The 49,497-nt window shown below is 66.5% G+C and carries 50 protein-coding genes and 2 pseudogenes; 26 read left to right on the top strand and 26 right to left on the bottom strand.

Annotated features, from left to right (window positions below; all coding sequences use genetic code 11):
- Positions 1 to 102 precede the first annotated feature (102 nt).
- The 13 genes and pseudogenes from osmF to VE25_RS11740 form a co-directional block, all read right to left on the bottom strand.
- A complete protein-coding gene (gene osmF, locus VE25_RS11800) occupies positions 103 to 1,011 on the bottom strand; it encodes a glycine betaine ABC transporter substrate-binding protein OsmF (protein ID WP_046108828.1) in 909 nt (302 codons plus the stop codon).
- Between the two features lie 78 nt (positions 1,012 to 1,089).
- Entirely contained in the window at positions 1,090 to 2,634 is a 1,545-nt protein-coding gene (locus VE25_RS11795) for an aromatic amino acid ammonia-lyase (protein ID WP_046108827.1), read from the bottom strand.
- A 103-nt stretch (positions 2,635 to 2,737) separates the two neighbouring features.
- Positions 2,738 to 3,532: pseudogene (locus VE25_RS11790) on the bottom strand (SAM-dependent methyltransferase); the annotation flags it as partial.
- A gap of 378 nt (positions 3,533 to 3,910) precedes the next feature.
- Positions 3,911 to 4,051, bottom strand: a pseudogene (locus tag VE25_RS23615) (NAD(P)-dependent oxidoreductase); the annotation flags it as partial.
- 16 nt (positions 4,052 to 4,067) lie between these two features.
- On the bottom strand, positions 4,068 to 6,713 hold the full coding sequence (locus tag VE25_RS11785) for a nitrate reductase (protein WP_046108826.1): 2,646 nt from the start codon (positions 6,711 to 6,713) through the stop codon (positions 4,068 to 4,070).
- 208 nt (positions 6,714 to 6,921) lie between these two features.
- Complete coding sequence (nirD, locus tag VE25_RS11780) at positions 6,922 to 7,254, bottom strand: nitrite reductase small subunit NirD (protein ID WP_046108825.1); 333 nt, start codon at positions 7,252 to 7,254, stop codon at positions 6,922 to 6,924.
- Positions 7,255 to 7,510: 256 nt separating this feature from the next.
- Positions 7,511 to 9,958 (bottom strand): nitrite reductase large subunit NirB, encoded by a 2,448-nt coding sequence (gene nirB / locus VE25_RS11770; protein ID WP_046108823.1) that lies wholly within the window; start codon positions 9,956 to 9,958, stop codon positions 7,511 to 7,513.
- A 23-nt stretch (positions 9,959 to 9,981) separates the two neighbouring features.
- The gene (locus tag VE25_RS11765; protein ID WP_046108822.1) at positions 9,982 to 11,244 is read right to left on the bottom strand and encodes an MFS transporter; all 1,263 of its coding nucleotides are present in this window, start codon (positions 11,242 to 11,244) and stop codon (positions 9,982 to 9,984) included.
- 438 nt (positions 11,245 to 11,682) lie between these two features.
- Positions 11,683 to 12,477: an ABC transporter ATP-binding protein gene (locus tag VE25_RS11760; RefSeq protein WP_046108821.1), complete on the bottom strand. Its 795-nt coding sequence runs from the start codon at positions 12,475 to 12,477 to the stop codon at positions 11,683 to 11,685.
- A 14-nt stretch (positions 12,478 to 12,491) separates the two neighbouring features.
- Positions 12,492 to 13,388, bottom strand: coding sequence for a nitrate ABC transporter permease (ntrB, locus tag VE25_RS11755; protein WP_046108820.1), 897 nt, complete (start codon positions 13,386 to 13,388; stop codon positions 12,492 to 12,494).
- A 64-nt stretch (positions 13,389 to 13,452) separates the two neighbouring features.
- Positions 13,453 to 14,766: a CmpA/NrtA family ABC transporter substrate-binding protein gene (locus VE25_RS11750; RefSeq protein WP_046108819.1), complete on the bottom strand. Its 1,314-nt coding sequence runs from the start codon at positions 14,764 to 14,766 to the stop codon at positions 13,453 to 13,455.
- 366 nt (positions 14,767 to 15,132) lie between these two features.
- Positions 15,133 to 16,347: a CmpA/NrtA family ABC transporter substrate-binding protein gene (locus tag VE25_RS11745; RefSeq protein ID WP_046108818.1), complete on the bottom strand. Its 1,215-nt coding sequence runs from the start codon at positions 16,345 to 16,347 to the stop codon at positions 15,133 to 15,135.
- A 10-nt stretch (positions 16,348 to 16,357) separates the two neighbouring features.
- A complete protein-coding gene (locus VE25_RS11740) occupies positions 16,358 to 16,948 on the bottom strand; it encodes an ANTAR domain-containing response regulator (RefSeq protein ID WP_046108817.1) in 591 nt (196 codons plus the stop codon).
- Positions 16,949 to 17,074: 126 nt separating this feature from the next.
- Between VE25_RS11740 and VE25_RS11735 the strand changes: the two genes are divergently transcribed.
- Both VE25_RS11735 and VE25_RS11730 read left to right on the top strand, forming a co-directional pair.
- Complete coding sequence (locus VE25_RS11735) at positions 17,075 to 17,356, top strand: type II toxin-antitoxin system Phd/YefM family antitoxin (protein ID WP_046108816.1); 282 nt, start codon at positions 17,075 to 17,077, stop codon at positions 17,354 to 17,356.
- Positions 17,356 to 17,766, top strand: coding sequence for a type II toxin-antitoxin system VapC family toxin (locus tag VE25_RS11730; RefSeq protein ID WP_046108815.1), 411 nt, complete (start codon positions 17,356 to 17,358; stop codon positions 17,764 to 17,766). The genes VE25_RS11735 and VE25_RS11730 overlap by 1 nt, the downstream gene beginning before the upstream one ends.
- On the opposite strand, the gene VE25_RS11725 is transcribed toward VE25_RS11730, so the two are convergent.
- On the bottom strand, positions 17,750 to 18,619 hold the full coding sequence (locus tag VE25_RS11725; protein ID WP_046108814.1) for an NAD-dependent epimerase/dehydratase family protein: 870 nt from the start codon (positions 18,617 to 18,619) through the stop codon (positions 17,750 to 17,752). The two genes, VE25_RS11730 and VE25_RS11725, sit on opposite strands and share 17 nt — an antisense overlap.
- A 232-nt stretch (positions 18,620 to 18,851) precedes the next feature.
- Between VE25_RS11725 and VE25_RS11720 the strand changes: the two genes are divergently transcribed.
- From VE25_RS11720 to VE25_RS11710, 3 genes are all read left to right on the top strand, one after another.
- Positions 18,852 to 19,277 carry a hypothetical protein gene (locus VE25_RS11720; protein ID WP_046108813.1) on the top strand — a complete coding sequence of 142 codons (426 nt, stop codon included), beginning with the start codon at positions 18,852 to 18,854 and terminating at the stop codon, positions 19,275 to 19,277.
- Positions 19,278 to 19,444: 167 nt separating this feature from the next.
- Positions 19,445 to 19,792 (top strand): SH3 domain-containing protein, encoded by a 348-nt coding sequence (locus VE25_RS11715; protein WP_046108812.1) that lies wholly within the window; start codon positions 19,445 to 19,447, stop codon positions 19,790 to 19,792.
- Positions 19,793 to 19,888: 96 nt separating this feature from the next.
- Positions 19,889 to 20,902 carry an asparaginase gene (locus VE25_RS11710; protein WP_046108811.1) on the top strand — a complete coding sequence of 338 codons (1,014 nt, stop codon included), beginning with the start codon at positions 19,889 to 19,891 and terminating at the stop codon, positions 20,900 to 20,902.
- Here VE25_RS11710 and VE25_RS11705 read toward each other — a convergent pair.
- Positions 20,899 to 22,230 (bottom strand): TIGR03808 family TAT-translocated repetitive protein, encoded by a 1,332-nt coding sequence (locus VE25_RS11705; RefSeq protein WP_046108810.1) that lies wholly within the window; start codon positions 22,228 to 22,230, stop codon positions 20,899 to 20,901. The two genes, VE25_RS11710 and VE25_RS11705, sit on opposite strands and share 4 nt — an antisense overlap.
- Before the next feature lie 146 nt (positions 22,231 to 22,376).
- On the opposite strand from VE25_RS11705, the gene VE25_RS11700 reads away from it, so the two are divergent.
- Positions 22,377 to 23,858, top strand: coding sequence for a helicase HerA-like domain-containing protein (locus VE25_RS11700; protein ID WP_046108809.1), 1,482 nt, complete (start codon positions 22,377 to 22,379; stop codon positions 23,856 to 23,858).
- Positions 23,859 to 23,867: 9 nt separating this feature from the next.
- Entirely contained in the window at positions 23,868 to 24,434 is a 567-nt protein-coding gene (locus tag VE25_RS11695; RefSeq protein WP_046108808.1) for an LOG family protein, read from the top strand.
- Positions 24,435 to 24,661: 227 nt separating this feature from the next.
- Here the strand turns inward: VE25_RS11695 and VE25_RS11690 are convergent, their stop codons facing one another.
- From VE25_RS11690 to msrB, 5 genes are all read right to left on the bottom strand, one after another.
- On the bottom strand, positions 24,662 to 25,177 hold the full coding sequence (locus tag VE25_RS11690) for a response regulator (RefSeq protein WP_152664600.1): 516 nt from the start codon (positions 25,175 to 25,177) through the stop codon (positions 24,662 to 24,664).
- Positions 25,178 to 25,311: 134 nt separating this feature from the next.
- Complete coding sequence (locus VE25_RS11685) at positions 25,312 to 25,914, bottom strand: superoxide dismutase (RefSeq protein WP_046108806.1); 603 nt, start codon at positions 25,912 to 25,914, stop codon at positions 25,312 to 25,314.
- A 107-nt stretch (positions 25,915 to 26,021) separates the two neighbouring features.
- Complete coding sequence (locus VE25_RS11680) at positions 26,022 to 28,106, bottom strand: S9 family peptidase (protein ID WP_046108805.1); 2,085 nt, start codon at positions 28,104 to 28,106, stop codon at positions 26,022 to 26,024.
- Positions 28,107 to 28,126: 20 nt separating this feature from the next.
- Positions 28,127 to 28,555, bottom strand: a complete 429-nt coding sequence (locus VE25_RS11675) for a hypothetical protein (protein WP_152664599.1) — start codon at positions 28,553 to 28,555, stop codon at positions 28,127 to 28,129.
- Positions 28,556 to 28,560: 5 nt separating this feature from the next.
- Positions 28,561 to 28,965: a peptide-methionine (R)-S-oxide reductase MsrB gene (gene msrB, locus VE25_RS11670; protein ID WP_046108804.1), complete on the bottom strand. Its 405-nt coding sequence runs from the start codon at positions 28,963 to 28,965 to the stop codon at positions 28,561 to 28,563.
- Between the two features lie 195 nt (positions 28,966 to 29,160).
- Here msrB and VE25_RS11665 point away from each other — a divergent pair, with 195 nt between their 5' ends.
- The 10 genes from VE25_RS11665 (at position 29,161) to VE25_RS23360 (ending at position 37,059) form a co-directional block, all read left to right on the top strand.
- Positions 29,161 to 31,569: a putative monovalent cation/H+ antiporter subunit A gene (locus VE25_RS11665; RefSeq protein WP_046108803.1), complete on the top strand. Its 2,409-nt coding sequence runs from the start codon at positions 29,161 to 29,163 to the stop codon at positions 31,567 to 31,569.
- Positions 31,566 to 31,994 (top strand): Na(+)/H(+) antiporter subunit B, encoded by a 429-nt coding sequence (locus VE25_RS11660; protein ID WP_046108802.1) that lies wholly within the window; start codon positions 31,566 to 31,568, stop codon positions 31,992 to 31,994. The genes VE25_RS11665 and VE25_RS11660 overlap by 4 nt, the downstream gene beginning before the upstream one ends.
- The gene (locus tag VE25_RS11655; protein WP_046108801.1) at positions 31,994 to 32,368 is read left to right on the top strand and encodes a Na+/H+ antiporter subunit C; all 375 of its coding nucleotides are present in this window, start codon (positions 31,994 to 31,996) and stop codon (positions 32,366 to 32,368) included. Before VE25_RS11660 ends, VE25_RS11655 begins: the two co-directional genes overlap by 1 nt.
- Before the next feature lies 1 nt (position 32,369).
- Entirely contained in the window at positions 32,370 to 33,980 is a 1,611-nt protein-coding gene (locus VE25_RS11650) for a proton-conducting transporter transmembrane domain-containing protein (RefSeq protein WP_046108800.1), read from the top strand.
- A 4-nt stretch (positions 33,981 to 33,984) separates the two neighbouring features.
- Positions 33,985 to 34,467 carry a Na+/H+ antiporter subunit E gene (locus VE25_RS11645; protein ID WP_046108799.1) on the top strand — a complete coding sequence of 161 codons (483 nt, stop codon included), beginning with the start codon at positions 33,985 to 33,987 and terminating at the stop codon, positions 34,465 to 34,467.
- On the top strand, positions 34,464 to 34,787 hold the full coding sequence (locus VE25_RS11640; RefSeq protein ID WP_046108798.1) for a cation:proton antiporter: 324 nt from the start codon (positions 34,464 to 34,466) through the stop codon (positions 34,785 to 34,787). The genes VE25_RS11645 and VE25_RS11640 overlap by 4 nt, the downstream gene beginning before the upstream one ends.
- A gap of 2 nt (positions 34,788 to 34,789) precedes the next feature.
- Positions 34,790 to 35,134: a monovalent cation/H(+) antiporter subunit G gene (gene mnhG, locus VE25_RS11635; protein WP_046108797.1), complete on the top strand. Its 345-nt coding sequence runs from the start codon at positions 34,790 to 34,792 to the stop codon at positions 35,132 to 35,134.
- 135 nt (positions 35,135 to 35,269) lie between these two features.
- The gene (locus tag VE25_RS11630; protein ID WP_046108796.1) at positions 35,270 to 35,692 is read left to right on the top strand and encodes a Ros/MucR family transcriptional regulator; all 423 of its coding nucleotides are present in this window, start codon (positions 35,270 to 35,272) and stop codon (positions 35,690 to 35,692) included.
- A gap of 220 nt (positions 35,693 to 35,912) precedes the next feature.
- Positions 35,913 to 36,305: a helix-turn-helix domain-containing protein gene (locus tag VE25_RS11625; RefSeq protein WP_046108795.1), complete on the top strand. Its 393-nt coding sequence runs from the start codon at positions 35,913 to 35,915 to the stop codon at positions 36,303 to 36,305.
- Positions 36,292 to 37,059, top strand: a complete 768-nt coding sequence (locus VE25_RS23360; RefSeq protein ID WP_244466911.1) for a DUF6456 domain-containing protein — start codon at positions 36,292 to 36,294, stop codon at positions 37,057 to 37,059. Before VE25_RS11625 ends, VE25_RS23360 begins: the two co-directional genes overlap by 14 nt.
- A gap of 3 nt (positions 37,060 to 37,062) precedes the next feature.
- Here VE25_RS23360 and VE25_RS11615 read toward each other — a convergent pair whose 3' ends face one another.
- Positions 37,063 to 37,494: a SufE family protein gene (locus VE25_RS11615; protein ID WP_046108794.1), complete on the bottom strand. Its 432-nt coding sequence runs from the start codon at positions 37,492 to 37,494 to the stop codon at positions 37,063 to 37,065.
- A 61-nt stretch (positions 37,495 to 37,555) separates the two neighbouring features.
- Positions 37,556 to 37,846, bottom strand: a complete 291-nt coding sequence (locus VE25_RS21875; protein ID WP_052731916.1) for a hypothetical protein — start codon at positions 37,844 to 37,846, stop codon at positions 37,556 to 37,558.
- A 329-nt stretch (positions 37,847 to 38,175) separates the two neighbouring features.
- Between VE25_RS21875 and VE25_RS11605 the strand changes: the two genes are divergently transcribed.
- The 3 genes from VE25_RS11605 to VE25_RS11595 are packed head-to-tail and all read left to right on the top strand — an operon-like array spanning position 38,176 to position 41,646.
- Positions 38,176 to 39,981, top strand: coding sequence for a PAS domain-containing sensor histidine kinase (locus VE25_RS11605; RefSeq protein WP_046108792.1), 1,806 nt, complete (start codon positions 38,176 to 38,178; stop codon positions 39,979 to 39,981).
- On the top strand, positions 39,978 to 41,279 hold the full coding sequence (locus tag VE25_RS11600) for a peptidoglycan-binding domain-containing protein (RefSeq protein ID WP_046108791.1): 1,302 nt from the start codon (positions 39,978 to 39,980) through the stop codon (positions 41,277 to 41,279). Before VE25_RS11605 ends, VE25_RS11600 begins: the two co-directional genes overlap by 4 nt.
- Before the next feature lie 31 nt (positions 41,280 to 41,310).
- Complete coding sequence (locus VE25_RS11595) at positions 41,311 to 41,646, top strand: DUF1491 family protein (protein ID WP_046108790.1); 336 nt, start codon at positions 41,311 to 41,313, stop codon at positions 41,644 to 41,646.
- A gap of 20 nt (positions 41,647 to 41,666) precedes the next feature.
- On the opposite strand, the gene VE25_RS11590 is transcribed toward VE25_RS11595, so the two are convergent.
- Positions 41,667 to 42,815 carry a DUF2336 domain-containing protein gene (locus VE25_RS11590; protein WP_046108789.1) on the bottom strand — a complete coding sequence of 383 codons (1,149 nt, stop codon included), beginning with the start codon at positions 42,813 to 42,815 and terminating at the stop codon, positions 41,667 to 41,669.
- Between the two features lie 367 nt (positions 42,816 to 43,182).
- On the opposite strand from VE25_RS11590, the gene VE25_RS21870 reads away from it, so the two are divergent.
- Positions 43,183 to 43,971 carry a hypothetical protein gene (locus VE25_RS21870; protein ID WP_152664598.1) on the top strand — a complete coding sequence of 263 codons (789 nt, stop codon included), beginning with the start codon at positions 43,183 to 43,185 and terminating at the stop codon, positions 43,969 to 43,971.
- A gap of 223 nt (positions 43,972 to 44,194) precedes the next feature.
- Here VE25_RS21870 and VE25_RS11580 read toward each other — a convergent pair whose 3' ends face one another.
- The gene (locus tag VE25_RS11580; RefSeq protein ID WP_046108788.1) at positions 44,195 to 44,467 is read right to left on the bottom strand and encodes a hypothetical protein; all 273 of its coding nucleotides are present in this window, start codon (positions 44,465 to 44,467) and stop codon (positions 44,195 to 44,197) included.
- Positions 44,468 to 44,772: 305 nt separating this feature from the next.
- Here VE25_RS11580 and VE25_RS11575 point away from each other — a divergent pair, with 305 nt between their 5' ends.
- From VE25_RS11575 to VE25_RS11565, 3 genes are read left to right on the top strand one after another with little or no spacing between them, the layout of a single operon-like run.
- On the top strand, positions 44,773 to 45,120 hold the full coding sequence (locus VE25_RS11575; RefSeq protein ID WP_046108830.1) for an ArsR/SmtB family transcription factor: 348 nt from the start codon (positions 44,773 to 44,775) through the stop codon (positions 45,118 to 45,120).
- Between the two features lie 8 nt (positions 45,121 to 45,128).
- Positions 45,129 to 45,617 (top strand): SRPBCC domain-containing protein, encoded by a 489-nt coding sequence (locus VE25_RS11570; protein WP_046108787.1) that lies wholly within the window; start codon positions 45,129 to 45,131, stop codon positions 45,615 to 45,617.
- 17 nt (positions 45,618 to 45,634) lie between these two features.
- Entirely contained in the window at positions 45,635 to 46,516 is an 882-nt protein-coding gene (locus tag VE25_RS11565) for an alpha/beta fold hydrolase (RefSeq protein ID WP_201776077.1), read from the top strand.
- A 48-nt stretch (positions 46,517 to 46,564) separates the two neighbouring features.
- On the opposite strand, the gene VE25_RS11560 is transcribed toward VE25_RS11565, so the two are convergent.
- Positions 46,565 to 47,104 carry a TetR/AcrR family transcriptional regulator gene (locus VE25_RS11560; RefSeq protein WP_046108786.1) on the bottom strand — a complete coding sequence of 180 codons (540 nt, stop codon included), beginning with the start codon at positions 47,102 to 47,104 and terminating at the stop codon, positions 46,565 to 46,567.
- Between the two features lie 99 nt (positions 47,105 to 47,203).
- On the opposite strand from VE25_RS11560, the gene VE25_RS11555 reads away from it, so the two are divergent.
- Both VE25_RS11555 and VE25_RS11550 read left to right on the top strand, forming a co-directional pair.
- Positions 47,204 to 47,983 (top strand): SDR family NAD(P)-dependent oxidoreductase, encoded by a 780-nt coding sequence (locus VE25_RS11555; RefSeq protein WP_046108785.1) that lies wholly within the window; start codon positions 47,204 to 47,206, stop codon positions 47,981 to 47,983.
- A gap of 17 nt (positions 47,984 to 48,000) precedes the next feature.
- Positions 48,001 to 49,002: an NADP-dependent oxidoreductase gene (locus VE25_RS11550; protein WP_046108784.1), complete on the top strand. Its 1,002-nt coding sequence runs from the start codon at positions 48,001 to 48,003 to the stop codon at positions 49,000 to 49,002.
- Between the two features lie 75 nt (positions 49,003 to 49,077).
- On the opposite strand, the gene VE25_RS22990 is transcribed toward VE25_RS11550, so the two are convergent.
- Positions 49,078 to 49,497, bottom strand: a 420-nt coding sequence (locus VE25_RS22990) for an MFS transporter (RefSeq protein ID WP_046108783.1), incomplete at its 5' end; no start/stop codon positions are given.

Raw genomic sequence — 49,497 nt, 5'->3', positions numbered from 1 at the left:
GGATTGAGGGTGGGGGTGGTTCGGTGGATCACTGATGGACCCCCACCCCCAGCCCCTCCCCTCAAGGGGGAGGGGGGCGCTTCGTGCCAATGGCTGAACCACTCAGCTCACGAACCCGTTGCTGGTGAGGAAGTCGGTCGCGACCGCAGCTGCCGGTTCGCCGCCGACCTGGACGCGTCCGTTGAGCTCCTGCAGGGTTTCGAGCGTCAGCGCCTCGAAGACGGGAGCCAGCAGTTCCTCGATCTGCGGGTATTCGGTCAGCACCTCCTCGCGGATGATCGGGGCGGGCTGGTAGACGGGCTGCACGCCCTTGTCGTCCTCGAGGACGACAAGGCCCGAGGGGGCGATGCCCCCGTCCGTGCCGTAGACCATGGCGGCGTTGACGCCGTTGGTCTGCTGCGCCGCCGCCGCGATCGTCGCGGCGGTGTCGCCGCCCGAGAGGGTGACGAGCTGGTCGGGCGAGAGGGTGAAGCCGTAGACTTCCTGGAACTTGGGGAGCGCCGCCGGCGAGTTGACGAACTCGGCGGAAGCCGCGAGCTTGATCTCGCCGCCGCCGGCGACGTATTCGCCGAACTGGGTGAAGGTCGTCAGGCTGTTGGCCTCGGCGACATCCTGGCGGATGGCGACGGCCCAGGTGTTGTTGGCGGGCGACGGGGTCAGCCAGACGATCTTGTTGGCCTCGTAGTCGAGGGTCTTGGCTTCTTCATAGGCGGTCTCGGCGTTGTTCCAGAGTGGATCGTCGGCCATCTCGAAGAAGAACGCCGCGTTACCGGTGTATTCGGGATAGATGTCGATCTCGCCGGCGGTGATCGCCTCGCGCACGATCGGCGTGCCGCCGAGTTGGATGCGGTCCTCGACGGGAATGTCGTTGGACTCGAGCACCTGCAGGATGATGTTGCCGAGAACCCCGCCCTCGGTGTCGATCTTGGAGGACACAACCACCTGCGCCTGCGCGGCGGTTGCGGTAAGAGCCAGCGCCGCGGCGCCGAGGAGAATTCTGATTAAGCGCATGATTGCCTCCTTGTTGAGCCGGATGGTTCGGCTTCACCTACCCTATCTCACTGACAGAATGTGGCCAGAGCATTTGCCCTAATCCACGGGACCCAAAGCGAAATACTCGTCCAGCTCCATGATGGCGGAATGGGAAATCAGTTCACCCATGAAGGCATCGGAGGCGAGAGCCTCCTCGATCGCCTCGACCTCGGCCGAGAGCGGGCGATCCTCCCGGTAGAAGGCGGCGTGGCGGCGCACGAGATCGTAGATCATGCCCGGCACGTTGCCCGGCCGGTCCTCCGAAAGGTCCATCGCCTGAGCCGAAAGCAATCCTTCGAGCGCCGCAAGGCGTCGCAGCGCGCCGACCTGTCGCTCGAAGCGCTCGACGACGAGCGGCAGGAACGCCGCCTCGTCCTCGAGCCCGTTGGCGACGACCAGCGACTGGGCGGAGATGGCGTTCGACAAGGTGAGGACGCGCACGAACAACTCACCGGCGAGCTTGATGATGGGGCCGAAACCGGTGGCGATGGCGCCGGGCGCGACGAGATTGACCGGCAGGTTCCGCCGACCGCCATTGCCGAGCAGCACGCAGCGGTTGAACGAGTTGCGCGCCACATGCGCCAGCGCCAGCTGCGCGGTCTGCAGGAAAACGGTGACGTCGAGCGGCAGAGACCCGCCCGAGGTCAAGACCTGGCCGCCGGCGACGACAGGGTTGTCGTCGGTCCGGCCCGTCGCGGCCACGACGGTGCGCCCGGCGACGACGAGGCTCTCGAAGGCTGTGGCGAACACCTGGCTCATCATGCGGATGGAGAGCGGATCCTGCACATGCGTGCCGATGGGCCACTCCCAGCCCATGGCGTTGAAGTAGAGCCAGGCGCCGATGCCCGCCTCGCGCTCTGTGCCCACATGGGCGACGGCCTTCCACGGGTCGCGCGAGGCGCCGAGGGCGCCAGCGGTGGTGAGGCCAGTGGCGAGCAGCGTGCGCACGGCGGCGGCGGCCTGGCGGATGGCGCGGGCGGCTGCGGCATAGCCGATGGCGTTGGTCGAGACCGAGGCGAGGCTGTCGCGGGGGGCGAGGCGGAATGGAGCAAGGCCCGCCTGCTGCAGCGCGTCGATCGCGGGCAGGCGCCTGCCGTCGTACATCGCCTCGCCGACGCCGGTCAGCACGGCGCCGATCTGGCCCATGAGGCCGATATCGGCGCAACCGATCGAGCCCGTGCGCCGCACCACCGGAATGAGGTCGGCCGAGAGAAGCTTCATGAAGGTGTCGACCAGGTCCGGCGTGCAGCCGACCCGGCCGGTCAGCGCCATGTTGATGCGGATGGCGAGCGCCCCGCGCACCACCTCGATGGGGAAGGGGCTGCCGGTGCCGAAATGGTGGGCGCGCACAAGGCCCAGCGAGAAGGTTTCGAGATCCTCCTCGGACCATTCGACGTCCTTCATGGCGCCGACACCCGTGGTGGTGCCGTAGACCGGCTGGCCCGAAGCGATCGTCTCCTCCACCACCTCGCGCGCCGCCTCCACCCGGGCGAGGGCGGCGGGGTCGGCCGTGATGGCGACCTTGCGCGTGCCGATGCGCGTGAGATCGGCAAAGCTCAGCGGCTTTCCTTCGAGACGGATGTGGGGCAAGGCGGCGTTCAATTCCGGCTCCGGACGTTGCGATTGGATGATCCTTTCGCATCCGGAGCCGGGGCGCAAGGGCGCGTCCTCAGGCGAATTCGTCGACCTTATTCCCGGGATTTCGGGCCACAACACGCGGCGCAGCCGCGACGCCCGGCACCACCTCGACCGGAAGGCCCTGGCGTTCCAGCATGGCGATTTCCAGGCCGGCGCGTTCGCCGGCGAGAGGATCCCCACAGACGAGCCGGACGTGCTTTCCCTGACGGGCGAAGCCGGACGCCGTCACGCCGATGTCGCCCCGCGCGTCGACGGCGAGGCGCCTGGCCTCGCGGCGGGCGAGCTCGAGGATATCGGGGGAGACGAGGTCATCGAAGAGGATGACGTCGGCCGATTGCAGGGCGCGCACGGCCTTGATGGTGAGGAGCTCCGCATCGCCAGGCCCGGCGCCGACGAGGGTGACGCGCCCGGCGGGGGCTTCGGCCTCGATCCGCGAGATCAGCGATTGCGGGTCGGCCTCGGGGGCGGCGCCGAAAGCCATGTCGGTGAAGCGCTCCCAGAAGGCGCGACGCTCGGGGCCGGGGGCGAGGCGGGCCATGACCTCGGCGCGGATTTTCGCCGCGGCGTCGGCCCATGCGGCAAGCGTGCGCGGCAGCAGCGTTTCGATGCGCCGGCGCACGGTCTGCCCGAGGATCGGCGCGGCGCCGGCCGTCGAGATGCCGACGACCAGCGGCGAGCGGTTGACGATGGCGCCGAACTGGAACTGGCAGAGCTCGGGCTTGTCGATGACGTTGTAGGGCACGCCCGCTTCCCGCGCGGCGGCGGCGAAGGCGTGGGCTTCGCGTTCGTCCTCGATATCGGCGACGGCGATGGCGGCGCCGGTGAGGTCGGCGGCGGTCCAGGGGCGGGGGATGAGGGTGATGGTGGCGAGGGCGGCGCTGGCGTTGAAGGCCCCCTCACCCGGCCCTTCGGGCCGACCTCTCCCCCAAGGGGGAGGTGCTTCGCGTGCAAGCCCGGGAACCCTCTTCACCTCTCCTCGGAAGGGGGCGCTGTGGAGGGGGCAGTGCTCTGTGTTCGCCACCTCCCCGATGTCATCCCGGCGAAAGCCGGGACCCAGTAAACGACGTGCGGAAGGCTCTTGCTGTAGGGCGTCGCTTGCATCGCTTATGTGAGAATTCTCGTGCTCGAACTGCGTGGCCGGCTTGTACTGGGTCCCAGCTTTCGCCGGGATGACAGCCGGTGGGTGCGGACATACTGGGGTTATGGCAGCCAGCCCCAGCATCTCCTCGCAGCACTCCTCCATCGGCGCGAACACCTCCACCCGCGCCCCGGCGGCGGCCAGCAGTTCCGCCTTCCAGCGTGCCGGTTCGCCGCCGCCGATGATGACGGCGCGTTGGCCGGTGAGCGTGAAGAACACGGGCAGGCACGCGAGCGCCCCCATGCGTTCGGGAACGGACCTATTCGGCTGCCGCGAGACGATGCGCATCGATGATTCCCCGGATTTCGGCGCGGCAGGAGCCGCAATTGGTGCCGGCCTTGGTGAGGGCTCCGACCGCCTCCACGCTCGTGCACCTGGACCGCGTAACGGCATCGGCGATGGTGTTGACCCCGACCCCCATGCACGAGCAGACGATCGCGCCCTGGTCGGGCATGTCGGCGCCGGGCCGGCCGGCAAGGAGCGCTGCGGCCGCGACCGCCTCGGCCTCGAGCTGCGAAACCACCCACTGTCGCGAGACGAGCACCGGATCGGGCGAGAGGAAGAGCGCAAAGCCGAGCCGCCCGTTCTCGACGCAAACATAGACGCGCCGGCCGGAGGTCTTGTCGAAGAGGGTGGTGAGCGATGCGTCTTCGGGCACGCCGAAGCTCAAGCGCACGGCCTTGTCCCAGTCGGAAGGCTCCTCGGTCCAGGCAAGCTCGCCGCGCAGGCCCCCCGGCGCCTCGGCGATGGCCCAGTAGTCGCAGATGAGCCGCGGGCGATTGCGGGAAACGAAGAAGCCGTAGATGCGGGTATGGAACGGCGTCAGTGTCACGCGGGCCATCTTCAAGGCCGGCTGGCCGGAGACCGGGTCGGTCTTGGCGGTCACCAGCGTATCGATGCGCGCGCTCGAGGCGAACTGGTCGGTCCAGTGCATGGGCGCGAACACGTGCCCGCGCTGGGCCCGCTCGCTGACGAGGGCGCGCAACACCGCGCAGCCGTGGCGGTTCTCCAGGCGCACGAGGCTGGTACGACGGATGGAGAGTGCCTCGGCGTCGGCCGGGTGGATCTCGACGAAGGGCTCGGCGATGTGGGCGGAAAGGCGCGCGGCTTTGCCGGTGCGCGTCATGGTGTGCCAATGGTCGCGCACGCGCCCGGTGTTGAGGACGAACTGGCCCGGCGCCGGCGAGATCGGCGGGGGCGGCTGGATGGGCACGAACCGCGCCTTGCCGTCCGGCGTGAAGTAGCGCGCGTCGCCGAACATGCGCTCGGCACCCTTGCGGGGCTTGCGCACGGGCCATTGCACCGGGGCCATCGCCTCGTAGTCGGTGCCGGTGAGGCCGGAAAGGTCGAAGTCGCGTTGCCCTTCGTTCTCGAACGCCGAGAGCGCGACGTGCTCGGCAAAGATCTGCGCCGGGGTGAAATAGGAAAAGGCATGGGCAAAGCCCATGCGGCGGGCCACCTGCGAGACGATCCACCAGTCGGGCCTGGCTTCGCCGGGTAGCGCAAGGAACGGGCGCTGGCGCGAGATGCGGCGCTCGGAATTGGTGACGGTGCCATCCTTCTCGCCCCAGCCGGCGGCGGGCAGGCGCACATGCGCTTCGGCGACGGTGTCGGTCCTCGCCGACATGTCGGAGACAACGACGAAGGGGCAGGCGCGCAAGGCCGCGCGGGCGGCGTCCGCTTCGGGCAGGCTGTCGACCGGGTTGGTCGCCATGATCCAGACGGCCTTGATGCGTCCGTCGGCGATGGCGCGGAAGAGGTCGACGGCCTTCAGGCCGGGCCTTGCGGCGACGGTGCTGCTGCCCCAGAAGCGCGAGACGCGCTCGATGCTGGCTTCATCGAAATCCATGTGGGCGGCGAGCATGTTGGCGAGCCCCCCGACCTCGCGCCCGCCCATGGCGTTGGGCTGGCCGGTGACCGAGAACGGCCCCATGCCCGGCCGCCCGATGCGGCCGGTGGCCAGGTGGCAGTTGATGATGGCGTTGACCTTGTCGGTGCCCGAGGCCGACTGGTTGACGCCCTGCGAATAGACGGTGACGACCTTCTGCGTCGTGGCGAAGAGCTCGTAGAAGGCTTCGAGGTCGGCGGCGGGGACGCCGGTCGCCTCGGCAACGCGGGCGATGTTCCAGTCCTCGGCGAGCAGCTCGGCGGCCTCGAAGCCGATGGTGTGCTCGCCGACATAATCCCGGTCTATGACGCCCCGGCGGGAAAGCGCGTTGAGGAGGCCGACGAAGAGGGCGGCATCGCCGTCGGCGCGCACGGGCAGGTGGAGGTCGGCGATGTCGGCCGTCATGGTGCGGCGTGGATCGACGAGGACGACGCGCATTTGCGGCCGTTCGGCCTTGGCGGCGGCGAGGCGCTGGTAGATGACCGGGTGGCACCAGGCGAGGTTCGAGCCGACGAGCACGACGAGGTCGGCAAGCTCGAGGTCGGCATAGTTGCCCGGGACCGTATCCGAGCCGAAGGCGCGTTTGTGGCCGGCGACGGACGAGGCCATGCAGAGGCGCGAATTGGTATCGATGTTGGCCGAGCCGATGAAGCCCTTCATCAGCTTGTTGGCGACGTAGTAATCCTCGGTCAGCAGCTGGCCGGAGCCATAGATGGCGACCGAATCCGGGCCGTGCTCGGCGATGGTCTTCTTGAAGGTCGTCGCAACGAGGTCGAGCGCTTCGTCCCAGCTTGTGCGGTTCCCATGGATTTCCGGATAGAGCAGGCGCCCGTCGAGGGAGAGCGTTTCGCCGAGCGCCGAGCCCTTGGAGCACAGCCGCCCGAGATTGGCCGGATGCCCGGGGTCGCCGGCGATGGCGACGGTGCCGTCGGGCCGGGGCATCGCGAGCACGCCGCAGCCGACCCCGCAATAGGGGCAGGTGGTGCGGATTGGCGTGGGCTGGGCGACGACGGTCATGCGCGGGTCCCCTGCCAACGGAGAGCGCTGCCCCCCTCATCCGGCGCTACGCGCCACCTTCTCCCACGAGGGGAGAAGGGAGGGGTGGCCCATTGTTGGCGCTGATTCAAAACCTTGTCCTTCCCGATACCTGGAGAGAGCCGCCTCCCTTCTCTCCTCGTGGGAGAAGGTGCCCGAAGGGGCGGATGAGGGGGCGATGAGCCATCGCCTACTCGGCCGCCTCCATCATCACCTCGGGTGCCATGAAGATGCGCCCATCGACGACGTCGATGGGGAAGGTCCTGACCTGCCCCTCGTCGGCCCCCTGCGCCTCGCCGCTCGCAAGGTCGAACACCCAGTTATGCAGCGGGCAGGTGACCGAGGCACCATGGACGATGCCTTCAGCGAGCGGTCCGCCCTTGTGGGGACAGCGGTTCTCGATGGCGTAGATGTGGTTGTCGGCGGTGCGGAACACCGCGATCTTGCCCGCCGGCGTATTGACGCAGCGCGCCCCGCGCTGGGGGATGTCGGTGACGCGGCCGATTTCGATCCAGTTGGTCATGGTTGGGAATCCTCGTCGTGGTGCGTCGGCAATTCCAGGCCTCGATCCCACACCACCCCCGATGTCATCCCGGCGAAAGCCGGGACCCAGTATGCGCTAGGCTCGAGTTTCGTGTCGGGAAGGCTGGAACGACGCGTCTCCGGCATGAACCGGTTGTTCCGTGTGTACTGGGTCCCGGCTTTCGCCGGGATGACAGCCTGGGAAAGGGGGAGCGAGGTGCTCAATGAGGCGCGAAGGGGGAAGAAACCCATCCCCATCACTCCGCCGCCACCGGCAGGCCGAACTCGGCCATGGCGGCGAACTCGTGGGCGTCCTTGCCGTTGACGCGCTCTTCCCACGGGTCGACCTGGGCGAACTTCTGCGAATAGGTGAAGCGCTCGAAGTAGTGGCGGCGCTTGTCGAGGTCGTCGACGATGTTGGCCTTGATCGAGGCGGTGCCGACGCGCTTGGCCCATTTGTAGATGCGCTCGAGGTACCGTGCCTGCTCGCGGTAGAGCTGCGTCAGGGCGACGATGATCTCGAGCGCCTCGTCCTCGGTCTTGGCGTGGCAGAGGACTTCGGTGCCCTTGATGTCGAGGCCCGCGGCGCCAGCGAAGTGGATCTCGTAGCCACTATCGACGCAGACGACCCCGACGTCCTTGCAGGTGGCTTCCGCGCAGTTGCGCGGGCAACCCGAGACCGCCATCTTGACCTTGGCCGGCGTCCACGAGCCCCACATGAATTTCTCGATGCGGATGCCGAGGCCGGTCGAATCCTGCGTGCCGAAGCGGCACCAGTCGGACCCGACGCAGGTCTTGACGGTGCGCAGGCCCTTGGCGTAGGCGGCGCCCGAGACCATGCCGGCCGAGTTGAGGTCGGCCCAGACGCCGGGCAGGTCCTCCTTCTTGACGCCGAGGAGATCGATGCGCTGGCCGCCGGTGACCTTGATCGCCGGGATGGCGAACTTGTCGGCGACATCGGCGATGGCGCGCAGTTCCTTGGGGTTGGTCATGCCACCCCACATGCGCGGAACGACAGAATAGGTGCCGTCCTTCTGGATGTTGGCGTGGACGCGCTCGTTGATGAAGCGGCTTTGGCCGTCATCCTCGTATTCGCCCGGCCAGGTGGCGACGAGATAATAGTTGAGCGCCGGCCGGCATTTGGCGCAGCCGCAGGAGGTCTTCCACTCCAGTTCCTGCATCACGGCAGGGATGGACTTCAGCTCCTTGGCGACGATCAGGCGCCGCACGTCGTCATGGCCGAGGTCCGTGCAGGAACACATGGGCTGGACGGCGGCCGGGTTGTAGCTGTCGCCGAGCGTCAGCGCCATCAACTGCTCGACGAGATGCGTGCACGAGCCGCACGAGGCCGAGGCTTTGGTATGGGCCCGCACGCCATCGAGGGTGGTCAGGCCCTTCCCCGTTATGGTCGAGGTGATCTTGCCCTTGCAGACGCCGTTGCAGCCGCAGATCTCTGCCTCATCGGGCAATGCTGCAACGGCCGCCGTAGGGTCCAGGGGGGCGCCCCCCTGGTAGGCCTGGCCGAAGATCAGGGTATCTCGCATCTCGCGCGTGTCGGTACCACGGCGCAGCATATCGAAGAACCACGGGCCGTCGCCGGTCTCACCGTAGAGGACGGCGCCGATGATCTTGTCCTCCTTGAGGACGAGGCGCTTGTAGACGCCCGAGGACGCGTCGCGCAGCACGATCTCCTCGCGATCCTCGGCCTCGGCGAAGTCGCCAGCCGAATAGAGCGAGACGCCGGTGACCTTGAGCTGGGTCGCGGTCTTGACCGGGCGGAAGGCGGCGTCCTCCTTGACGAGGGTCTTGGCCGCGACCTTGGCCATGTCGTAGAGCGGGGCGACGAGCCCATAGACGGTGCGCTCGTGCTCGACGCACTCGCCGACGGCCAGGATATCGGGGTCCGACGTGATCATCTGGTCGGAAACGACGATGCCGCGCTCGACGTGGAGGCCCGCGTCCGTCGCGATGCGCGTCTCCGGCCGGATGCCGACGGCCATGACGACGATGTCGGCAGGGTAGACCGTGCCGTCGTCGAGCGAGACCGCCTCGACGCGATCGTTGCCGAGGATGGCCTTGGTCTGCGCCTTGGTGTGGATCCTGATGCCGCGCCCTTCGAGCTCCTTCTGCAGGAGGTATCCGGCGGCCGGATCGAGCTGGCGCTCCATAAGGTGCCCCATGAGGTGCAGGACCACCACCTCCATGCCGCGCAGCCGCAGCGCTGCCGCCGCCTCGAGGCCGAGGAGCCCGCCGCCGATGACGACCGCCCGGGCGTCGGGCTTTTGCGCCGCCGCGACCATCCTTTCGACGTCGTCGAGGTCGCGGAAGGCCATCACGCCCGGCAGCTCCTTGCCGGCGACGGGGATGATGAACGGCGCCGAGCCGGTGGCGATGACCAGCTTGTCGTAGGGCGTCTCGCCGTTGCGCGAGAGCACGACCTTGGCCTTGCGGTCGATGGCCGTAATCGTCTCGCCGAAGCGGGTCACGACGCCGTTGGCCGCGTACCAGTCCGCGTCGTGGGTGACGATCTGCTCGTAGGTCTTCTCACCCGCAAGGACCGGCGAGAGCATGATGCGGTTGTAGTTGCCGCGCTGCTCCGAGCCGAAGAGGGTGACGTCGAAGGCTTGCGGGTTGGCTTCGAAGAGGTGCTCGAGCACGCGCCCCGAGGCCATGCCGGCGCCGATGACGACGAGTTTCTGCTGCATGGATTGGTCTCCCTGAAAAGGTGTCAGGCCGGCTGCGCGGCGAGCCGCGTCATCCGTCTGACGGCGGCGTGCATCAGCGCGAGCGAGACGACGACGAGGACGAAGAGCGCCATGAAGCAGCTCGTCCACAGCCCCGTGACGTCGTTGAGCCAGCCGAAGAGAAGGGGAAGCACGAACCCGCCCAAGCCGCCGATCATGCCGACGAGCCCGCCCACCGCGCCGACGTTCTGCGGGTAGTAGGCCGGGATGTGCTTATAGACCGCCGCCTTGCCGAGGCTCATGAAGAAGCCGAGGACGAAGACGAGGGCGATGAAGGCCCAGGGCGCGATCTCGAAGTGGATGGCAACGCTCCCCTCGACGCCGTGGACGACGGAGTCCGTCGGCGGGATCGAGAGGATGAGCGTGACCAGCGCCGAGACCGCGAAGGTCCAGTACATGATGACGCGCGCGCCCACCTTGTTCGACAGGGTGCCGCCATAGGCGCGAAAGATGCTGGCGGGAATCGAATAGGCGGCGGCGACGATGCCGGCGGTGGCGATGTCGAAGCCGTAGACGCCGATGAGATAGCGCGGCAGCCAGAGGGTAAGCGCCACGAACGCCCCGAAGGAAAAGAAGTAATAGAGCGCAAAGCGCCAGACACGGGCGTCCTTCAACGGCGCGAACTCGGCGGCAAGGCTGCGCTGCGCGCCGCCTTCGATGCGCCGGCGCTTGATGACAGGATCGTCTTCGGTCGTGAACCAGAAGATCGCGGCCATGACGGCGAGTGCGCCCGCCCAGACGAGCGCGACGCTCTGCCAGCCCCAGGCGAGCATCACGAAGGGCGCGAGGAATTTCGTGACCGCCGCGCCCACATTGCCGACGCCGAAGATGCCGAGCGCCGTGCCTTGCTTGCCTTGCGGATAGAAGCGCGACACATAGGCGACACCGACCGCGAACGACCCGCCGGCGATGCCGACGCCGAGCGCGGCGACAAGGAACTGCTCATAGGTCTGGGCAAACGCGAGGAGGGTGGTCGCCACGGCCGCCGCGAGCATGGTCAGCGTATAGACGAGGCGCCCGCCATAGCGGTCCGTCCAGATGCCGAGCGCGACGCGCACCAGCGAGCCGGTCAGCACCGGCATGCCGATGAGGAGCCCGAACTGCGTCTCGGAGAGGCCGAGCTCGTCCTTCAGGGCCACGCCGATGATCGAGAAGATCGTCCAGACGGCAAAGCAGACGGTGAAGGCAATGGTCGAAAGGCCGAGCGCGCGCTGCTGTGAGCCGGTGGTGACTGCGGGAACGGTCATGATCGCTCCATGAGTTGAAAACACGAAGGCCGCCAACCGGTCCGCGCATCGATCGGGAGATCGGATGCGCGCACCTGTTGGCGGCCTTGCCTATGGTTGCGTCCGCCATTGGACGCCGAATTCATGAGCCGTCTTGGGAGGAGCTCATCTGCCCTTCGCGTTGCACGAAGCGTGCCAAGTGCGGGGCGGGGAGAAGAAATGAAATTTGTCAGTCACTTGCACTGAACGGGCGGGGAAAGACGGCTGAGGTGGCCTTTCCGGGAGGCGTTCAAATCGATTCCATCCTGCTCATTCTTTTGGCATTCGATGGAGTAGCGTGGGATGTGCTTGTTATTTAGGCGGTGCGTTAGATGGAAGGCCCTGCGCGGCCACATGGAACACCTCTCCCTCCGGGGGAGAGGTCGGCGCGCAGCGGCGGGTGAGGAGGCCTTCATGAGCCTACGCCGCCTCCACGAACCGGTGCCGCTCATAAAGGAATTTCAACACCGCCTCGCGGCATTTGAGGTAGGTGCGGTCGGACGCAAGCTCGAGGCGTTTGCGGGGGCGCGAGAGGGGCACGTCGAGCACCTCGCCGACGGTGGCGGCCGGGCCGTTGGTCATCATCACGATGCGGTCCGAGAGCAGCACGGCTTCGTCGACGTCGTGGGTGATCATGATGATGGTGTTGCCGAGCCGGGCGTGGATTTCCATCATCTGGTCCTGCAGGTGCGCGCGGGTCAGCGCATCGAGGGCGCCGAACGGTTCGTCGAGCAGCAGGATCTTGGGCTCCATTGCCAGCGCCCGGGCGATGCCGACGCGCTGCTTCATGCCGCCGGAAATCTCGGTCGGGCGCTTGTCCCTGGCATGCGCCATCTGTACGAGGTCGAGGTTCTCCATGATCCACTCGTGCCGCTCGGCGCGGCTTTTCGTGCGGCCGAACACCTTGGCGACGGCGAGATTGACGTTCTCGTAGACCGTCAGCCACGGCAGCAGCGAATGGTTCTGGAAGACGACGGCCCGATCGGGGCCGGGCGAGGAAACCTCGGCGTTCTCGAGGATGATGCCGCCGGCGGTGACCTCGGTGAGGCCGGCGATGAGGTTGAGGAGGGTCGACTTGCCGCAGCCGGAATGGCCGATGATCGAGACGAACTCGCCGCGCGCGATGTCGAGGCTGATGTCGCGCAGCACCTCGGTCGTCGCGGCGCCGCGGGTGAAGGTCTTGCCGACGTTCTGGATCGCAAGATAGGCGGGCATGGTACTTCCTCCGGTCAGGCGGCGCTGGTGCCGCGGGTGACGATGGCGCCGACGAGGCCGACGAGCCTGTCGAGGACGAAGCCGACGAGGCCGATATAGACGAGGGCGACGATGATGTCGGAGAGGCGCGAGGAGTTCCACGCGTCCCAGATGAAGAAGCCGATGCCGACGCCGCCGGTCAGCATCTCGGCGGCGACGATGGCGAGCCAGGAGAGCCCGACGCCGATGCGAAGCCCCGAGAAGATGTAGGGCGCGGCGGCCGGCACCATGATCTTGAAGAAGAATTCGCGCTGGTCGAGCCGCAGCACGGCCGCGACGTTGCGGTAGTCCTGCGGAATGTTCCGCACCCCCACGGCAGTGTTGATGATCACCGGCCAGATCGACGTGATGAAGATGACGAAGATCGCCGAAGGGCCGGAGTCCATGAAGGCGGCGAGCGAGATCGGCAGCCAGGCGAGCGGCGGCACGGTGCGCAGGATCTGGAAGATCGGATCGAGCCCGCGCATCATCCACACCGACTGGCCGATGACCGCGCCGATCGCGACCCCCATGACCGCCGCCAGCCCGAAGCCGATGGCGACGCGCTGGAGAGAGGTGAGGACCCTCAGGCCGAGGCCGATGTCCTGCGAGCCGTAAACGAAGAACGGATCGACGATGAGCTCGTAGCTGTCGGTCCACACCTGCGAGGGCGGCGGAAGCGAGGAGCCGGGCGAAGAACAGAGCACCTGCCAGACGGTGAGGATGATCGCCAGAACGACGAGCGGTGGAACGGTGGCTTGTGCGACGGCGCGCAGAACCGCGCCGATATCGATCGGGCGCGGTCGCAGCGCCCCGAGCGGCACGATGGTGGCCGGAGCGGCTTTGAACGGCAGGGGCGTGACGGTATCGTCTTTGGTGGCAGGCAGGGTCATGGGGGCTCACCATCGGTTCGAGATCGGGGACCGGCGCGCCCGGAGCGCGCCGGAGCGTTGCGCGTCAGGCCAGCGCCTTGATGGCGAGGCTGTCGAGATAGCCCTGCGGATCGGCCGGATCGAAGGTCTTGCCGTCAAAGAACGTCTCGACGCCGCGGCTGTCGCCTTCCGGAACGGTCGAGAGGCCGAGGCCGCGGGCCGCTTCGAGCCAGAGGTCGGAGCGGTTGGTTTGATTGACCAGCGCCGCAATGTCGGTATCGGCGGGGAAGGTTCCCCAGCGGATGTTCTCGGTGACGAACCAGGTGTCGAGGCTCTTCCAGGGATAGGAGGTGGAGCCGTTCTCGCCCCAGAATTTCATCAGAAGGTCGGTGCCGGTCTCGACGCGGCCGTTGCCGTAGTTGATGTCGCCCCTGATGCGCCCGATGATGTCGGGCACCGGCACGTTGTACCACTGTCGCCGGCCGACGATCTCGGCCATCTCCTGCTTGTTCTCCATGGCGTCGCACCATTGCTGGGCTTCCATGACGGCCATGAGGACGGCGAGGGCGGCGTTGGGATTGGCGTCGACCCAGTCGGCGCGCATGCCGAGGACTTTCTCCGGGTGGCGGGACCAGACCTCCCCGGTGGTGCAGGCGGTAAAGCCGATGCCCTGGTTGACGAGCTGTTCGTTCCACGGCTCGCCGACGCAGAACGCCTCCATGTTGCCGACCTTCATGTTGGCCACCATCTGCGGGGGCGGCACGACGATGAGGTCGACTTCGCTGGTCGGATCGATGCCGCCGGCGGCGAGCCAATAGCGCATCCAGAGGTCGTGGGTGCCGCCGGGGAAGGTCATGGCGACCGGCACCTCGGCGCCCGAGGCTTTCTTGGCGGCGAAGACCTCCTTCAGCGGCGAGGAATCGAGGCCCACACCGGTCTCGGCATAGGCCTGCGAGACGGAGATGCCCTGGCAATCCTCGTTGAGGTTGAGGAGCGTGTACATCGGCAGGGGCTGGTTGTTCTGCATCACCTTGCCGGTGGAATAGAGATGCACCTTCGGCCGCAGGATATGGCCGCCGTCGATGCCGCCCGAGGCCGAGCCCAGGGCCATGTTGTCGCGCGTTGCGCCCCAGGAGGCCTGCTTCTCGACGAGGACGTCCGGCACGCCATGCTTGGCGAAGAGCCCTTTCTCCGCGGCGATGATCAGGGGCGCCGAGTCGGTCAGCGCGATATAGCCGAGCTTGGCGCCGGTCACCTCCGGGCCTGCCCCCTGCGCGAAGGCGCCCGAGGGGAAGAGGGTTTTTGCCGCGAGGAGCGTCGCGGCGGTGGCCGTCACGCCCTTGAGGAAGGATCTCCGGCTGGTTGCGGGCGGGGCCGCCCGACCTGTGGTCTGCTGCATTCTCGTCTCCGTTTTGCACCGACACCCTCGGAGCTTTCGGGAACGGAACGGCCCGCTGAAAAAGACAAAAGCTGCCAACCGGCGATCGCCCAGCGTGAGCTGGTTGCGTGCACCTGTTGGCAGCTTTGCCATTTTGCGGGCGCCCGTCCTTGGACGCCGAGGTCATGAGCCGTCTTGGGAGGAGCTCATCGCTCGACACGCTGCATGAAGCGTGCCAGATGCGGTGTCGGGACGAGAATTGAGGTTTATCAGGCGCTTGCCGGGAACCTGCCTCTTGGCCGAATTCCCGTTGACGGTGCCGATCGGCTCAAAGCGGCAGCGCTATGATCAATACTTAATCAAAACGATATATCGCCTAATGTTTCATCAAGTCAGCAGACGCTGACTATCGATGTAGGAATCGAGCCGCTCCGGATCGAACGTCCTGCCGTCAAAGAACCCGTCGGGGAGAAGCGTAAGCTGCCCCGGGGAGGCGGGAATCGCGGCGGGGGTCGAGAGGGCGCCTTCAACCTTGAAATCGGCGATCGGCGCCGGCACGCCGAGCGGTCCCAGCACCTGCCGATAGATATCGGGCCGGAAGCAGGCGGTGGCGGTGGCGGCGTTGGCCGGCATATGGGCGACCTCGCCCCAGCGCACCATCTGGCTGTAGTACCAGAGCGCGTGGCTCTTCCACGGGAAGTTGGCGGCGCTGGCATAGGGAATGAAGTGGTCCGGCACGGTGCGGATGACGCCCGCCCCGACATCGAACCGCCCGTCGAGGGCGCGGGCGACGATCTCGGCCGGCTGGCCGAGGTAGTGCGGCGCCGACATGATGGCGGCGATTTCGGGATGGTTGGCCGCATCGGCGCACCAGAGGGCGGCGCGGTGGATGGCGCGCATCAGGGCCGCGACGATCTCCATGTTGGCTTCGGCCCAGTCGGCGCGCATGCCCAGCACCTTGTCCGGGCTCGCCCGCCAGATCGAGGCCTTGACGGTTGCGATATGCGCGCCCTTGAAGGCGACGCCGACGCTGTTCCACGGCTCGCCGACGCAATAGCCGTCGATGCCGCCCGAGCCCAGCGCGTCGGGCAGGAGCGGGGGCGGCAGCACGACGATCTCGATGTCGCGATCCGGCAGGACGCCGCTCGCCGCCATCCAGTAGCGCAGCTCGTAGTTGTGCGAGGAGGTCTGATGGACGACACCGAAGCGCAGCCGGCGCGGCGATGTGTCGACGACGCGCTTCAGGGCCGCGCCGACGGGGCCGGCGGCAAGGTCGTCCGGAGCGCCTTCGCCTCGCATCGCCTGCCAGAGCGCGGCGCTGACGGTGATGCCGTTATTGCCGAGGCCCAGGATCATCGGCGTGATCATGGGCGTGGCGAGGGGCGTCAGGCCGAGGCTCGAGGCGAGCGGCATGGGCGCCAGCATCTGCGCCACGTCGAAGTGGCCGAGCGCCGCCCGGTCGCGGATATTGGCCCAGGAGGTCTCCTTGACGAGATGGAGGTCGAGGCCCTCGGCCTCGGCAAATCCCTTCTCGCGCGCGAGCACCAGCAGCACGGAATCGAGGAGGGGCAGGAAGCCGGCGGTGACGGTGACGAGGCTCATGGGGCTTGTCCTATGGGCCGAGCAGGTCGGCGGCGGTGATGAGGCTCTGGGCGATGTCGACCATGCGGCGGTTCTGGTTCATCGCCGTCGAGCGCAGGAGCTTGTAGGCCTCCTCCTCTGAAAGGCCCCTGGTCTTCATTAGGATGCCCTTGGCCTTCTCGATGATCTTGCGGTCCTCGAGCTCGCTCCTTGCCTCCTCGAGCTCGCGCGTCAGCCGCGCGAATGCGTTGAAACGCGAGATGGCCATGTCCATGATGGGCTTGACGCGCTCTTTCTTGAGGCCGTCGACCACATAGGCCGAAACGCCCGCCTCGACGGCCTTCTCGATCATCGTGCGGTCGGAGCGGTCGACGAACATGGCGATCGGCCGCTGCACGACCTTCGAGAGCGAGAAGAAGTGCTCGAGCGTGTCGCGCTGAGGATTCTCGAGATCGATGACGATGACGTCGGGTGTCGTCGCGGCGATGGTGCGCGCCACCTCGTTGACGCTGTGGATCACCTGGACCTTGGTATGCCCGGCCTCACGCAGCCCGTCCTCGATGATCGAGGCGCGGATACGGTTCTCGTCGATGATGAGGATCGAGAGTTCGGGCTGCTGCATGGCGCGCACTCATGCAAAAGCTCGCGCCAGATGCAAGTGGCAAGATTGCACAATATCTATGCAGAAGTGGTTGGCTTGCGATTCTGGTCAGACTGACCTAAATTGGGCGATATATAGGAGGTTGCCATGGCGACCTGGCAAGTACAGCAGGCAAAAAGCCATTTCAGCGAGCTTCTCGAGAAAGCCGAACGCGAAGGGCCGCAGACCATCACCAAGCACGGAACCGAGAAGGCCGTGGTGCTTTCGGTGGAGGAGTATCGGCGATTGGCGGGGCCAAAGAAGACGTTCATAGAGCATCTGCTGTCGGGTCCGAAGTTCGACGATTTCGAGATCGAACGGGACAAGGATACGGGCCGGGATGTCAGTTATCTATGGGAAGATGACGGCAACCACGACGACAAGAAGTAATGTCGGGATTCCTCATAGATACGAACGTCGTTTCCGAAACGAGAAAGCGGAATGCTTCGCCGGCTGCGATGGATTACCTGTCACGCCTCGAAAGCGAGCACACCTACATCAGCGTCCTGACCTTGGGCGAGCTCAGGCGCGGCGTCGTTGCCAAGCAGGCGACGGACAAGATCATGGCGGCCGAATTTCAAAGCTGGCTCGATGATATCGAACGCGAATATGTGGGCCGCACGCTGACGATCACCGCCGAGATCGCCCATCGCTGGGGCGAGATCACCAGCGACCGCACGCGGCCGGTGGTCGATTCGCTTATCGCCGCGACCGCCATCGTGCACGGGCTGACGGTCGTCACGCGCAATGTGCGTGACTATCAGACGCTCGGCATTCCAGTCATCAACCCCTGGAACTGACCCCGTTCCGCCAGGAATATTGTGGCCAGTAGCCGAGCATGCGCTTGGCTTTCTCGATCGAGAGCAGCGTGCCGTTGGTGGTGATGCCGTCCTTCTGCGGCACGTCGGGAAAGACCTCGGCCAGCAGCGAGGTGTTGGAGCGGCTCATGACCGTATCGGCGTTGGCGATGATGAACGCCTCGAACCCCTTGAAGTCCGCTTCGATCGAGCGGCGCACCGCCTGCGCCCCGTCGCGCGCGTCGATATAGCCCCAGAGGTTCCACTTGCGCGCCCGCGCGTCGTCGTCGAAGGCGGGGAAGCGCTGGTAGTCCTCCGGGTACATGACGTTGGAGAACCTGAGGCCGACGATGCGCAGCTCCGGGTCCCAGCGGCAGAACTGGGCGGCCATCGTCTCGTCGAGAAGCTTGCCGAGCGAATAGGCGGTCTCTGGGCGCGGGAAATACTCCTCGTCGACCGGCGCGTAGGGCGGCGGGTTGTCGAAGGGCAGGCCCAGCACGGTCTCGCTCGAGGCAAAGACGATGTTCCTGATGCCGGCGAGCCGGCAGGATTCAAAGATGTTGTAGGTTGCGGGCACATTATTGGCGAATGTGCGTGCATTTGTTGCAAGGCCCGGCGCGGGAATCGCGGCGAGATGCACGACGGCGTCGAACGGCCCGCCCCGTTCGTCTACACCCCCGAGAATGGCCGCCGAGACCTCCCCGAAATCGGCGAGATCGACCTTGACCGTCGGGCAGATCGCCTCGTGCGGCGGTGTCTGATCGAGGTTGACGACGTCATAGCCATGGGTGACGAGCTCCTTGAGGACGGCGCGGCCGAGCTTGCCGCTGCCGCCGGTGACCAGAACCTTCGCCATCTGCGATACCTCCCGGATTCCAGGCACTTCGCCCGTCTTGATCGGATCGAGCCTGACACGGAACGGCCCGCCTGCCAACCGTCCCGAGCGGCCGCACGAAGGGTAAACGGCGGCTGAACGATCCTCTCACCGCCGGTTCAAGGCGGCTCCTGCAGTCTCGCGGGCAATGGCGGGTGCAAACCCGACCGTCCCGCGGATGGTCCGCCGGACGAACCCCATCGGGAGAATCGAAATGAGCAAGTTGAAGACCCTTGTCGTCGTCGCCGGCCTGATGTCGGCCCTGACCACCGTCGCGGCGCAGGCCCAGGGCTGGCCCGGCAGCAACTACCCCAACCCCGTGTCCTCCTCAGACGACGACTGCGACGCGATGCTGGGGCATATGCGCCGCGTCACGGCCCAGCGGATCGCATCGATCCAGCCAGGCCAGCGCGTCGCGCTGATCCCGGTCTGCGAGATGGAATCGGAGACCGTTTCGAAGGACTACAGCGACCTCTTCCGCGGCGGCAATGTCGATGGCCTGCGTCCGCAGATCGCCCGCAACGCGACCCTGATGACCGCGCTCGCGGCCAAGGGCTACGACCACTACGACGTGATCAGCCTGCGCGAGGGCGGCAACGAGAGCATCATCCTCTACGTGCATCAGCGCCATATGCGCTGATGCCACAGATTTCGAGGCGTGACACTCTGACGGCGGGGCGACCCGCCGTTTTCTTTGCCTCGGCCGAAAGCCTGAACGCTATCTGAACGCGGGTCTCAGGGCTGGTTCAAAGCGGCCCGGTTAGTCTCTCCCCATCGAAACGCAATCACCAATGCGGGGAGACGGAAATGAAGACCATGAGCAAGCAACACGAGAAGGTGCTGGTCGCCACGCTTTGCGGCCTCATCATCGCCAGCGCCGCCGCCTTTGCCGTGCAGCCGGCGATGGCCGCCGGCTACCATGTCGAGCAGCCTGCGCGCGTCGGTAACATCGCCGCCTGGGACGTGCTCAACGTGCGCAAGTGGCCGGCCCATTATTCGCAAAAGATCGGCGCGCTCGAGCCCCAGACCTCCGTCTGGGTCGAGCGCTGCAACGAGATTCCCGGCAGCGCCGACTGGTGCCTCGTCGAGAAAGGCAATCTCAAGGGCTGGGTGAACTCGCGCTACCTGAACCGCATCCACAACTGGGACCTCTAAGGGCCCAGTCCTATCCGTCAACCTGCCTCCTCCCATGCATGTTGACTTTTCCGGTCCGGTGCTGTTCGCAGATCAGCCCGGACCGGAGTTTTTCTGATGGACGCGAATCCCGTTTTGGCCGAGGCCGTGCGCGGCAACTGGGTGGAAAACCGCCACCGCGGCGCCTTCGCCGTGATCGACGCCGATGGACGGATCATCGCTTCGGCTGGCGACATCGAACGGGCGATCTTCCCGCGCTCGGCGATCAAGTCGATGCAGGCTCTGGCGATCTTTTCGGAACACGCCGACGAGAAGTTCCATCATAGCGGGGAGGAGCTGGCGCTGGCCTGCGCTTCCCATCACGGTGAGGACGAGCATGTGACGGGGGTCAGCCGGTTCCTCGAGCGCATGGGGCTTGGCGTCGACGATCTCGAGTGCGGGGCGCACCAGCCGACCAACCCGGCGGCGCGCAAGGCGCTGCGGGCGAGGGGCGAGCAGCCCAGCGCGCTGCACAACAACTGCTCGGGCAAGCACTCGGGCATGCTCTCGGTCGCGCTCGCCATGGGGGTCGATCCGCACGGTTATGTCGAGCGCGAGCATCCCGTGCAGAAGCGGGTGCGCGCCGCCATCGAGACGGTGATCGGCGAGCCGCTGAGCGAAGACCGCTGCGGCACCGACGGCTGCTCGATCCCGACCTTCGCCGCGCCCCTGCGGGCCTTCGCCTACGGGTTCGCCCGCATGGCGACCGGGCAAAGGCTTGAGGCGGAACAAGCGACTGCCGCCCGCCGCCTCTTCGATGCCGCGACAGCCCATCCGCACCTCGTTTCCGGCACCGGCCATCCGGACGAGACGATCATGAAGGCCTTCAAGGGCCGTGTGATGCAGAAGGTCGGCGCCGAGGCGGTGCAGTGCGGCGCCATCCGCGACAAGGGCTGGGGCTACGCCATCAAGTGCGACGACGGCAACGTCACCGCCTCGCAGACGATGCTGGCGGCGCTGCTGCTCCAATTCGCCGACCCCGACGACGAGCAGCGCCGGATGCTCGAGGCGCTGAAGCGCCAACCGATCAAGAATGTACGAGGACTGGTCGTCGGCGAAATGCGGGCGGCGGAGCCGTTTCACGGACTTTAGCCGCTGACGCTCACATTGGCGAACCGCCCAGCATTGGCGAGAAGGTCGGGTTCGACGACGTCGTCCCAGGCGAGGCCGGCGACCTTGTGGTCGAGGATTTCGGCGAGAAGGTTGTTAGCGATGTGCACCGCGCCCGTGCCGTCGACGACGCTGACGGCGATGCCGATGTCGGCCTTGCGCACCATGTTGCCGGAGATGACGACGTTGCGCAGGAACGGGCCATAGCCGGCCGCGATGGCGCGGCCGGGGACGTTCTCAACCGTGTTGCCGGTGATGACCGTCTCGGCCTCGGCATAGATGCCGTAGGGCGAAACGTCCGGATTGACCGACGAGAACGGGGCGATGTTGCGCACGATATTGCCCGAGCAGACGGCGAGCTGCCCGCCCCGATCGAGATTGGTGATCGAGATGCCGCCGGCGGCGCCGTCGACGATGTTGTTGGCGATGACCGAGCCGGAGAACTCGAATTCAGAAAAGATCGCGACCTCGCCGGAGGTGAGGCAGATGTTGTCGGAAACCTGCGTATTGCGAGCGGCGTTGAGACGGACGGCCGAGAAGGCACAGTCGAACATGCGGTTGGCCGAAACGATGACCCCGCTCGCCCGGAAGATATTGATGCCGTTACCGTTCTGACCGTTGCCGCCGCCCTGCCAATCGATGTTGCGGATGTCGTTGTTGGCGATGATCGTCGGATCCTCGCCGATGGTGCTGCGCCAGATGCGGATGCCGGCATTGCCGCAATCGCGGATGCGGCAGCCGGTGACGGCGAGGCCGCGCCCGTCCATCGAGTGGATGGCCGCATCGCCAAGGCCGGAGAAGGTGCAGTCATCGACGACGACCTGCGAATCGCGCGCCAGGAGCCCCGTGCCCGCGCCATCGAGGAAGGCGCAGCGATAGAGGCCGATGCCGGCGCTGCCCTCGACCTCGATAAGTCCGCGATCCTCGTCCGTGGCGCCGGCAAAATCCACGTCGTTGACGGTGACGGCCCGCGCGCCGCTGATCTGGGCGACGGGTCCGTCCTGCCAAGCGGCGAGGCGCGAGCGCCCGCGTACGCCCTGGAGCGTCAGGCCATCGGGCAGGGTAAGGTCGCGGGCGTGGAGCGTTCCGGCCGGCAGCAGCAGCGGGCGTCCCTCACCGGCGGCGGTATCCACGGCCGCCTGCAGGGCCCTGCTCTGGTTGGCGCCGGCATCGGCGACAAGCGCGAACGTCTCCGCCTCGAGCGGGGCAGCGTGGGCGCCAAGCGGCGCGAACGCCGGCGCAACGACGAGCGTGGCGCCCAAGCGCTTGAGGAAAAGCCGGCGGTCGGCACGTGCGACAAGCTGCTGCATGAGGGGCATCCTGCCGCTCCCCGGCCCCGCGCGCCAGCATTGGCCGTGATCGTGGTGAACGGTCACTACGGATTGCTTTGCCTTGTCCGGCGGGGCGACCCATGGCTATAAGTTCCGGGAAAACCAATCGGAAGGGCAGGGCGGCCATGCTCGTCGACGACAAGATCTACCTCGGAACGAGCAAGCGGCCGGAGTATCTGACGCTCAAATACGCCAATCGCCATGGGCTCGTCACCGGCGCCACCGGCACCGGTAAGACGGTGACGCTGCAGATCCTCGCCGAAGGTTTTTCGCGGGCCGGCGTGCCGGTCTTCGCCGCCGATATCAAGGGCGACCTTTCCGGCATCGCCATGGAGGGCACGCCGCAGGACTTCATCGCCAAGCGCTGCGAGACGATCGGGTTCACCGATTTCGCCTATGGCGCGACGCCGACGATCTTCTGGGATCTTTTCGGCAAGCAGGGCCACCCTGTGCGCACCACGGTCTCCGAGATGGGCCCGCTGCTGCTCGCGCGCATGCTGCAGCTCAACGACACCCAGGAAGGCGTTTTGAACATCGCCTTCAAGCTCGCCGACGACGAGGGGCTGCTGCTTCTCGACCTCAAGGACCTGCGGGCGCTCCTCGTGGCGGTGCAGGAGCGGGCCAAGGAGGTTTCGGTCAAATACGGGAACGTGTCGACCGCCTCCATTGGCGCCATCCAGCGCGCGCTTCTCGTCCTCGAGCAGCAGGGCGGCGAGAATTTCTTCGGCGAACGGGCACTCGAGATTTCAGACCTGATGCGCACCACCACCGACGGCAAGGGCTACGTCTCGGTGCTGGCGGCCGACGAGCTGATGCGCTCGCCGCGCCTCTATGCGGTGTTCCTGCTGTGGCTGCTTTCAGAACTCTTCGAGCAGCTGCCCGAGGTCGGCGATCCGGACAAGCCCAAGCTCGTCTTCTTCTTCGATGAGGCGCACCTGCTGTTCGACGAGGCGCCGAAGGCCCTGATCGACAAGGTCGAGCAGGTGGTCAGGCTCGTCCGCTCCAAGGGCGTCGGCGTCTATTTCGTGACGCAGAACCCGGCCGACGTGCCCGAGAGCGTGCTCGCCCAGCTCGGCAACCGCATCCAGCATGCGCTGCGCGCCTATACGCCGCGCGAGCAGAAAGCGGTTCGGGTTGCCGCCGAATCCTTCCGGCCCAATCCCGAATTCTCGACCGAGGAGGTCATCACCCAACTCGGCACCGGCGAGGCGCTGGTCTCGGTTCTCGAGGAGAAGGGTATCCCCTCGATGGTCGGGCGCACGCTGATCCGTCCGCCGTCCTCGCGGATCGGACCGGTAACGCCCGAGGAGCGTCGCACGCTCGTCGCCGGCTCGCCGGTGGGTGGTCTCTATGACGAGATCATCGACCGGGAATCGGCCTTCGAGGTGCTGGCGGAAAGCGCAAAGCGCAAGCAGGCGGCTGACGAGCAGGTCCGCCTCGATGAGGAGCGGGCAAAGCAGGAGCGCATGAGCCAGCCCACGGCGCGCCGTTCGAGCCGGCAGACGCCAGCAGAGGCCGCCATGAACTCGCTCGCCCGTACCGTGGCCAACCGGTTGGGGAACGCGCTGGTGCGCGGCATCCTCGGCAGCCTGTCGTCGCGGCGCTAGGGCTCGCGCATGCACCAACCCCTGGCGCACCCGACCCTCGCCGTCTTCGCCTCCGACAAAGGGCCCGGCGACGCGGAACGGTCGAGCATCATGTCCCAGGCGGGCAGCTATCTCGCCCGTCGCGGCGCGCGGGTTCTGTGTCTTGCCGAACGGGGAACGCTGCCGATTCCGCTGATCACCGCGGTGCGCGCAGCCGGGGGGGAGGCGGCGGTCGTCGCCGACGCTAGCATCGTCCTGCCGCCGGCGCTTTCGGACGTGCCCATCGAGGTGATTTCCGATCCCACCGAGCGGCTTGCCCGCATCGCCCTGCAGACGGACGCCTATATCGGCCTGCCGGGGTCGCTGGCATCGGTCTCCAGCCTCTTTACCGCTTGGACGGCGGCGCGGCAGGCCGGCATGGCGCGCCCGGTGGTGCTGCTCAACAAGAACCGCGCCTTCGAAGCGATGCGCGGCTATGCCGCCGACGTGCTCTCGCATGGCCTGCGCGGTTATGACCGGGTAATTCAGTTCGCCGATTCGGTGGAGGACGTGTGGGTCCGGGCGGCGCGGATGATCGAGGAGTGCGGGGGAAGGTAGAGGCGGCCTCGTGGCTCGAGGCTTGTCTGCGGCCGGTGCCTTATCAAGGCTGACAACAGAATCTATTCAAGGCCCCCTCACCCGGCGCTTCGCGCCGACCTCTCCCCCAAAGGGAGAGGTGTGGTGCCCGGTGTTGCCGGGGTGCCCCCTTCACCTCTCCCTTTGGGGGAGAGGTCGGCCCAATGGGGGGGGCCGGGTGAGGGGGCCTTGGTGCCCTCGGCAGGCACTCAGGCGTTCTCGGGGAAGAGCTCCACCACGTTGTCGCCGAGGCGCCGGCCATGGTTGGCTGGGCGCGTGCCGGGCAGGCGGTTGCGCCGCTCGGGCCCGCGATAGCGGGGCGCTAGGACGAAAGGACGCTCGCGTTCGAGGCGTGCGATGACGCGCTCGAGCAGATGCCGCGGCGACATGGGCTTGACGATGACCTCGTCGATGCCCGCCGCGATGCTCTTCTCGCGCAATGCGGTGGTGACGGTGCGGGTAAGGGCGATGGCCTGGAAATCCTCGCGCACGATACCCCTGTCCGCCCGCAGCGCCGCAACGATGCCGGCCGCGGATTCCCCGTCACGGTCGAGATCGACCACCAGCACATCGACCGGCGCGATGCGTATATAGGTGAGGAGCGCCACCTCGCTCTCGAACGGGCGCACGCGCAGCCGCGAGTCGGAGCGCAGCACCATCGTCAAAACCGACGACAACGCCGGGTTTGCGGCGAGAACGGCAACGATCCTGCCCGGCTGACTCAACGGCGAAACTCCATGGTTAACAATTTGTTACCATGAGAAAACGGCGGGAAGAAGGGGGCGGTTGCGTTTTCGCGCAGCAAAAGAAAGGCCCGCCCACGGAGTGGACGGGCTGAAGCAAAGCTCGCAAGGAGCTGTTACTTGCCGGCCTTCTCGAAGAGCTCGGCGACATAGTCCCAGTTGACGAGGTTGTCGAACCAGGCTTCGAGGTACTTCGGACGCGCGTTGCGGTAGTCGATGTAGTAGGAATGCTCCCACACATCGACGCCGAGCAGCGGCGTGCCGCCATGAACCAGCGGGTTCTCGCCGTTCGGGGTCTTGGTGACCTCGAGTTTGCCATCCTTGAACGAAAGCCACGCCCAGCCCGAACCGAACTGGCCAAGGCCCGCGGCCAGGAAATCCTCGCGGAACTTGTCGAAGCCGCCAAGATCGGAATCGACGGCCTTCTGCAGCGCGCCCGGCAGGGATTTGCCGCCGCCGTTCGGCTTCATCCACTTCCAGAAATGGATGTGGTTGTAGTGCTGGCCGGCGTTGTTGAAGAGGCCGGCGTTCTTGCCGTAGCTCTCCTTGACGATCTCCTCGAGGCTCTTGCCTTCGAGACCCGAATCCTCGAGCAGCTTGTTGCCGTTGGTCACATAGGCCTGGTGGTGCTTGTCGTGGTGGAACTCGAGGGTCTCCGCCGACATGTAGGGCGCCAGCGCGTCCTTGGCATAGGGCAGTTCGGGCAGTTCAAAAGCCATTGTAGCCTCCTTGGATAGTGATGGATTCCGCCGAGGACGCGGAACGGGGTGGGGTTCCTGATATAAGCCGATTGTGACGGTGCTACAATCGGTTGCGGTATAGCGGGTTACGCCTCGAGGCCCACCGACTTCACCGCAAAGGCGTAGCAGATGGCAGTCTCCTTGATGCGATCGAAGCGCCCCGAGGCGCCGGCGTGGCCGGCGCCCATATTGGTCTTCAGGTACAATGGCGCGTCGCCGGTCTTGGTTGCGCGCAGCTTGGCCACCCACTTGGCCGGCTCCCAGTAGGTGACGCGCGGATCGGTGAGACCGGCCAGCGCCAGGATCGGCGGGTAATCCTGCGCCGAGACCTGTTCGTAGGGCGCGTAGGAAGCGATGCGCTGGTAATCCGCGGGAATCGTCAGTGGATTGCCCCATTCGGGCCATTCGGGCGGGGTCAGCGGCAGGGTGTCGTCGAGCATGGTGTTCAAGACGTCGACGAACGGCACCTGCGCCAGGATCGCCGCCCAGAGATCGGGCCGCATGTTGGCGACGGCGCCCATCAGCATGCCGCCAGCCGATCCGCCCTGAGCCACGATCCGATCGCGCGCGGCAAAGCGCTTCTCGACCAGCATTTCGGCGGCGGCGATGAAATCGGTGAAGGTGTTGACCTTGTGCTCGCGCCGGCCGAGCCGGTACCAGCGATAGCCCTTTTCCATGCCGCCGCGGATGTGGGCGATGGCGTAGACGAAGCCGCGGTCGACGAGCGAGAGCACGGAGGTGGAAAAGGCCGCCGGCATCGACATGCCATAAGCGCCATAGCCGTAGAGGAGAGCAGGGACGGTGCCGTCGAGCGGCAGGCCCTTGCGGTAGAGCACCGTGACCGGCACCTGCTCGCCATCGGGCGCCTCGGCAAAGACGCGGCGCGTCTCGTAGTCGGCCGGATCGTGGCCGGAGGGCACCTCCTGTTCCTTGAGGAGCGTGCGCTCGCCGGTTTGCGCGTCGTAGTCGTAGGTGCGGTTGGGCGTCGTCGGCGAGGAATAGGTGAGGCGGAAGGTCGTGGTGTCGAACTCGTAACCGAGCGACATGCCGAGAGAATAAGCCTCCTCCTCGAACTTGACCGTCTCTTCCCTGCCCGTGCGCAGGTCGCGGATGACGATGCGTGGCAGTCCCTCGAAGCGCTCGAGGCGGATGAGGTGGTTCTTGATGACGCCGATATCGAGGATGAGGACGCCCTGCTGGTGGGGAACGAGGTCGGTCCAGCTCGCCGCGTCCGGGGTTTCGACCGGCGTAGTGACGATCTTGTAGTCCTCGGCGCCACCGGCATTGGTGCGGATATAGAGGAGCCCTTCGCGTTCCTCGACCTCGTACTCGCGCTCGACGACGCGCGGCGCGACGAGCCGGGGCTCGCCGCCTTTGTCGGCGTCGATCAGCCAGACCTCCGAGGTCTGGTGGTCATGGGCATCGATGACGATGAATTTGTCCGACTGGGTGCGCCCGACGCCGACGAAGAAGCCGGGATCCTTCTCCTCGTAGACGATGGCGTCGCTTTCCTGCGGCGTGCCGATGTCGTGCCGGCGGATGCGGAACGGGCGGTGGTTCTCGTCATATTCGGCATAGTAGAGCGAGCGGCTGTCGTTGGACCAGACGTAGTCGCCGGCGGTGCCGGTGATGACTTCCGGGCTGTCCGTGCCGGTCTCGAGGTCGCGGATGACGATGTCGTAATATTCCGAGCCGGCGCGGTCCGTGGCCCAGGCGAGGTAGCGGTGCGAGAAATCGTGCTCTGCGCCGGCAAAGCCGAAATAATCGTCGCCCGCCTCGACATTGCAGTCGAGCAGCACCGTTTCCTCGCCGCCCTCGCGCGGCGTGCGCACAATGAGGGGATACTGCTTGCCCTCGAGCATGCGCGAATTATAGGCCCACGGCCCGTCCGGGGTCGGGACGCCCGAGTCGTCCTCTTTCATGCGTCCGCGGATTTCCTTGTAGATCGCCTCGCGCAGAGCCTCCGTCGGCGCGCCGAACTCGGCCTCGTAATAGGCGTTCTCGGCCTCGAGATAGGCGCGGATCTCGCCGTCCAGTGTCTCCGGCTTCTGCATCACCTCCTGCCAGTTGTCGGCGCGCAGCCAATGGTACGGGTCGTCGCGCGTGACGTTGTGGTGCGTGGCCGCGTGAGGCTTGCGAGCAGCAACCGGCGGGGTGGGCTTGGTCGTCATCGGAGGGGTCTCTTGGAACGTTAGGAGTTCGCACCGTTCAGGTGCAGCAGAAGGGCGTCCAGATCACCGCCCAGAACGCTATGGGTAATGCTTGCCAACTCCAATTGGCAAGGTTGCTCGCCCAACTGGAACAACAGAACCACGGGCAGGTTCAAGGCATGGGCGAACGCCGACTCCATCAGCGTATTGGCGCCAACATAGCCACTGACACTATGTTTGTCGTAATTGGCCACAAGAACGACATCGGACGCTCGTATCAGGTCGAGGTGCCGGTCGATGTACCCTCGTTTTCGCGAGAGCGCCTCGCCCTCGGTTAGAGCTGCCCAGTTGACAGCCACTTCTTCCCGGTGTGGCGTATGAACGGTATGACCTCGTTCGATAAGGCGCACGGCGAGTTCTTCTACCGCATCGATGAAGGTCATCGATGCGCAAATAGCGACAGTCGCCATGGGCACTACCCCCTCGGCTCGAAATCGAGCGAAGTGCCGTTCATGCAGTAGCGCAGGCCCGTCGGCTGGGGGCCGTCGGGGAAGACGTGGCCGAGATGGGCGCCACAGTTGTTGCAGTGGATCTCGGTGCGCACCATGCCGTGCGAATTGTCGACGGTCTCGCCGACGGCATCCGGGCTGATGGGCTTGTAAAAGCTCGGCCAGCCGCTGCCGGATTCGTATTTCGTCGAGGCTTCGAAGAGCGGCTGTCCGCAGGCGACGCAATGATAGATGCCGTCGCGCTTCTCTACGTTGAGCGGGTGGGAAAAGGCGCGCTCGGTGCCGTGCTCGCGAGTAACGCGGTATTGTTCGGGGGAGAGTTCGGCCCGCCACTCGGCGTCGGTCTTCTTGACCTTGAAGTCTTCGCTCATCGCTTCGTCTCCTTGTTTCGGAAGATGTAGGCGTCCCTGTCGCGGCTTGCTACCCAAAAACGCGCACGACTTGTGGGTGGGACCGACTGACGCGCCGATTTGGCTTGTCCTCGGGGGTTCAATCGGTAATCTCCCCGGCAATTTCCAACCCGCCGGTACGAATCGTCGTCCGGCCAAGGCAGGAGCCTTGCCCGCGTGGGATACTCGCCCGAAACGAGCATCATTCTTGTCGCGATCGCTCCGTTCCTGGCCGCGATCCTGGCGCCGGCGACGGCGCGGTTCACCGGCGCCCATGCCGGATGGGTGCTGGCCATCGTGCCGGCGGCGATCTTCGTCTTTCTGTTGAGGTTTCTCGAGCCGGTGGCGGGCGGGGAGATCGTGACGGCGAGCCTCGAATGGGCGCCGGCCTACGGCATCGCGCTCTCCTTCCTCATAGACGGGCTGAGCCTGACCTTCGCGCTGACGATCTCGGGGATCGGCGCGCTGATCATCATCTATTCGGGCTCCTACCTCGCAGGACACCCGCACCAGGGGCGGTTCCTCGGCTTCATGCTGGCCTTCATGGGCGCGATGCTGGGGCTGGTGCTCTCCGACAGCATGGTGGCGCTCTTCACCTTCTGGGAACTGACCTCGGTCACCTCGTTCCTGCTCATCGGGTTCGACCATGCCCGCCAGGCCGCGCGGCGCGCCGCCATCCAGGCGCTGGTGGTCACCAATCTCGGCGGGCTCGCCCTGCTGCTCGGTGCGCTGGTCGTTCAGCAGATCACCGGCCGGTGGGAGTTGAGCGGCGTGCGCGAGACCGGCGACCTGCTGCGCGAGAGCCCCTTCTACGGACTGGCGCTGGTGCTCTTCCTTCTCGCGGCCTTCACCAAGTCGGCGCAGTTCCCGCTGCATTTCTGGCTGCCCAACGCCATGGAAGCGCCGACGCCCGTTTCGGCGTTCCTGCATTCGGCGACGATGGTGCAGGCGGGCGTCTATCTCCTGGCGCGCATGACACCCGTGCTCGGCGACACGCCGGCCTGGATGACGATCCTGACCCTTTTCGGCGGCGTGACGCTGCTATGGGGTGCGGTGGCGGCCATCAAGCAGATCGACTTGAAGCAGATGCTGGCGCAGACGACGATCGCCTCGCTGGGGCTGCTCGTCCTTCTGATCGGGCTGGGGAGCGAGGCGGCGATCGCAGCGATGATCGTCTATTTCGTTGCCCACGCCTTCTACAAGGCCGGGCTCTTCCTCACCGTCGGCGTCATCGACCACGAGACGGGCACCCGCGACATCACCGCGCTCGGCGGTCTGATGCGCAAGATGCCGGCGAGTTTCATCGCCGCGGCGCTTGCGGCCGTTTCCATGATCGGCTTGCCGCTGACCGTCGGGTATCTCGCCAAGGAAGAGATGTATCTGGCCCTCGCCGAAGCGGACGCCGCGAGCCTTCTCGTACTCGCCGTGCTGATCGCCGGCAACGCCCTGCTGGCCGGCGTCGGCATTGCGGTCGCGGCGCGCCCGTTCACCGGTCCGACGGTGGAAACGCCCAAGCCGGCGCATGAGGGACCGCTTGCGCTCGTCGCGGGACCGCTGGTGCTGGCGGTGCTCGGCATCGCCGCCGCGCTCGCCGTCGGTTGGTTCGGGCATGCGATCCTCGAGCCGGCAGGCACGGCAATCCTCGGGCTTCCCGTCGAAAGCCACCTGACCCTGGCGCTCAACCCGGCGTCGGTCCTCTTCTGGCTCTCCGTGCTGACCTGGGCCCTGGGCGTCCTCGTCTTCTACCAGCTCGATGCGCTGCGCGCGTTCCTGCGCCGCCTCGAAACTGGCTTCGGCTGGACGTTCGACAAGGGGTTCGATGCCGCCATGTTCGGGCTCATCCGCCTTTCGGGCGCGGCCACGCGGTTCCTGCATCACGGGCGGCTCGAGCTCTACCTCGTCGTGTTCTTCGCGCTTTTCGCCATCGCTCTCATCGTGCCGCTCGTCAGCCTCGGCGGGCTCGAGACGCTGGCACCGGCCGTGTCCCTCGGGCAATGGGCCGCGACCGGCTGGTCCTGGTCGGACCTTGCCATCTACGAGTGGGCGGTGGTCGCGCTCGCCATCATCGGCCTCGTGGTGCTGGTCGCGGCGCAGAACCGGCTGGTCGCCATCGTGTCGCTGGGCGTGCAGGGCATAGCGGTGGCTTTGCTCTTCCTGCTGTTCGGCGCGCCGGACCTCGCCTTCACCCAGTTCATGGTCGAGATCCTCTCCGTCGTGATCCTGACGCTGGTGATGACGCGCCTGAAGCTCGACGAGCGTGACCGGCGCCCGTTCGAGGATGCGATGCGCGACGGCACCGTCGCCGTGCTCTGCGGCGCGGGGGTGACGTTGCTGCTCTCGACCATTCTGACCGGTACGCTCGACACGCGCCTCAGCGACTTCTTCCTCGCCACCAGCGTGCCGATCGCCCACGGGCACAACATCGTCAACGTGATCCTCGTCGACTACCGCGGCTTCGACACGCTGGGCGAAATCAGTGTCGTCATGGCCGCCGGCATCGCCATCCTCGCCCTCATCCGCGGGCAGCGCGGGGGGCGTGCCGCCCGGCAGGTCGAGCCGAAACCTGCGGGCGAGGAGGCGAGATGAACACCGTCATCTTCCGCACCATCGCGCCGCTCATCGTCGCCATCATGGCGGTGTTCTCGGTCTATATCCTGTTGCGCGGCCACAACGAGCCGGGCGGCGGCTTCATCGGCGGGCTGATCGCGGCATCCGCCATTGCCATCCTCGGCATGTCCTCGAGCGTGCGGGACGTACGGCGGGCGCTGAAGTTCGATCCGCTGGCCTATGCCGGGTTCGGCGTCTTCATCGCCGGGCTTTCGGGGCTCGCCTCGCTTTTCATCGATGCGCCGTTCATGACCAGCATCTGGCTCTATCTCGAGCTTGAAGGAACGGAAGTGGCGCTTTCGACGCCGATGGTCTTCGACATCGGTGTTTATCTGGTCGTCTTCGGTACGATCTCGGCTGTCGCGCTTGCCCTCGAGGACGAGCGGGACGGAGGGGGGGAGTGATGAACTACATCCTGGCTGCGCTCATCGGGGTCTTCGTTGCCGTTGGCGTCTATTTCCTGCTGTCGCGCTCGGTCATCCGCATGCTCCTGGGGGTGACCATCTTCGGCAATGCGGTGAACCTGTTGATCTTTGTCGGCGGGCGACTAACGCGCGAGGTGGCGCCGATCGTGCCCTATGGCGAGGAGACGATCGCTGGCGCCGCCAACCCTCTGCCGCAGGCGCTTGTCTTGACGGCGATCGTCATCGGCTTTTCGATGTTCACGTTCCTGCTGGTGCTGGCCTTCCGCACCTATCAGGCGCTCGATGCCGACAATACCGACAACATGCGGCTGGCCGAACCCGAGGACGGCTGCCGGCCGCCGCTGAGCTACTGACATGGCAGCGACGAGCAGCTCACTGCCGCAGGCCATGATCGAGACGGCGACCGCCGCCGCCGACTGGGTGATCGTGCTGCCCATGGCGCTCTGCCTGATGGGCGCGGCGCTGCTGCTGACGACCCGCCGCGCCCGCATGTTCCATGCGGGGCTCGCGATCCTCTTTCTTGTCGCCATCATCGCCTGCGAGGCGATGCTCTTTGCCCGTGTGATGGCCGAGGGACCGGTCTCCATGACCATGGGCAAATGGCTGCCGCCCTTCGGAATCAGCTTCACCGCCGATATCTTCGGCGCCGGCTTCGCCCTGACTTCGGCGGTGGTGACGCTCGTCCTCGTCGTGTACATGCAGATGGACCGCACGCCCGGCGACAACCGCGACGGGCAGTTCGCCATGGTGCTGCTGCTGCTCGCGGGCGTCACCGGTTCGTTCCTCACCGGCGATTTCTTCAACCTCTACGTGTGGTTCGAGGTGATGCTGATCGCCTCGTTCGGGCTGATCGTGCTCGGCGGGCGCGGGCTGCAGCTCGACGGGGCGGTCAAGTACGGCTTCCTCAACTTCATCGCGACGACGCTGTTCCTCATGTCGCTGGGCCTGACCTATGGGCTGCTCGGCACCCTCAACATGGCCGATATCGCCCTTAAAGCGCCCGATGCCAATCCGGCGGCGCTCGCCGGTATAGCCGCGCTCCTGCTGCTGGCCTTCGGCACCAAGGCGGCGGCGTTTCCGGTCAACGCGTGGCTGCCTGCCTCCTACCACACGCCGCCGGCGGCCGTTTCGGCGCTGTTCGCGGGGCTTTTGACCAAGGTCGGCATCTGCGCGCTGATGCGCGCCCTGCTGATGCTGTTCCCGGCAAGCCGCGATCTGCTCGAGCCGGTGCTGGTTGCAATCGCCGTCGCCACGCTCGTCATCGCGCCGCTCGGGGCCATCGCCGAGACCAATTTGCGCCGGGCAATGGGCTTCGTCGTCATCGGCGGCATCGGCGTCGTTTTCTGCGGCATCGCCCTGCCGAGCGCCGAAGGCGTTGCCGGCTCGGGCTTCTATATCTTCCACGCCATCCTCACCATGACTGCGCTCTACCTCATTGCCGGACTTGTCGAGAAGGTGACGGGCGAGACCGACAGCCGGCGCATGGGCGGCATCTACGCAGCGAGTTCCCCGCTTTCGATCCTCTTCATCGTCCTGGTGCTGGCCGCGGCGGGCGTGCCGCCTTTCCTCGGTTTCTGGCCGAAGCTTCTTTTGATCCAGGCAGGGCTGGAACGTCTAGACCTGGCAACGCCGGGGGCGGCTATCGACTGGACGGGCCTTGCGGTCGCGATCGCGCTTCTCGTCAATGCCTGGCTGACGCTCATCGCCGGAACGCGCCTCTGGGCGCATATCTTCTGGCGGGCAGGCACCGAGGGCGACCGCTCCGAGCACCAGGCGGCCAACGTGCGACCGCTCTCGCGGCGTGAGGGGTGGTTCGGGTTGGGGGCGACAGCGGCCCTGACCGGGGTTATCGTCGTCGCCGGGCTCCTGCCCGACCTCGCCTTCGAGGCCGCCCGCACCGGGGCCGCCGACTTCATCGACCCGTCGCGCTATATCGCGGCCGTCGGCCTCGCACCGGAGGAGTAGGCCCATGAACATCCTGCTCTTGATCCTGGTTCTCGCGTTCGTCTGGGCGACGATCACCGGCGCCTTCACGCTTCTCAACCTGCTGCTCGGGGCGGGGATCGGCGCGGCCGCGGTACTGTTGCTGCGCGCCTATCTCGCGCCCCCCCGTGCGCTCCGCCAGGTGCGCCGCGCACTTTCGCTGGCGGGGCTTTTCCTGCGCGAACTGTTTATGAGCGCGCTGCGGGTCGCGGCCATCGTGCTGCGCCCGGACATGCGCCGCACGCTGCGCCCGGCCATCGTCGCGGTGCCGCTCGACGTCAAGTCGAACGCCGAGATCACGCTTCTGGCCAACCTCATCACGCTGACGCCAGGAACGCTCAGTACCGTCGTGTCGGAGGACAGGACCAAGCTCTTCGTCCACGTCCTCACGCTCGAGAGCCGGGAAGCGCTCATCGCCGATATCAAGAACGGATTCGAGAAAAAGGTCATGGAGGTATTCGCCCAATGACCGGCGCCGAGTTCCTGTCGCTGGCAACGCTGATCGGCCTGGCTATCCTGGGCCTGGCGCTGATCCTCGTCGTCGTGCGCATCGTCATCGGCCCGACGCTGCCCGACCGGGTGCTGGCGCTCGATGCGCTGACGACGGTCGGCCTCGGGTTCGTATGCGTCATTGCCGCGCGCACCGGGCTGATGCTCTACCTCGACATCGCCATCGCACTGGCGTTGCTCGGGTTCCTCGCCACCATCGCGTTTGCCCGCTACATCCTGGCACGCACGGCTGCCAACCGGGCCGAGGATATCCGCGCGCGGGCCGGGGAAGAGGGCTGAGCATGGTAGATGTCGTTCAATATGTGGCCGGGGCGCTGATCCTGACGGGCTCGTTATTTGCGCTCCTCGCCGCCATCGGCATACTGCGCCTGCCCGATCTCTATACACGCATGCACGCGGCCTCGAAGGCGGGGGCAGTGAGCGCCGGTTTCATCCTGGCGGCGGTGGCCTTGTTGTCGGCGGACATGCCCATTATTTTACGCGCATTGGTTGGATTCATCTTTTTGCTTTTGACGACACCGGTTTCTGCGCACCTTCTGGCACAGGCAAGCTGGCGTTCTGGTTACAAACCCGCCGCTTCCACTGTGATCAATGATCTGGATGCTGAAATTCAGTCACATTCCTAATGAATGGTAAGAAAATGAAGCACTGGGAAAATTGATCCCACTGCTTGCATTGCTTATGGAAGAACACTACGAATCCGCGGTCACGCGAGCGCCCCCTTTCTGCGTGACTAATCAAGAATAGCGAAAGGTTGAGATATGAGTGACCCCGTTGGCACGGCGCCCGTATTCGATAACGATCTAATTGAGCTGAGCACCGAGATCGTCTCGGCATACGTCAGCCACAATGCCGTCAGCCCGACGGATCTGCCCAAGCTGATCGCGGAAGTGCACTCGGCGCTGCGCGCACTGCAGGGCAACGAAGCTCCGGCGCCGGCCGAGGAGCTCAAGCCCGCCGTGCCTGTCCGCAAGTCGGTGACGCCCGACTACATCGTGTGCCTGGAGGACGGCAAGAAGTTCAAGTCGCTTAAACGGCACCTGCGCACCCACTACAATCTCTCTCCCGAGGAATACCGCGAGAAGTGGGGCCTGCCGGCCGACTATCCGATGGTCGCGCCCAATTACTCGGCGACCCGCTCCAAGCTCGCCAAGGACAACGGTCTCGGCCGCAAGGCAGGCTGAGTCTCGCAACAGAGTTGCAACAAGGTGGCCGCCCGCAAGGGCGGCCCTTTTGTTTTTGGGGCTAGAGATCGAGCTGCCCGCCGCGCGCCAAACCACTGATCCATAATCAGAAACCGTATCTCTGCGCGCAAATAACGTCAGCGTCACGCCCAACTTATCCCCGCGGGATTGTCTTCTGCGATGATCTAGGAATAAATTCCTTGATCCGTGGAGACGCACCATGCAGCATTTCGTCGCCGGCACCAGCAAGCCGGTTGCCTCCCTTACGCCCCCGCCGCAGCCCCGGAGCGACTGGCAATGCGAGCTTATTCTTCACGTCGTATCAAAGACGTATGACGTGCCGCCCTATCTCATTCTCCACCCCAAGCGCTGCATGGCGACGACCGCCCGCGCCCGGCAGCTGAGCATGTATCTCACTCATGTGCTGCTGGGCCGGCAGTTCAAGGATGTCGCCCAGGTCTTCGGTCGAGATAGGACAACTGTCTCATATGCATGCGCCAAAGTCGAGGACATGCGCGACGATCCGGGCTTCGAGAACGAGCTGGCCGATCTCGAGCGGCAGATCGTCGGCGTGCTGGAACGTAGGGAGGATGACGGCCATGGCGCGCTCTGAACTCATCGCCCGGCGCTTCGTGCGCACGCTGTTGCCGAACTTCCGGGCCGTCCGCAAGGCCGACGGCAGCTACGAAGTCGAGCGCGCGGATCGAAGCGTCAGGCTCGACGCGGGCGAGGCCGGGCGGCTTGTCGACATCGGCGTGCTGGTGGTGGAAGGGGAGGTGCTGCGCGCCACGGGCGGGGCGCGCGCCTGGCTGGACAGCAAGCGGCCGGCCACGGAGCCGGTCCTTGCCCGCCACGCCGACATGACGGCCATGCCGGACGGCAGGCTGAAGGACCTCGGCGAAAGCCCCCTGGCGCGGCTGGCGCTCGCGGTCAACGGGCAGGACCCGTTTCTCGCGCCGCACCATGTGGAGGCGGGGGAACGGATCAGGCGGCTCGCCGGGCGGGCGCAGATGATCCAGCGCACCACCATGTCCTACGATCCGGCGCGGGCTGCCTCGACCAAGGGCGCGCGGGGCGGCGGGGGCGACATCGCTGAGAGCGCGTTGGACGCAAGACGCAGGATCGGCGACCTGCTGGACGCTTTGCCGCGCGACTGCGCCGGGGTGGTGCTGGATGTCTGCGGACTGCTCAAGGGCTTGCAGACGGTCGAGGCCGAACGCGGGTGGCCGCGCCGCAGCGCCAAGCTGGTGCTGCGCATCGGCCTCGATCAGCTCGCCGCGCGACTGGGGCTGGATCCCGAGGCACGGGGCCGGGAACGGGGAAGGGTGCAGGGCTGGCTCGACGCGCGCCCGACGCGCTTCGAGTGAGTTTTAGCTGAGGGCGGCTGCCGCTTCCGTGCGGATGCGGTTGACCATGGCGACGAGCCCGTTGGAGCGCTGTGTCGTCAGGTGCTCGCGCAGGCCCAGTTCGTCGAAGAGGGCGATGGCGTCGGTGTTGGCGATCTCTTCGACGGGCCGGCCCGAATAGAGGGCGAGCAGCACGGCGACGAGCCCCTGGACGATCATGGCGTCGGACTCGCCCCGGTAGGTCAGGGCGGGCCGGCCATCCGCCGCCTCGCTCTTGTGCGAAACCAGCCAGACCTGCGAGACGCAGCCATTGACCTTGTTTTCGGGCGCGCGCTCTGACGGCTCGAGCTTCGGGAGGGTCTGGCCGAGCTCGATGATATAGCGGTAGCGGTCCTCCCAATCGTCGAGGAAGGAGAGGTTCTCGGCTATGTCCTGAAAGGCCTGCGGGGTGCTCATGCACCCTATCTAGGGGATGACGACCGGCATTTCCAGTCGCCTCGCGATGAGGTGCGTGTCCTCAGCCGGCCCTGTCGGGACGCGGGCGCGGAAGCGGCACGGAACCCGGTTCAGCGGGAGCGGCGGCCGCGACGACCGGCGCCGGTTCGGCGATTGCGGCCGAGAGCACGGCCTTGCCGCCGACGCACGCGATGGTGGTGCATTCATCGGCAGCGATCGCTTCGGCCACCACCTGGCGGCCGGCTGAAAGGGCCTGGCCGGAAAGATCCTGGGCCGCGCGCTCGAGGTCGACACCCGGCTTGATGACGAGAAAAGCGACGGTGAGCCAGAAGGCCGAGCGCACGAGGAACATGGGGTGTCTTCCCGGACGAAGGTTGCGTTTGCCAGTGCCGGCAACGCTAATCGCATTCGATTAAACCGCGCTCGCACTTTTCGATAAAATTTGAATCAAATGCCCGTGGCGGGGGTAAGGCGGGGCAAGGTCTTGTTTACGCTAAACCGAGAAAGCACGCGGTGGGAACCGGTTAGCCGCCCCGCGACTTAATCGTGTCTTAGGTGTTCGCCGTCACGGTTAACGCGACAGACCCGAAACGTATTCGGGCGGCACGGGCAGAAAGCCCGACCGGGGCAATACTGGCCCCGGCACTACGCAAGGCGTCGGGGCAAGTGAGTTCTAGTTCGATGGGCAGGCTTTTCTCTTTTCGCGCAAGCAAAGAGACGTCGACGGCAGCGGCCGGTCCGGCGGCGCGTCCCGATGCGATGCGCCGCGCGGCGCTGGCCGACAACGCCCTGGTGCTGATTCTCCTAGCCGCCCTCGCCATGCCCGTCGCCATCTACGCGCTCGTTGCGCTGCGCGAGGGGCTGGCCCTGACGGTGGCCGGCATCTTCCTCGTCGGCGGCATGGCGAGCCTTTCGCTCAATCGCACCCGCCAGTTCGCCGAGGCCGCGGGCGCGCAGGTCGCAACGATCATCGTGGCCGGCGGCGTCCTGGCGGTGGCCGACCGGCACATCGCCGACTTCGGCATCGCGACGGCAGTGCTGGGGCCGGTGCTCGCGTCCCTGCTCGGCGATGCCAAGCTGCGCCAGCGCAGCTGGGCGGCGTTCGCACTCGCGGCCGTGGCGAGCATCGCCCTTTCGGGAGCGGGCCTGTCGATCGGCATCGATCCGGCGGCGCGGCCCGGACTCGTCGCCTTCGCCGCCGCCGCGATCGTCGTGGCGATGTCGGCCAATCGCGTCAACCGCGCCTACGAGGTCTACGAGAAGGCGCAGATCAACGCCTACCGGCACCTCGTGGAGCATATGCGGGACGGCGTGATGCGCTTTTCCGAGGACGGCGAGCTGCTCTATGCCTCGCCGTCTTGCGAGACCCTCTTCGGCTGCCGCCGCTACGAACTCGGTGACGGGAGCCTTGCCGGGCGCGTGCACGTCGCCGATCGCCCGGCCTACATGACCGCTTTTGCCGATGCCAACCGCGGCGGAACCGCCCGCACCATCGAGGTGCGCATGCGCCGCGACCGGCCCGGCGAATCCGCCCAGGTGCCCCGTTACCTCTGGGTCGAGATCGGTTTCTCGCCCATTCCCGAGGCCGGGCGCAGCGGCGGCCCCTGCGAGGTCGTGGCGCTGCTGCGCGATATCAGCGAGCGCAAGGACCAGGAGCAGCAGGCGCGCGAGGCGCGCAAGGCCGCCGAGCAGGCGTCGGTCGCCAAGTCGCGGTTCCTGGCGACCATCGGCCATGAGCTGCGCACCCCCCTCAACGCCGTCGTCGGCTTTTCCGAGATGATGACGCAGGGCATCGGCGGCGAGCCGAACCCGACGCATCGCGAATACGCCGCGCTCATCCACCAGAGCGGCAAGCACCTGCTCGAGGTCGTCGGCATGCTGCTCGACATGTCGCGCATCGAGGCGGGCAAGTTCGAGCTGCAGACCGATACCTTCGCGCCCGAAGGCCTGGTCGAGCCGAGCTTCCGCATCGTCGAGGCGCTGGCGCGCGAGCGGGGCACGACCCTCGAGAGCGATATCTCCCGCCCCTTGCCCGGCCTCGTCGCCGACGAGCGGGCCTGCCGGCAGATCCTCATCAACCTGCTCTCGAACGCCATCAAGTTCTCGCACCCGGGAACGCAGGTGACCGTCTCGATGAAGCGGCAGGGGCAGGACCTCAACATCTCGGTCAGCGACCGCGGCATCGGCATGGACGCCTCGGCGGTAGCGCGGATCGGCGAGCCGTTCTTCCAGGCCAATGACGGCCTCGACCGCCGGCACGAAGGCACGGGGCTGGGGCTTTCCATCGTCAAGGGACTGGTGGACCTGCACGGGGGGACGCTGCGCGCCGTATCCGAGATCGGGGTGGGGACAACCGTCACCGTCCTGCTGCCCTTAAACGGTCCGGCAATAAAAGTGGCGGAAACTGCGCCGGTCACGACCCTGCACCGCGAGTCTCCGCCCGCCCAAACGACCTCATGGCAAGACGAAAAAAGAAAAGCTCTATGACGGCCTCAACGCTCTCCCACCTGCCCATGGCCGCAGGCAGCGCTGCTCTTGCCGGCCTCGGCCGCGCGGGGATGTGGGCGATCGCCCGCTACATGCGCGCGCCGCTGGCCAATACTGGCATGCTGGCCCTGGCCACGATGACCGCGCTCGCCGGCACCAACGCGCTCTACAACCAGCACACCGAGCACCCGGCGCCGCTGTTCGCGCCATCGCCGCTCGCGCCGATTCCCGCCGAACGACCGGACGATCTGGCGGCGACGCCCGAATCGCAGGTGCTGGTCGCGCCGCAGGTCGTCGCGGCGCCGGCCGTCACGCCGCTCGCGCAGCCGGTGACCGGCGAGACGACGGGAAGCGTCGCGCCTACGGTTCCGGACCAGCCGGTGGGCAATGTCGAAGTCTTCCAGGTGCAGAAGAAGCTGTTCGAGCTGAAGCTCTTCGAAGGCGAGGTCGACGGCTACTATGGGCCGATGACCGCGCGCGCCATCCGAGCCTTCGAGGAGCGCAACGGACTGACGCCGCAAGGTGCGTTGACGCCGACGGTGATCAAGGCGATTCTCGAGGCAGATGCGGAAGGACGGATGCCCGCCCCTCCACCGGCGCCGACGGTCGCCGCCGCGCCGGCGCCCGCGCCGCAGGCGACGATTCCGGCCCCGCAATCGACCGCGACGGCGGCTGCCCCGGCACCCGCCGCGGCGCCCATCGAGGTCGCCGAGCAGCCCGATATCCTCATCGGTCCGGTCGAAAGCCGTTCCAACCCCATCGACGCGGTCGTCGCCTCGGCGACCGACACGATTGATTCGATCATTTCCGAGCTCGACACCCGCGGCACCCCGTCCCAGCCGGCCCAGCGCCCGGTGCCGGCGCTGCCGCTGCTCTCCAGCCCTGAACCCAGCGCGGCGAGCCAGCCCATGCCCGAGCCGATCGCGTCCGCGCCACGCCCGACCGCGCCGGTGACGCAGGCCGCGACGCCGGCAGCGACGACGACGCCAGCGACGACCGGCGAGCCCCGTCAGGCGGCGAGAAACACGCCGCAGGCGACGCAAGCGCCCGCCCAGCAGCCCTCGGCCGCGCGCGGCCCGACGCAGCAGGTCACCCCGGCAACCGGCCGCGAACTGGTGATGCAGGTTCAGCGCGGGCTCGCCAGCCTCGGTTTCCTGCACGGCGCCATCGACGGGCAGGCGAACGAAGCCACCGCCCGGGCGATCCGCAACTTCGAGGTCTACCACAACTACCGCGTCACGGGGCAGGTGAGCCCGGCGCTGGTTGACATGCTGGTGGCCGCGGGGGCAAGCGTTTAGTCAAGCGAATGATCGCTGTCTGACGGGGCCAATGTCCTACCTTCGAAGCGACCTCTGGTGCGGCGCGTTCGTGCGCCGCCACAACGACCTCGGGCATTTCTGCGTCGTCTCGCGGCGGGGCGATCCCATCGCGGGCCAGGTGTTCGTCGAGGTCGACCACCTCAACGGCACCGTGTCGCTTTTTACCCCGGCCTCCTTTGCCGCCCGCGAGGAACCGACCGCCGATCGCCTGTTCCAGCTCCGCTTCGACAAGGAGGAGCCGGCAAAGGTGCGCGAGCGCATCGAACGCGAGATCGAGTTCGATCCGGACCTCTGGGTGCTGAGTCTCGAGCTGCGCCAGGGCGATATCGGGCTGCTGGTCGTTTAGGCTCGCCGCGTGCTGAATGGCTATCCCGCCCGGCGGGTGCCGATGCGGGCGAGGGCTTCGATCGCCTGGTCGATGGCCGGGTTGCGGGCGGGGGCGGGCGCGGCGACGGGCGTGCGCTTGCTCTCCTGCGTGAAGGGCTGGTACTCGGGCCGCACGAGCTCGAGCAGGTTCACCTCGCCGCGCCAGGCGCTCATCAGGTAGGCCATCGAATCCTGCGGGATGGTGCCGAAGAGCGTGACGAACTCGGCGAGCGCCTTGGAGCGGTCCTGGTCGTGCGAGGTGGCGTGGATGAGGACCTTGAGCCCGTCCTCGGCATTGCAGCCGAAGGCGCGCAGCACGACGAAGAGCGCGGCCCCGCTGGTATCGTGGGCGATCTGCCCGCAGCGCACCTCGTCGAGCCCGGTGATCTGCGAGAAGAGGCGGGTGACCTCGGGCCGGCGGTTCTCGGAGAAGAGCTTCATCAGCGCCTTGGTCAGCTCGGCGTTGGCGACCGAGATCTGCTCGATGGTGCGCTTGATGGGCGCGGCCGGGGTCTCGCGGCTGGAGAACGCGCGGATGACCTTGAGGCGGGCCGCATCGGAGAGGTCGAAGAAGGCGGGGGCGAGCAGGGCGGCATCGAAATCGGCGCGGGTGCTGAGCTCTTCGGCAACGATGTGGTCCATCTGCGCCGAGCGGGCCAGCGCGCTGAGATAGGCGCCGCGCAGCGCAATGGAGGTGTTGGCGGCGAGCGCCCGGTAGACCTTGCGCGAATTGACCTGGAAGAGCTTGGCGAGAACGATGTTGGTGGGGTCCGGCCGCGCGGCGAGCGCGGCGGCGACATCGGCGTCCTGGCGGGAGAGGAGATCGAGCATGGTGCGCTCGGAAAGATTCTCGGCCGTGCCGAGCCAGGCGACGAGATCGTCGCCGAGATAGGCGGCCACCAGCGATTCGAGGTCGGGGGTGAGCAGTTCGGCGCGCGCGAGGATCGCGGCGCCCTTGGCCCGCGCGTGCGGTCCGGCGGCCGGAAAGAGCCGGGCGGCCAGGACTTCGAACTGTTCCATCTCGGGAACCGTCGGCTTGCCGCGCCGCACATAGGCATCGCACGCCGCAATGAGCAGCGTGTTGGTTCGATCCACCCCGCCGCCGTCGATCAGAAGCTGAAACGTCTCATAGGGCTGAAATCCAAGCATTTCCCAAACCATTGACCGAGCCGACGCACCCCAATTGCGCCGAATCTACTCTTGCCCCCGATTCGTTAGCAGACTGTTAACCTTGACGAACTCTTAATGGCCCCGGCGCGAATGGATACGCGCGTGATTCAACCGAATGCCTGCCCCCTCGTGGGAACGGGGCGGAAACGAGCGGAGGACAGGTTGGGCAAACTTGTCGCGTTCACCAGGCGTAACAGCGTAGCCCCGAAGGGTCCCAAGCCCGGCGGCGGCGAGATCGTGATCTTTACCGGAGTGCGGTATGAGCGAGGCGGGCTTACTTCGTCGACACAGCGCTCCGATCCTGACAAGCCGAGGCGCCGGCGCGGATAGGCGGATGCGGCTGGGCATGGCCGCGATCGCGCTGCTGGCGCTCGCCGCCTGCGGGCCGCGCCCGGTGGGGGATTTCGGGCGGGCGGCGCCGAGCTACATGCACGACGTGGCGATGCCCGCCGCCGGCCGCTCGCTGGCCAATGCGCGGGGCGAGCCGGTCTCGGCCTTCAACCAGACGGACGAGGAGAAGCTGATGCACGACCGCATCTGGCGCTTCCTCGTTGCGCCGCACGCCAAGGACTGGTCGTTCGATTTCGTGACCGAGCTGCAGCGCACCCGCATCACGCCGGCCGGCTCGCGCAATTTCGGGCTCGAGCGCTATTACAAATGGCTGCGCGAGACGCACTACCAGTCCTCGACGGTGCGCTACGCAACGCTCGGCCGGCATATCCTTGCCGACATCGACACCATCCCGGCAACGTTCGCGGCGATCTGCGCGGTGGTCGAGGTCGACCGGCAGCGGGCCGAGGCGCTGGCGGCGCTCTCGCGGCTGGGGCCGGAGGACGCGGCCGAGGCGCGGGCGCGCAAAGCCGAGAACGACCAGTCGATCGCCTGGTTCGTCGCCATGCTGAACTACCGGTACCAGTCCTACAACTACGCGCTCGACCACCTGCTGGTCGAAACCCCGCATGCCCAGTCGGTGAGCACGGACTACGAACTCACCCGCCTCGGCCGCTTCGTCGAGCGCGCCAACGGCCATGATTTCTGCGGCGACCCGACCGGCCGCTACGCCCATGAGGGTGCGCCGCTTCCGTCTCGCTACGGCAAGCTGCCGGTGGACAACGAGGTCATCGCGATCAAGTAGCGGCGGCCGGGCGCCCGGACTGGGTTTGTCGGGCGTGGTGGAACGAGCGGCTCCATCGCCTCCCTTTCCCTCAAGGGGGAGGGATCGAGGGTGGGGGCGTGCGGTGGTCCACTGATGGACCCCCACCCCCTGCCCCTCCCCTCAAGGGGGAGGGGAGCCGGCCTGGGGCGTATCGAGATCCAGCCGGACGGCGCGACTGAATCTCGATACGCCCCAGCCGAAGTCAGGCCGCGACAACCTTGGCGGTCCAGGTGTTGGCCCGCACGGTGCGGCGGGCTTCGAGATGCCGGCCGGCCTGCGGCGCCTGCATGGCGTCCTGAACGTCCTGGACGGTGATGCCGAGATCGTCGAGGCGGCCCGGATCCATCTCGATCAGCGCGGCGAGCGCCAGGCGCTGGGTGCGGCGGGCGTGGAGGGCGCGGACAGCCTCGACCACGGCCTCGACGGCGCGGGAGACGAAGGGGGTGGTCGTTTCGGTAGCGAACGTCGTCGTCATTTCTTCCTCCTTGTGGCCCGTTATCCGGGCCGATGGAAAATGCCTTTGCGACTAGACGACGAGTGGGAAAAACCGGATTCGACATGCGGCGCGAAAATCGTCGGGCATGTCTTGCGGGGGAGGGTGGCGCTTCGCCGAACCGCTCGACCGGCGGGAACCGCGACAGGCGCTGTTGGCGGCAACGTCCCGATGGGTGGATAGCGGTCGTTCCGAACGCCAGCTGCTGGCACCCGGGCTCCTTGACACTCCCCTCTACCTTCTGTAACTAACCATTCAGTTAGCTAACCAATCGGTTAGGGATGGACATGCAAACCGACCAGCTCAGCCTCACCCTTTCGGCCATCGCCGACCCCACCCGCCGGGCCATCCTGATGCGGCTGATGGATGGGGAGGCGTCGGTCAAGGAGCTCGCGGCGCCGTTCGATATGAGCATTCCGGCGGTCTGCAAGCACCTCAAGGTCCTCGAAGGCGCCGGCCTCATCAGCCGTGGCCGCAACGCCCAGCTGCGGCCCTGCCGGCTCGAGGCGCAGCCGCTGCGCGAGGTCGTCGACTGGATCGAGGAGTTCGCAAGGTTCTGGGACACGAGCCTCGACCGGCTCGACGGGCTGCTCGAGCGCCTGCAGTCGGCCGATCCGACGGCCAGGAAGAACTGAGGCGCGCCATGGCCCGAGAGTCGCAGGAACACCCGGTGGAACAGCGCGAGCTCGTCATCACGCGGCGCCTCAAGGCGCCCCGCAGCCTCGTCTGGCGCACCTTCGAGGACCCGTACCTGCTCGCCCAGTGGTGGGGGCCGGAAAACTTCACCTCCACCATCAGCAAGCTCGACTTCCACGCCGGCGGCGAGTGGCACGTCACCATGCGGGCGCCGAACGGCACCGAGGTTCCCGTGCGCTACCAGTTCGTCGAGATCCTTGCGCCCGAGCGCATCGTCTACCACCCGCTGCCCTCGGCCGCGGCAGTCTGGCGCGACAACCCGCCGCCGACATATCTCGCGACCCTCACCTTCGAAGCGCTCGGCAACGAAACGGTCTTCACCATGCGCGCCGAGTTCGAGAGCGCCGCGGGTCTCGACTTCGCCATCAAGGGCGGCTTCGCCCTCGGCACCAACCAGGCTTTCGACAAGCTTGAGCGGCACCTCGCGACGTACTGATTGCAGGAGGAACGACCATGCTGAGACGCACCCTCGTGATCCTCGCCTTTGTGGCTGCGGCCCTCGCCGCAGCACCCGTCATTGCCCAAACCGCAGGAGACGATCCGATGAGCACCCCCTCGAGCACGGGCAAGGTCCCGGTCGGCGGCGCCGAAATCCACTACGAGATCCACGGCGACGGCCCGCCGCTGGTGCTGCTGCATGGCGGCGTCAACCCGTCCGACACGTTCGGCGCGCCGCTCGCCGCGATGGCAAAGACCCACCAGGTGATCGCCATCCATATGCGCGGCCACGGCTTCAGCACGGACAGCGACGAGCCCTGGTCCGCCGAGCTGATGGCCGACGACGTCGCGGCCGTGCTCCGGCGGCTCGGCATCGGCAAGGCGCGCGTCATGGGCTATTCGCTCGGCGCCGCCGTCGCGCTGCACGTTGCGATGCGGCACCCGGAGCTGGTCGAGAAGCTGGTGTCGGTCTCCGTCGCCTTCCGCACCGAGGGCGAATACCCCGAGGTCCGGCAGGCCTTCGAGCAGATGCCGGGCATGGCGGCCGCCATCGGCAGCCAGATCGCCGCTTCGCCGCTCGCGCAGCTCTACCCCGACGTCGACTGGGAGACGATGATGCGCAAGAGCGGCGAGATGAACCTCGTCGAACGTGACTGGAGCGAGGGGATCAAGGCCATCGAGGCCCCGACATTGCTGGTCTTTGCGGACGCGGATTCCATCCGGCCCGAGCACATGGTCGAGTTCTGGAAGCTGCTCGGCGGCGGCCAGCGCGACGCCGGGCTCGACGGCTCCCAGCGCCCCGCCAGCCAGCTCGCCATCATTCCCAACACGACGCACTACAGCCTGATCCAGTCGCCGCTCCTCACCGAGGTCGCGACGGCCTTCCTTTCGCAGTAGCGCTCAGCTCACGCGCAACCAGGATGTTGCCGCGCTTCAGGCGCTGACCTAGTCCGGCAAGCCGACAAACTTCCGGGCCGCGGCGATTATCTGATCCGACAGGTCCTCCGGTTCCACGAGGCGCGCCAGGACCATGGCGCCTATGAGAGTGGACCAGCGCCCCAGAGCGGCTGCCTGCATGTCCGGGTCGTCGCCGAATGCCTCAACCTGCCGCTGTATCCGCTCGCTGAGAACGTGACGGGTTTCAGCGGGCGCCCGCGAAATTTCCCCGCCAAGCGCTGCGAAGACGCAGCCGGTCTCAGGATGGTCCCGGTGCTGCCGCGTCAGGTAGGCATTCGCGAACGTTTCGAAGTCACCTGAAGACGTGCCATTGCTGACCCGCTGCTCGTCGGCCGCTGATGCGAGCGCCTCGTTCACAAGCTCCTGCTTGTTCGCGAAGTGACGGGGAAAGCCCCCATGTGTCATGCCCGCCGCGTCCATGATCTGAGCGACACTCACGGCTTCGACGCCGCGCTCCCGAAACAACCTCGACGCCGCTGTTATGATGGCTGCACGGCTCTGAGCCTTTTGATGCTGGCTGGTCCCCACGAAAAAACTCCAATCTAGATGATGTTCGTCATCTTGACTTCTGGATGATGACCATCATCTATGTGGCATCGATCATCTCAGTCTTCAACAGGTTCACTCATGTCCACAGCTCTCATCACCGGCGCGTCCGCCGGCATCGGCGCCAGCTATGCGCGCCGTCTCGTGGCACGCGGCTACGACCTGACCCTCGTCGCACGCTCAACGGACAAGCTTGAGGCCCTGGCCGAAGAGCTGCGCTCCTCCCGGTCCGTCAAGGTGGAGGTGCTGCCTGCAGATCTCACCGACGCAACGCAGCTGAACGCAGTGTCGGATCGTCTCCGTTCCGGCTCGCCGATAGATCTCCTGATCAACAATGCCGGTGATTCACTGCCGGGGACATTTGCCACGGCAAAGCCCGAGGCCTTGGCATGGCTGGTCCAGCTCAACGTCACAGCTCCGACATTGCTCGCTTCCGCCGCTGTGGCAGGCATGCTGGAGCGGGGAGAAGGCAGCATCGTCAATATCGGCTCGGCGGTTGCCCTGCTGCCGGAATATTTCCCCGGCATCTATTCCGCGACAAAGTCCTATATCCTGACGTTCTCGCAGGGACTGGCCGCTGAAGTCGGGCCCAGGGGCATCTACGTTCAGGCGGTGCTGCCTGCCGCGACGCGGACCGCGATCTGGGCCCGCTCCGGTGTGGATGTCGCGACCCTCCAGAACGTCATGGAAGTCGACGATCTGGTCGATGCCGCCCTGGTGGGCTTCGACCGGAAGGAGGCCGTGACAATCCCGCCGCTGGCCGACGCCGGACTTTGGGACGCGTTCCAGGCCGCCCGCCACGCCCTGCCGCCAAGCCTGGCCAATGCTGCGCCAGCCGAACGCTACCGCAGTAAGGCCTGAACCGAGGAGCGATACCTGTGAAGGCCTTCATCCTCGACAGCTACGGCAAGCGCGCGAACCTTCGTTTCGGCGATGTCGCCGATCCCTTGGTCCAGGACAATGACGTGTTGATTCAGGTGCACGCCGCAGGCGTGAACCAGCTCGACAGCAAGATACGCGACGGCGAATTCAAACCCATCCTGCCGTATCGCCCGCCATTCGTGCTGGGACACGACGTGGCCGGGACAATCGTCCAGGTGGGATCGAACGTCACGCGTTTCAGCGCAGGCGAGGCCGTCTATGCCAGGCCACGCGACGGGCGCATCGGCGCCTTCGCCGAGAAGATCGCCGTGGACCAAGCCGACGTTGCGATCGTGCCGGGATCCCTGACCATGGAGGAAGCGGCGTCCATCCCACTGGTTGGCCTCACCGCCTGGCAGGCCCTGGTCGAAATTGCCAAGGTGAAGAAGGGCCAGAAGGTCTTCATACAGGCTGGATCAGGCGGCGTCGGCACCTTCGCCATCCAACTCGCGAAGCATCTCGGAGCGGTGGTCGCGACGACCACGAGCGCGGCGAACATCGAGCTGGTTCAGGCGCTGGGCGCCGATATCGCCATCGATTATCGCACGCAGGATTTTGAGAAAATCCTGTCGGGCTACGATGTCGTGCTGAACAGTCAGGACAACGAAACGCTCAAGAAATCCATCGGCATTCTCAAGCCGGGCGGCATCGTGATTTCCATCTCGGGCCCACCCGATCCTGCATTTGCAAGACGCCAGAAGCTCAACCCCTTGATCGGCCTCGTGCTGAGGCTTGCCAGTTCGGGGATACGCAGAGCCGCCAAGCGCGCCGGCGTTCGTTACGCCTTCCTGCTGATGTCGGCCAATGGCGGGCAACTTGCAGAGATTTCTGCCCTTATCGATGCAGGCGCCGTCCGCGCCACCGTCGACAAGATATTTCCCTTCACACAAGCCAACGAGGCCTTGGCCTATGTCGACGCGGGTCGCGCGAAGGGCAAGGTTGTGATCAAGGTTCGGTAACACGGGGGGGTGAGGCGCCTGTCCGCGGTGTTGGTGAGCGGCGGGTCGGGAGAGTTGCGGGCAAGCGTCATCGCCTCAGGCGGGTGCGTCAGCGGGCATCGAGGCGTCGCGGAACCGCGAGAGCAGCAGAACCGTGCCCGTCCCCACCATCGTTGCGCCCGCAATTGTCAACGCCGCGCGATCGCCGAACTGCAGCGCCAGCCAGCCCCCTAGCGGCGCCGCCAACGCGATCAGGCCCCAGTTTATCGAGCGGATCGTCGTGTTCATTCGTCCCCTCAAGCGCGAGGGCGTCACCGCGTTGCGGAAACTCATCTCAAGGGGACCGCGCAAGCCAAGCCCTATGCCATAGACGAACTGCGCGGCGCAGAGTGCGTAGAGTACCGGGCCCGTCTGCGGCGTCACCGCCACCATCAGCCAGGCTAACCCCGTCAGAAAGTCGCAGAAGAGGATGGCCTTGCCCGTCCCGAGCAGCCGCGCCGTCCGTTCCGCCAATCC

It is taken from the genome of Devosia geojensis (assembly GCF_000969415.1).
Classification (GTDB): Bacteria; Pseudomonadota; Alphaproteobacteria; order Rhizobiales; family Devosiaceae; genus Devosia; species Devosia geojensis.
The sequence above is the reverse complement of the archived record's forward strand: the minus strand, read 5'-3'. Positions and strand labels throughout refer to the sequence as shown.

Coding starts and splice junctions, on each gene's coding strand:
- VE25_RS11595 (WP_046108790.1), top strand. CDS start 41,311: ATGTCCTACCTTCGAAGCGACCTCTGGTGCGGCGCGTTCGTGCGCCGC.
- VE25_RS11685 (WP_046108806.1), bottom strand. CDS start 25,914: ATGGCTTTTGAACTGCCCGAACTGCCCTATGCCAAGGACGCGCTGGCG.
- VE25_RS11590 (WP_046108789.1), bottom strand. CDS start 42,815: ATGCTTGGATTTCAGCCCTATGAGACGTTTCAGCTTCTGATCGACGGC.
- VE25_RS11555 (WP_046108785.1), top strand. CDS start 47,204: ATGTCCACAGCTCTCATCACCGGCGCGTCCGCCGGCATCGGCGCCAGC.
- VE25_RS11765 (WP_046108822.1), bottom strand. CDS start 11,244: ATGACCGTTCCCGCAGTCACCACCGGCTCACAGCAGCGCGCGCTCGGC.
- VE25_RS11565 (WP_201776077.1), top strand. CDS start 45,635: ATGCTGAGACGCACCCTCGTGATCCTCGCCTTTGTGGCTGCGGCCCTC.
- VE25_RS11630 (WP_046108796.1), top strand. CDS start 35,270: ATGAGTGACCCCGTTGGCACGGCGCCCGTATTCGATAACGATCTAATT.
- VE25_RS11570 (WP_046108787.1), top strand. CDS start 45,129: ATGGCCCGAGAGTCGCAGGAACACCCGGTGGAACAGCGCGAGCTCGTC.
- VE25_RS11615 (WP_046108794.1), bottom strand. CDS start 37,494: ATGAGCACCCCGCAGGCCTTTCAGGACATAGCCGAGAACCTCTCCTTC.
- VE25_RS11650 (WP_046108800.1), top strand. CDS start 32,370: ATGGCAGCGACGAGCAGCTCACTGCCGCAGGCCATGATCGAGACGGCG.
- VE25_RS11725 (WP_046108814.1), bottom strand. CDS start 18,619: ATGGCGAAGGTTCTGGTCACCGGCGGCAGCGGCAAGCTCGGCCGCGCC.
- VE25_RS11700 (WP_046108809.1), top strand. CDS start 22,377: ATGCTCGTCGACGACAAGATCTACCTCGGAACGAGCAAGCGGCCGGAG.
- VE25_RS11750 (WP_046108819.1), bottom strand. CDS start 14,766: ATGCAGCAGACCACAGGTCGGGCGGCCCCGCCCGCAACCAGCCGGAGA.
- msrB (WP_046108804.1), bottom strand. CDS start 28,965: ATGAGCGAAGACTTCAAGGTCAAGAAGACCGACGCCGAGTGGCGGGCC.
- VE25_RS11715 (WP_046108812.1), top strand. CDS start 19,445: ATGAAGACCATGAGCAAGCAACACGAGAAGGTGCTGGTCGCCACGCTT.
- osmF (WP_046108828.1), bottom strand. CDS start 1,011: ATGCGCTTAATCAGAATTCTCCTCGGCGCCGCGGCGCTGGCTCTTACC.
- VE25_RS11655 (WP_046108801.1), top strand. CDS start 31,994: ATGAACTACATCCTGGCTGCGCTCATCGGGGTCTTCGTTGCCGTTGGC.
- ntrB (WP_046108820.1), bottom strand. CDS start 13,388: ATGACCCTGCCTGCCACCAAAGACGATACCGTCACGCCCCTGCCGTTC.
- VE25_RS11680 (WP_046108805.1), bottom strand. CDS start 28,106: ATGACGACCAAGCCCACCCCGCCGGTTGCTGCTCGCAAGCCTCACGCG.
- VE25_RS11785 (WP_046108826.1), bottom strand. CDS start 6,713: ATGACCGTCGTCGCCCAGCCCACGCCAATCCGCACCACCTGCCCCTAT.
- VE25_RS21870 (WP_152664598.1), top strand. CDS start 43,183: ATGGCCGCGATCGCGCTGCTGGCGCTCGCCGCCTGCGGGCCGCGCCCG.
- VE25_RS11675 (WP_152664599.1), bottom strand. CDS start 28,555: ATGGCGACTGTCGCTATTTGCGCATCGATGACCTTCATCGATGCGGTA.
- VE25_RS11745 (WP_046108818.1), bottom strand. CDS start 16,347: ATGAGCCTCGTCACCGTCACCGCCGGCTTCCTGCCCCTCCTCGATTCC.
- VE25_RS11740 (WP_046108817.1), bottom strand. CDS start 16,948: ATGCAGCAGCCCGAACTCTCGATCCTCATCATCGACGAGAACCGTATC.
- nirD (WP_046108825.1), bottom strand. CDS start 7,254: ATGACCAACTGGATCGAAATCGGCCGCGTCACCGACATCCCCCAGCGC.
- VE25_RS11640 (WP_046108798.1), top strand. CDS start 34,464: ATGACCGGCGCCGAGTTCCTGTCGCTGGCAACGCTGATCGGCCTGGCT.
- VE25_RS11720 (WP_046108813.1), top strand. CDS start 18,852: ATGAGCAAGTTGAAGACCCTTGTCGTCGTCGCCGGCCTGATGTCGGCC.
- VE25_RS11575 (WP_046108830.1), top strand. CDS start 44,773: ATGCAAACCGACCAGCTCAGCCTCACCCTTTCGGCCATCGCCGACCCC.
- VE25_RS21875 (WP_052731916.1), bottom strand. CDS start 37,846: ATGTTCCTCGTGCGCTCGGCCTTCTGGCTCACCGTCGCTTTTCTCGTC.
- VE25_RS23360 (WP_244466911.1), top strand. CDS start 36,292: ATGGCGCGCTCTGAACTCATCGCCCGGCGCTTCGTGCGCACGCTGTTG.
- VE25_RS11735 (WP_046108816.1), top strand. CDS start 17,075: ATGGCGACCTGGCAAGTACAGCAGGCAAAAAGCCATTTCAGCGAGCTT.
- VE25_RS11695 (WP_046108808.1), top strand. CDS start 23,868: ATGCACCAACCCCTGGCGCACCCGACCCTCGCCGTCTTCGCCTCCGAC.
- VE25_RS11645 (WP_046108799.1), top strand. CDS start 33,985: ATGAACATCCTGCTCTTGATCCTGGTTCTCGCGTTCGTCTGGGCGACG.
- VE25_RS11605 (WP_046108792.1), top strand. CDS start 38,176: ATGGGCAGGCTTTTCTCTTTTCGCGCAAGCAAAGAGACGTCGACGGCA.
- VE25_RS11710 (WP_046108811.1), top strand. CDS start 19,889: ATGGACGCGAATCCCGTTTTGGCCGAGGCCGTGCGCGGCAACTGGGTG.
- VE25_RS11625 (WP_046108795.1), top strand. CDS start 35,913: ATGCAGCATTTCGTCGCCGGCACCAGCAAGCCGGTTGCCTCCCTTACG.
- mnhG (WP_046108797.1), top strand. CDS start 34,790: ATGGTAGATGTCGTTCAATATGTGGCCGGGGCGCTGATCCTGACGGGC.
- nirB (WP_046108823.1), bottom strand. CDS start 9,958: ATGCAGCAGAAACTCGTCGTCATCGGCGCCGGCATGGCCTCGGGGCGC.
- VE25_RS11580 (WP_046108788.1), bottom strand. CDS start 44,467: ATGACGACGACGTTCGCTACCGAAACGACCACCCCCTTCGTCTCCCGC.
- VE25_RS11760 (WP_046108821.1), bottom strand. CDS start 12,477: ATGCCCGCCTATCTTGCGATCCAGAACGTCGGCAAGACCTTCACCCGC.
- VE25_RS11600 (WP_046108791.1), top strand. CDS start 39,978: ATGACGGCCTCAACGCTCTCCCACCTGCCCATGGCCGCAGGCAGCGCT.
- VE25_RS11705 (WP_046108810.1), bottom strand. CDS start 22,230: ATGCAGCAGCTTGTCGCACGTGCCGACCGCCGGCTTTTCCTCAAGCGC.
- VE25_RS11660 (WP_046108802.1), top strand. CDS start 31,566: ATGAACACCGTCATCTTCCGCACCATCGCGCCGCTCATCGTCGCCATC.
- VE25_RS11730 (WP_046108815.1), top strand. CDS start 17,356: ATGTCGGGATTCCTCATAGATACGAACGTCGTTTCCGAAACGAGAAAG.